Origin of the sequence: Fictibacillus fluitans, from assembly GCF_030418125.1 — a bacterium.
Taxonomy (GTDB): Bacteria; Bacillota; Bacilli; order Bacillales; family Fictibacillaceae; genus Fictibacillus_C; species Fictibacillus_C fluitans.
Genome location: NZ_JAUHTR010000008.1, coordinates 169,842 through 227,156, shown reverse-complemented (window position 1 = coordinate 227,156; position 57,315 = coordinate 169,842). Strand labels below are relative to the sequence as shown.

Genomic DNA, 57,315 nt, shown 5'->3' with positions numbered 1-57,315 from the left:
AACTGGGGCGGAGCGCCGGAAGCTGATCTTACAAAGGGTACAACCATTTATGATGGAATCAAAAATGCAGCCGGCAAGAACACAAAAGTGGATTACAGTGCAGATGGATCCGGAGCAGCGGGCCATGATGTCGCCGTTGTGGTGATCGGTGAACCGCCATATGCAGAAATGTTTGGAGACCGCACTGACCTTGGCCTTCTCCAGGAAGACATCGATCTATTGAACAAGGTAAAAGCGTCAGGTGTGCCAATGGTTGTTCTTCTTCAATCCGGCCGTCCGATGATTGTTACCGATCAGGTGAAGGATTGGGATGCATTTGTCGCTTCCTGGCTGCCTGGAACAGAAGGTGATGGAGTGGCAGATGTCCTCTTCGGCAAATACCAGTTCACAGGCAAGCTTTCCTATACCTGGCCGCGCAATATGACACAAATCAATACACATGATAAGAGCAATCCGCTTTATCCGATCGGGTATGGATTAACAACCAAGGGCAAATAAAAGGATACGGGAATGTTTTAAACAGGGGTTTTCATTGCGGAAATCCCTGTTTTTATTTGAAGGAAATTCGGTAAAAGAGTCGAACTCTCCATCAGGAAAATGTAAATCAGAGGAGTGCATCCATGTTCATTAAGCAGGAATTTGACGAATTTTTAGGTTTCGAGTATACAAGATTGAATGATATGAATGTACAGCTGCGGCTTCCTGTACAGGATTTGTTTGTGAACTCTGCAGGAGTGATTCATGGGGGTGTGATATCCTCATTGGCCGATGTTGCCATGTCCAACCTGATACCGGCCACGGAGAATGGGATTCAGCAGGCGTTAACTGTTGATTTAAATGTCTCTTTCTTAAAAGCGGCTACTGGGGAATACTTGCTTGCCCATGCGAAAATAGAAAAGCAGGGCCGGACGCTCATCCATACAGAATGCGAGATTTTCAATGATAGAGAAGAGCTTGTTGCAAAGTCCAGGGCTATTCTTTTCCGAAAGGTGTGAGCTTTTCTTTTGAAACGCAGCCTCTTCTCAGCTAAGCTTCAACTAATACGAGATTACAGGAGGCTAATATATGACCCACTATTCCAAGCTATTTGAACCCGTAACCATAGGCGCATGGGACCTGAAAACGCGAACAGCGATGGCGCCGATGACACGATCATTTGCCGATGACACGACAGGTGCCGTCAATGACCAGATTGTGGAGTATTACCGGAAACGGGCACAAGACGGAATCGGGCTGATCATTACAGAAGGTGTGGTCATTTCGCCAAGGGCAAAAGGAAACCCCGGAGTGCCAGGGATCTATACACAAGAGCAGATCGACAGCTGGAAAAAAGTGACCGAAGCGGTGCATGCAGAGGGCGGAACTATTATTGCGCAGATTTGGCATGTTGGCCGGGCGAGTCATCATGAAATTGCCGGAGGACTCCCGCCACAGGCACCTTCCGCTATTGCAGCAGAAGGAAAAGTATCACGTTTTGGAAAACCGTTTGATACTCCTGAGGAAATGACAGAGCAAGACATTAAGGAAGTGGTGGGCCAATACGCCCAGGGAGCAAAAAATGCGATTAAGGCCGGCTTTGATGGGGTGGAAATTCACGGAGCCCATGGGTATCTGATCGACCAGTTCAATTCCGACATCTCGAATCAGCGGACAGACCGCTATGGCGGTGATTTGAAACAGCGCCTGACCTTCATGAAGGAAGTCCTGGGCGCGGTGATTGAAGCCGTGGGTGTGGACCGCACCCTGATCCGTTTTTCCGCTTTTAAAATCGATGATCCCTCCTATATGTGGGAAGACCCTGAGGCGGCAATCCAGACGTTTATCGAAGCCTTTAAAGAAACCGGTGTCCGCATGATACACCCGTCGACCATGGAATTTACAAAACCGGTCGCACGGGGGCTTACACTGCATGAATTGGTGCGCCACTATTGGGACGGCGTGATCGTAGGTGTTGGAAATCTGGATGCACAGACATCTGAAGAGGCCCTGGAAAAAGGGACAATTGATGTGGCAGCGATCGGCCGCCCGCTCATTGCCAACCCGGATTACTTAACACGGTTAAAGCAAAATCAAAAGCTTGCAGGCTATGAAGCTAAGAAACATTTGGTTCACCTTGTTTAAATCACAGTTTTTTCAGTGTTTTCAGAAAAAATCACCTTGAACTCAAAGGCAATTGTGGTATAGTCAAACAAAAGCTAAAGCATGCTTAACCAACAATGAAAGGATAAGTGATCATGGCCAAACAACAAATCGGAGTAATCGGATTAGCAGTCATGGGAAAGAACCTCGCCCTCAATATTGAAAGCCGGGGTTATTCGGTTGCGGTATTCAACCGTTCCTATGAAAAAACGGAAGAATTCTTAAAAAATGAGGCAGAAGGCAAAAACTTTTTCGGTGCGACTTCCATCGAGGAATTCGTTAATGCACTGGAAAAACCGCGTAAAATTTTGCTCATGGTCAAGGCTGGTGCGGCAACGGATGCAACCATTGATTCGTTAAAGCCTTACCTCGACAAGAATGATATTTTAATAGACGGAGGAAACACCTTCTTCAAGGATACGATCCGCCGTAATCATGAACTCGAGGATTCAGGCATTCACTTTATCGGAACTGGCGTTTCCGGAGGAGAGGAAGGCGCACTGAAGGGACCTTCCATTATGCCCGGCGGACAAAAAGAGGCTTACGAATTGGTGGAGCCGATATTAAAAGCCATATCTGCCAAAGTAAATGACGATCCTTGTTGTACATATATTGGACCAAACGGCGCGGGACATTATGTAAAAATGGTGCACAATGGCATTGAGTATGGGGATATGCAATTAATCTCAGAAGCTTATTTTATTCTGAAAAATGTTTTGGGCTTAAGCGCAGAAGAGCTTCATGAAGTGTTCGCAGAGTGGAATAAAGGAGAACTCGACAGCTACCTTATTGAGATTACAGCAGACATCTTCACGAAGAAGGATGAGGAAACAGGCAAACCGCTTGTGGATGTGATTCTTGATACAGCCGGCCAGAAGGGAACAGGGAAATGGACAAGCCAAAGTGCCCTGGATCTCGGAGTGCCGCTTCCGATTATTACCGAGTCGGTATTTTCCCGGTTCATCTCTGCCATGAAGGAAGAGCGCGTGAAGGCAAGCAAGGTACTTTCCGGGCCGGAGCGCCAGGCGTTTGAAGGAAACCGTGAGGAGCTCGTTGAAGCTGTCCGCAAAGCACTATATATGAGCAAGATTTGTTCGTATGCACAAGGGTTTGCCCAAATGCGAGCTGCGTCAGATGAGTTCGACTGGAACCTGCAATATGGCAATATCGCGATGATTTTCCGTGGAGGTTGCATCATCCGTGCCCAGTTCCTGCAAAAGATTAAAGAAGCGTATGACCGGGATGCGGGTCTTACCAATTTGCTGCTCGATTCCTACTTTAAAGATATCGTGGGAAATTACCAGGGCGCATTGCGCGAAGTACTCAGTCTGGCCATTCAGTCCGGAATTCCGGTACCGGCCTTCTCAAGTGCATTGGCGTATTATGACAGCTACCGCACAGAAACGCTGCCAGCCAATCTCTTGCAGGCGCAGCGCGATTACTTTGGTGCTCATACGTATCAGCGTTTGGACAAGGAAGGAATCTTCCATACCGAATGGCTGCAAAAGTAATAAACAGAATGAAAGGACTGGGTTTTCGCCAGTCCTTTTTTTATTTCTTATTGTAGATAAAAATGGAATATGCTATGGTAGACTGAACTTATTAAAGACGTTTAAAAAGTAGCCGAAAAAGAAGGAGAAGCGATGGAACCCCTAATTACCACTCCAGAATCAAAGAAAAAAGCCATCCTGCTCGGAATCCGCAAGGCACTCCTCGACATGGGAACTGCAACCAAAGCGGAACTCAGCGAGAAGCTGGGCATCAGCTTTCCGACTGCAAGCAAATTTCTTTCACAAATGGAAAAAGACGGCGAAGTCATAACCATGGGTCTGGACCTTTCCAGCGGCGGAAGAAGAGCCCATCGTTACCGGTATAATCCCGAGCACATGCTTGGGCTGGCCGTTTTTTTGGAGAAAACCGAAACAGTTTATACCATTTTTAATTGTCTTGGTGAAGTGAAGGAGCAGGGGGCGGTGTCCAGTGTACTTTCCGAAACATCAATGGAGGCATTTACTCGTTTGCTTGATGGACTCATTCAAAAGCACCCTAAAATAAGTGCGTTGTCCATCGGTGTTCCCGGGGCTGTCAACCAGGGGCATATCATTTATATTCCGGAATATCCACAGTTTCAAAATAGGGATGTCCAAGGGTACTATGAAGAGCGCTTTTCCATACCGGTTGTGGTGGAGAATGACATGAACGCAGCTGTGCTTGGATACTCCACCACAAAAAAGATGATAGATAATCCATCACTTGTGTATGTATGCTTCGGCCAAAATGGACCCGGTTCAGGGATCCTGATCAACGGTGATGTGGTCAGAGGCAGTACGTTTTTCACAGGGGAGGTATCGTTTGTTCCGCAATACGAACATCAGAACTTTCTTCAGGCTCTCCAGAACGAGGAACAGCGAATTGACGCTATCAGCCGGCTGATTGCCTCATTTACGGCTATTCTTAATCCACAAAGGATTTTGTTCAGTCAGGAGGAAATGACATCATCCGAGGTTCGTGATATTCAAAAAAGAAGCTCCCGTTATATCCCGGGGGAGCACCTGCCAGAGCTGGCCCTATGTGATTGGAAGCAGGATTATCTGAATGGACTGAAAAACCTGGGGCTGAAACTCATGATTTCTGCAGCATCTGCGGGTAACACCCATACATAAAAGGAGGCACCACATGGCAACATTTTTCCTGGTTATTATTTATCTCGCGTTTATCAGTTTAGGTCTTCCCGATTCACTGCTGGGTGCGGCCTGGCCTGTCATGCAAAAGGATTACGGCGTTTCCCTGGACACGGCTGGTTTGCTGTCCATGTCAATGGCGGGCGGTACCATAATTTCAAGCCTGGCGAGCGGAAAAGTCATTGGCCGTTTCGGAACAGGCAAGGTTACCTTTGTCAGTGTGTTGATGACGGCTGTGGCACTGCTCGGTTTTTATTTCGCCCCGTCGCTTGTTTGGTTATTCATCTTTGCTATTCCGCTCGGTCTTGGGGCGGGAGCGGTGGATGCCGGACTCAACAATTACGTTGCTACGCACTATAAAGCACATCATATGAGCTGGCTCCATTGTTTTTGGGGTGTGGGGGCGACGCTCGGTCCAATCATTATGTCGCAGTTTATCTCTAACCAGCAATCATGGAGAAACGGTTATCTGACGATCGCTATCATCCAGTTTGCGCTTGTCGTTGTTCTTTTTTTAACCCTTCCTTTATGGAAAAAGGCCGGCGGGACAGGAACTGACGAAACAAAGGAAGTACCAGCTTCCACGAGGGAATCGGATGAACCGCTGAAAAAGGAAAATCCCTTGCGCATCAAAGGGGTAAAGCTGGCGATGCTCTCCTTTTTGCTGTATTGCGGCGCGGAAGCGGCTGCGGGCCTGTGGGGAAGTAGCTTTCTCGTGGCAGTGAAGGACCTGCCGGCAGGAGTGGCCGCGCAGTGGGTTTCTCTTTATTATGGGGGAATTACAGCGGGACGGCTGATTACCGGTTTTGTCACATTTAAGTTAAGCAATATGGCGCTGATCCGTTCAGGTCTGGTGATCTCCCTGTTCGGAGCCGTGCTGGTCTTTCTGCCGCTTCCATCCTTATTTCTGTTAACCGGCTTTATTCTCATTGGCATGGGGTTTGCGCCGATTTTTCCATGCATGATTCATGAAACACCCGTCCGGTTCGGCAAGGAACATTCCCAGGCGATCATCGGCTATCAGATGGCACTGGCTTATACGGGAAGCACATTCATTCCTCCTTTGCTCGGCTTGCTGGCGGCCCGCAGCACCATAGGAATCTTTCCTTATTTCATCGCCATACTGATTGTTGCTCTGTTTGTTTGCTCAGAGAGATTGAATATTCTAATGAAAAAAGGGATACTTTTTAAAGGAACCAAGAGAAACACGACAGCGATCTAACACCTGCTGCTCGCATATGGACGAAATTTTTACTATGATAAAAGAAGAACAGAAGATTCTCCCTGAGGAAAGGAGCCAATGCCAAGTGAATATCAAAGTGAACTCATTCATTATCAAAGAGCGGTGCGGGGCGGTCTCCTTTAGAAAGGGAGACTCTTTTTATCGTAATCGGAAAGTAGATATTATCCGTTTTGAACCGGATGTTTGCGAAGCCACAGTAATCGGTACGGAAGATTTTCATGTGAAGATCGAAAAGGAAGGCGAAGATAACTTTCGCACCACCTGTTCCTGCCCGAAGCTTGCTTCCTTTCAAAAAGAATGCCAGCATGTTGCAGCCGTTCTGCTGACCGTTGCTGATCGCCAAAAGCGTGGAGACAACGAGAGGCTGACGGATGACTTTTTGAAGTTGTTTCAGAATCAGAGAAAGGTCTCAAGCGGCCACCAGCTATATTTTGAAAAAAGAGAAGTTCAGGAGGCATCCTTTACCTGCAGGCCGGTTAGGATAGCTCATGACCAGTATTTGATGGAAGTGGAGATCAAGGTTGGGTCTTACCCGGTAAAAAACATTCGTGAGGTCCTGAAGGAATGGGAGAAGGGTGTTCCAAGCCCCCTTTCACTTTCCTTTACCTTCGATCCCCATCTCCACTGTTTTGTAAAAGAAACAAATGACGTCATTGAGCAGCTGATCCATGTCATGCAGGATGAACAGGTATACATGGAAAGCATGGGGTCATCCAGAAAGGAACTTTACCCGGATTCGCTTGTAATCCCTCCGTCTTCCTGGGAGAAGCTTCAGGAGCTGCTAACAAAAGCGCCATCTGTTCAGCTGCAGCACGGGTATACCACGTTTGAAGGAATTAAGACGGTGAACGAACCGTTATCGTTATCGTTTGTTTTCTCGGAGGCAGGAGGCAACAGGTATCAGCTGAAGATTCAGGGATTAAAACAGATGGTTGTGCTGGGTGCCTACGGACTCGTTTTGTCGCATGGAAAGCTGTTCTCATTAAGCGAAGAGGATGGCCTGCGCCTGTCAGAACTCAAGCGTATGATGGAGGCATCTGCCACAGAAATCATTCCTATTCCCAAACAGCAGATGGCCATGTTCTTGGAAAAAGTGGTGCCCGGCTTGAAGAGGCTGGGGGAAGTGAAGATGTCGGATGCTCTGGCCAAACAGTTCGCCAAAACCCCGTTGACGGCAAAGCTTTATTTGGACCGTGTCAAAAACCGTCTTCTGGCGGGAGTGGAGTTTCATTATGACCATGTCATCATCAATCCGCTGGAAGAACAGCATCAAAGGGAGCATTCAACCATTATCCGTGATATTGAGAAGGAAAACCGTATCCTTGGGATAATGGAAGAAAGTCAGTTTGCCAAAACCGACGGCGGCTATTTCTTGCATAACGAAGAACTGGAGTATGAATTTCTATATCATGAGATGCCGCGCCTGCAAACGTTTGTCCAGATCTATGCGACGACGTCTGTACGAAACCGCATCATCCGTAAAAATCCGCCTCCACAGATAAGGGTGAAGCATAAAAAGGAGCGGACGAACTGGCTGGAATTCAAGTTTGATATTGACGGTATTCCGCAAAAAGAAATCAGCGAGATTCTTTGGGCACTTGAAGAAAAGCGAAAATATTACCGGCTCAAAAACGGAGCCCTTCTTTCTCTGGAGACAAGAGAATATGAAGAGATCCAGCGGTTTTTACATGCTGTTCCCGAACAGAAGAAGGATTTTGAAAAAGGGTTTGAAGTGCCGGTGATAAAAGGGCTGCAGCTGCTGGATGCCGCAGACGACTCGGCTTTTGCCATGGAAAAGTCGTTCAGTGATTATCTCCATCATCTGAAGAATCCGGAACGGGAGCCATTCGATTTGCCGGAAGGCTGGGAAAGCGTTCTGAGGGATTATCAAAAACAGGGCTACCAATGGATGAAAACACTGGCCGGCTTTGGGTTCGGCGGTATCCTTGCTGATGATATGGGGCTGGGAAAGACGATCCAAAGTTTGGCGTTCATCGTTTCAGAATTGCCAAAGATCCGGAAAACGAAGAAGCCGTCACTCATCGTCTGTCCGTCTTCTTTAACCTACAACTGGCTCAGCGAATGCCGGACGTTTGCCCCAGAGCTTCAGGTGGCAGTTGTGGACGGCAGTCAGCAGGAGCGAAGCCGGATCCAAAAAAGTGCGGATGGGAAGGATGTCATCATTACTTCGTATCCGCTGCTGCGAAAGGATATCGGATGGTATGAAAAGCAAGACTTTCATGCCGTGTTTTTTGATGAAGCGCAGTACTTTAAGAATCCGGTTACCCAGACGGCACGGGCTGTTAAGAAAATTAATGCGGACTTCCGGTTTGCCCTGACAGGTACGCCAATTGAAAATTCCATTGAGGACGTATGGTCGATCTTTCATGTGATTTTTCCAGAGCTTCTCGGCGGACTAAAGGATTTCAGCCACCTCACGAGAAAGAAGATGGCCCGCCGGATTTCACCGTTTCTGCTGAGAAGGGTCAAAGAGGATGTTCTTGCCGAGCTGCCTGAAAAAGTGGAATCGAGCGCGGCTTCCGAATTGCTTCCCGAGCAAAAAAGGCTGTATGCCGCATACCTGGCCAAGCTACGCCATGAAACACTGAGGCATCTGGATAAGGATACCTTCCGAAAGAATAAAATCAAGATCCTAGCCGGCCTTACCCGGCTGCGCCAAATATGCTGCCATCCGGCATTGTTTGTGGATGGATACAAAGAGTCATCCGCAAAATTCAATCAGCTGCTGCAGATCGTAGAGGAAGCGAGAGCGTCTGGGAGACGGGTGCTGATCTTCTCCCAATTTACTAAAATGCTTGATTTGATCGGCAGGGAGCTGGATACCCGGGGCCTCTCCTTTTTCTATCTGGACGGGCAGGTCCCGTCCATGACACGGGTGGAACTGTGCAACCGGTTCAATGCAGGAGAGCGGGACATGTTTCTTGTTTCCCTAAAAGCGGGAGGGACCGGCCTTAACCTGACAGGTGCAGATACGGTCATCCTTTATGATCTCTGGTGGAATCCGGCGGTGGAAGAACAAGCGGCCGATCGTGCCCACCGGATGGGGCAGACTCAAGCTGTGCAGGTGATAAAGCTTGTTGCCAGAGGAACAATCGAAGAAAAAATGAATGAATTGCAGGATAAAAAGAAAAACCTGATCGAGGAGCTGATTGGTGAGAAACCATCATCTTCACTGACTGAAGAAGATATAAGGGACCTATTGATGATCTGACAAAAAGCCCGAAAGGTGGAAGTACAACCACTTTTTCGGGCTTTTTCAGGCATAAAAAAAGCACCCTCCAATGAGCGTGGTTTTATGCCGAAAGAACACATGTTCGTTTTATGTAACATTTAAACTGCAGGGTCATACCCTTGGCTTTCATATTAATAGTATAAATCATTTGAAATTATAAGTCTATTTCTTTTTGAAAAATTGCTCTATAGTAACTATACCCGGCCGGGAAACGCATGCATGACAACTGTATAGAAAAAGAGGGGTAGCTATGGGAAAGTTTAGTTGGGATATGAACCTGAAAGTAAGGTTAATCGGTGAAGGGCTGTTCAATCTGCTGTTTTGGATGTATTTTCCGTTCATCACTGTGTACTTTGGGGAAGCTTTGGGGTACCACATGGCAGGTCTGTTAATGGCCGTTCCGCCTGTCTTCAGTATGCTGGGAAGCCTGCTCGGCGGAGCATTGGCTGACCGTCTTGGACGGCGGCCGGTCATGCTGCTCGGGACCTTGCTTCAAATGGTATTGTTCGCCTGTTTTGCGCTGTCACCATCTTATTGGATCGATTATGTATCGTTTATCGGCATCGGAATTGGAGGGGCAATCTACCGTCCTGCCAGTTCTGCCATGGTTGCTGATCTTGTACCGGAAAAGCACCTCCGGCAGGTGTTTGCCACTTTTTCTACTTCAAACAATGTGGGAGCAGTCCTGGGACCGGCGCTTGGAGCCATTTTCTTCTTTCATTACCGGCAGGAACTGTTGTGGGCATGCACCGCCATTTTGCTTTTGTATTTTATCGCCATTTACCGTTTGATTCATGAAACACTTCCTGCCTCTTTAAACGGAGAACGTGAAGCTAAGTCTGTCCTGAACGTTTTTAAGGAACAATGGCAGGGGTATGGCATCATTTTTCGGGATAAAGTATTTATGGTTTATATCGTCGCCGGCATTTTTGCCCTCATCCCGATCATGCAGCTTGATTTGTACCTGCCAGTGTATGTTATGAACCATGTTCCCGCACAGACCTTATTCAACTGGAAAGCAAACTCCGTTACGCTGAGCAGCAAGGAAATCTTCGGCTGGCTGGTTGGATTTAATGGGCTGCTGTTTGTACTATTCATCCTGCCTGTGACGAAATGGTTCCAGCATTGGAAGGAGCGAAATGTGTTTATTCTTTCCTCTCTGCTGGCAGGTGCAGGAACGTTCTTCGTCGGGGTAAACAGCAACATCTGGTATTTATTTTTGATCACCATCATTTTTACCTTTGGGGAAATGGTCCGCTCACCCGTAACGCAAAGCTTTATCAGCCGCTATGCCCCGGGACATGCAAGGGGGCAATACATGGCAGCTGACAGCCTGCAGAACACCATCGGCAAATTTCTTGCACCCATTACCGTTTTTCTTTCCACCTGGCTTCCGTCGATAGGGATATTCAGCCTGATCCTTGGTTTTTCGATCATCAGTATCATGTTATATATTCAGCTGTTTCGAATGGATGTGGAGCAGCAAGTGACGCTATAACAGTTAACATATGAAAGGATAACAATTTATAATAGGAGGGGAGGCGGAAAATGGAGGAGGAAGGGAAATGCCAGAGGTAAACGTAAACGGAGTACAACTGTGTTACGAAGAGTACGGCAGCGGTGAACCGTTTATCCTGCTGCACGGGCTCGGAGGAGACCATCATATGTTCGAGAACGAGATCAATGAGTTAAAGAAATCGTACTGGGTCATCGCTCTTGATTCGAGGGGACATGGAAGGTCGGAGAAAGTGCCTCATTATACGCTTGAGGATCATGTGCAGGATGTGATTGCATTCATGGATCACCTGAACATTGAGAAAACCAGTCTGCTGGGTGCGTCCATGGGGAGCTATATCGCACAGGGAGTGGCTGTATTCAGTCCAGAACGGGTAAAGCAACTGATCCTGGTTGTTGCGAAAGCTTTTGGGAAAACCTCATCAACGGTAAGGCTTCAGGAGGAACATGCGGATGAACTAAAGGGTCTTACGGAAGAAGAGCAAATGTATGCTCTCTCCAAATACATTTTTCATAAACCAGAGATGGTCGGTGAATGGTCTCAGCGGGTGGATGTTGATGTCCCTGTTCTTACTCCGGAACAGCAGATAGCGGCACAAAAAGCACTGGAGAACTTTGACTTCCGTCCTCTTCTGGACAGAATCACAGCGGAAACATTGGTGATCAGCGGAAGGTACGATGGGCTAAATCCGCCAAAGGATGGCAGAGAGGTTGCGAACCTTATACCAAATGCCAGGTTTGTGGAGTTTGAGCATTCGGGACATGCACCGAGCGTGGAGGAACCGGAAAGATACAGGCAGGTGGTTACAGAGTTTTTGAATCGCAGCTAGAAACCACAGAAAAAAGGCTGCATAGGAGACAGCCTTTTTTGTGCAATATGTATTCAATTGCTTATCGGTTTTACAGTCATCAATACCATGAAAAAAACAGCCGCAAAGAGCGCCCCTTGAATGATGTAATGGTTTCTCGGCTTAATGCCTTTACTTCTGTCACCAAGGTAGGAAATGATCGGAAAAAGAATGCCTCCTGCGATCGCTGTAAAAAGCGTAATGAAAATGACCAAGGACTCTCCCCCTTTCACAAAGAACGCTATAGCATTGTATCACAGAGTGAAGAATGATGTTTGTTTAATCAGAACAAAAAAACGAGACCACGATGGCCTCGTTTTTCTTGTTCTTTCACTGGGTAGGGCATAGAATGAAGGAACGAACCTCATCAAGGCTCAGGCCCATTTGTTTTGCTTCATGAATGAGTTTCACCCACTCCTGATCAAGGAACAGCGCAGGTTTTTTTCTTGTCTTATAAGCTAACAGTCTGGCATGCTGGGCATTATTATTTTTGCTAAATGACAAAAGGCGGTGTGATGGTTGGGCGGCCACTATAAATTTCTTATGTACAGTTTTTGTTTTTTCAACCATATACTTTTGTTTCATCACTAGTTTTACTTCCTTTCAATATAGGCGTTTGATGTGTTTAACATTTAATTATGGTATGTGACTCCCGAAAATCCCTCTGCTAATCGGCCTTCGACAATATTCGATAAATCTTAATAGGTCTTTTTGCCTTTTCTATTAATAGGTTAGCACATATGGAATCTTTTTGAAACTATTAACTTAATATGTAAAAACAATAAAATGATAATTTATACCTATAAAAATCCCGTGCATATAGATTTTATGGATATTTAGATTCATATTATCTGAAATTTAATAGTAAATAAGGACTGATTGAAAAACAGCTCCATTTTTCCTTTTAATGAAAATAACTGCCTATATATAAGATATAAGGGAATAAATTAGCCATTTCATTCGACACCCTGCATGACCAGAATATTGAATATTCGATTAAATTAATTATAAAGACCTATATAACGACATTGATAAACTATTTTGTAAAAAGAAGGGAATGGGGGATCGAGAGCGAAAGTATACGGGTTATGGTAATGAAGGAGGGAGCAGGATGAGAGAAATTTGGAACAAGGTGGATGAGTATTTAAACTTTAATCTTCTTAAGGAGGATCGTGTACTTGAAGATGTCCTGAAAGCTAATCATGAAGCAGGATTACCCTCGATTGATGTTTCACCGGCTCAGGGGAAATTTTTGTATCTTTTGGCTAAATTAAAAGGAGCAAAACATATACTTGAAATCGGTACTCTCGGCGGGTACAGCAGCATCTGGATGGGAAGGGCTCTTCCAGAGGACGGTCTCCTGATTACACTGGAATACAGCCAGAAGCACGCACAGGTGGCGAAGGAAAATATTAAAAAAGCTGGATTGGAGACAAAAATTGAAATTATCGTGGGGCCGGCTCTCGAAACACTGCCCACACTAAAAGATATAGGATATCCATCTTTTGATCTTATTTTTATTGATGCCGACAAACCAAACAATCCCCACTACCTGAAGTGGGCACTTGAATATTCACACCCGGGCACGGTCATCATTGGAGATAATGTCGTTCGAAACGGAAGAGTGGTGGATGAGAAAAGTGTGGATCCGGGTGTAAAAGGATCACGCGAGCTCATTGATGTACTAGCCAAAGAGAGCCGAATCGAAGCCACAGCCCTGCAGACCGTTGGCAGCAAGGGCTATGACGGGTTTGTAATCGGGGTTGTGAAATAAAGGAAAAGAAGTGGAAGTTACCATCCTTCACATGAGCAAAGAGAAGTAATATGAGAAATGTGATGCCGGCCGTGCCAGGAATACAAACCAATATTCTGGGCGAGCGTTACCTTGCCTGAATCTGGATGAGTAAATGATTTGTTCAGATCTCTTGGTGAAAGTGACCTGAGAAGAACAACCCAACGGGCATGCAGGTTTTCAAGTAAGTGAATCGAGATATCAACGGGGAGCCTGGAGTCCGGGAGTTCTGCCCATAACGCTTCCTGATAGGGTTTAATCAAAGGATTTTCTTCTGTAAGCGCAAGTTTAAATCGGGCATAGCTGTTAAGGTGGCTGTCTGCCAAATGGTGAACAACTTGCCTGCTTGTCCAGCCGCCGGGACGATAGGGAGTATCCAGCTGCGGGTCGTTCAGGTTTTCAACCGCTTTTTTCAATGTTTGCGGAGCGGATTCAATATCAGAAATCCACTGAGTCACCTTATTGGCTGTAACCTCCTGATTCATATCAAATAATCCAATGGGATAGCGCAAATCCATCATGTAAACTTCTCCTTTCTAAATCCTGATAGTGTTAGTTTATCATGAGAAAAACCAGCGTTCATCAACGCTGGTTCTTTTTATTCAGCCAGGAAAGGATCGTTTTAACAATCTCATCCTGCTGTTCTCTGTTTGATATTTTGGCTGTTTTATCTCCGGTTTGCGTACCATACATCCCAAATTGGGCATGGTTTCCACCCTTTATCTCATGATAGGTGGACTCAGCGGGATTAAACTTTTTGTTTGCCTTGATTTTCGTTGGTGTACTCAGACCATCCCGTTCCCCTGTAATCGAGAGAAGAGGGAATTTGGCTTTAGACAAATCTGAGCTTTCAGTCGTATAAGAACCTAAGAAAATCAAGCCTTTGACCTTGTTCTGGTGCTCCAGACTGTAGCCGGCTGATGCAGGACCACCGAGAGAGTGTCCGCCAAGGTACCACTTTTTAATGGATGGGTATAGCTTCATTGCATCTTCTGCTTTATTTTTCCCCAATAGTGCGAGATTCAGTGGCATTTCAGGGATGATTACGAGATATCCTTCGTCGGAGAGTTTTTTTGCCCAATAGGAATAGGCTTCAGGCTCTACCTTGGCTCCGGGATAAAAGATAATGCCATCTTTCATCTCTTGGGATTTCGGCTTGTAAATATACAAATCCCCTTTATGCTGCACTTCCTGTTTTATGTTGATCAACTGGTTCAGCTGTGCGGTCGGTTTAAAGGTCTGTTGTGACCAGATCAAAAAGCCGCCAGCATAAACAATGAGCACAACCACCACAATGACTAACACAAATCTAAGTTTCTTATTCAAGGGAATCCTCCAGATGTTCCTCCACATAGGAAAGTTCTAATACTCCATTCTAGTATGGACAAACTTTGACCTTATGACAACAAAAGAGAACCTCTAAATAAAGGTTCTCAGTAATCAATCTATCAAGGTAATTTTTATACACCTATATGGCTTAGTTTCTCCGGATTTGAAACAGAGTAGATGTTTTGTATTTTATCATCTCTGACATCAAAGGAAAGAACCGAATAGATATGCTCCTCCGAGAAAAGAATGGCTCCGGGCATTCCATTGACAGAAGTAAAGGTAAGCGTAAGGTTCGGCGGCAGCTTTGACTGGATGCCCAGGTAAAAACGGACAATCCGGTCGGCACCCAAAATGGGGAAGATCGCCGCTTTTACTTTACCGCCGCCATCTGTCAGAAGGTTCGCATCGGCTGTCAGCAGGTTTAGAAGTTTACCGGTATCGCCCTTCATAAGAGCTTCAAAGAATTGCTCGGTGAGCAACTTTCCTTTTTGCGTCATTTTATGTTCTTGAGGTGGGGGGCCGATGCTTTTTTTTGCCCGATGAAAGATCTGCCGGCAATTGGTGCTGCTTTTTCCAACAATATCCGCTATGTCCTTGTAGCTGTAATCGAGGACTTCCTTCAAAAGAAAAACGGCACGCTCGGTTTCGGATAATTGCTGAAGCAGCAGCAGATACGCCGTGGATACAGATTCCCTCATTGAAACGTACTCCGAAGGATTTTGGTCGTGTGTGCTTTCTGTAAGCAAAGGCTCGGGCAGCCATGTTCCTACGTAGTGTTCACGCTGGCTGCGTGCCGATTTTAGCAAATCAATGCACCGGTTAGTCACCATTTTGCACAGATAGGCTTTCTGATTTTCAATGTGTTCGGCCTCTGTGTCATTCAAAGCGATGAAAACATCCTGAATGATATCTTCAGCATCCTGCACGCTGCCGAGCATGCGGTAGGCCAGTGAAAAAAGCAGTGGCCTGTAATCGGTAAAAAGTTGTTCTGATTGTAGAGGTTCCAATTTATGCCTCCCTCCGAATTTCGAGATTCCCATAGTTGTGAATAATCGCCGAAGCCGCTCTTTTTGCACTGGCGAATGCCGCATCAACAAGCATTTCGCTGTGGCCGGCCCCATCTCCTGCTACGTAAAAACCAGGCAGTTCTGGCACAAAGGGACCATAAGGAACATAATCCATCATGGCGCAGGAACCCTGTACGACAGCGATGTGGGGTAAGAATTGATAGGCTTCCAATTCGGTTCTCCAGCCAGGCTGCATTAAGTCCATGATTTTCTCCAGCTCTCGTTTATCGGCCTCAGGACTTGCAGTTGTCTCTGTACCCAAATACTTAAGAACACTGACGACAGAAGAGCCGTCTTCGCTTACTGAGGCTGCCCGGGATTGATTGGTAAAAAGGATATGCTGATCGATGCCAATGGCGAACTGTTCGTTTGGTTGTGGAAGTTTACGCAGTGAAACATCGAGACACGCAGCATATATTGGTTTGACGCTTTTTCTCCACCTATCCAAAGAGGTTCCTTCCATCCCCTCTAATAAGGAGTATGTTTGCTCAGGACCGGCAGTAGAGATGATGTAGGAAGCCTCCAGTTTCTCTTCGCTCTTGAGAGATAGGATAAATGAATTTTCCCTTTTTACGGAATCTACGGATTGATGATTCAAAAAGGTCACGCCGGCGTCGACCGCCAGTGTTTTTATAGCATCGGCTATAGTCTGCCATCCGCCATCAATGTACAGCACTCCTTTTAATCCTTTTTGCACCTGGGCGAGCACATTTCGGGCGTTTAGCTTTTCTGGTTCTATGCAATAGGTCGATGTTCTGCACAAAGCGTAAAAGGTATGCCTGACCATGGGATCTGTTATTTCTGTTTCCGCCCATTCACGCAGGCTAACAGTACTGATCGACTCCGGTTTCAATTTAGTAAGTTTCAACATCACTTTGCCGAATTCCATTTTGCCGCTCCAGGAAAAAAGCTTTGTGGCAAAAAGAGAGGAAAGGTGATGGGGCAGGGGGCGGATGGACTGGTTCCAGATAGCGCTGCCTTTTGTGCCCGGCGTTCCTCCTGAAGGAGTAATCCCAAGCTCGTGCAATACCGCTTCCGCCTCTCCACCTTTATAAAGAGCATGTGCACCGAGATTAAGGTAAGCTCCTTTTTTCTTTACCGTTTGTGCGCGGCCGCCTACTTCTTTTCCTTTTTCAATAATGACGGTTTCTATACCTGCTTCAGCCAGGTAAACAGCTGCAGTCAGTCCGGAAAGCCCTCCGCCAATGATGGCTGTTTCATATTTTTTCAAGAAAGATCCCTTCTTTCCTTTTTACCAACAAGACGAGAAAGGAGGGAAGATTGTGACATGAAAAAGGAGAAAATTTTTGATGTAAGGGTAAACTAAACCAAATTAACAACATCAAAGGAGTGCGGGCTATGGAAATCCACGGGAACATTCTTTTTGGAGATCTCGACCAGGGGACAAACGAGTTTTCGCTGCAGCAGGTGAAACACTTTATGACGCAATCTACGCTATCTTCCTCACAGCTGGAGAAACTGTACAGCTATTTGCAAAAACATCAGGATGATGCAGATGGCCAGGTGGTTTCGCTGTATGATTCCATGCTTTTGAGGCTGAGCCAGCAGGAAATCAGCATGCTGCTGAAGGATTTGGAGAATATTCAGTCTCACTATCATGGATAAGCACTTCAGTTGGAGGCAGCCTTCTTTTATTGTATAGTAATCAAATGAGTAAACTATGAATATTGGAGGGGAAACCACTGAAATTATCAACCAAGATCCTTGCCGGGCTTGTACTCGGTATTGTTGCCGGTGCACTGTTAAATGCCTTTATGCCCGGTCAAGTTAAATCTATCGATCATTATGTCCTTTCACCTATAGGACAAGCATTCATTCGAATCATTCAATTTATTGTTGTGCCTGTTGTCTTTACATCCTTAATCATTGGACTGACAAGTCTTCAGGGAACAGGGAAAATCGGCTCTTATACCATTAAACTGCTGCCATTATATATCATTACAAGTGCGGTTGCTCTGGCGATTGGTATGGTTACTGCGTATCTGCTTAAACCGGGTACAGGGGTTTCAATTAAGGAAGTCGGGCAGGGGCCAGACGCACAAAAAGGCCAGTCCTTAGTGGATTGGCTCGTCAGCATCGTGCCGACCAATCCATTTGAAGCATTAAGTACTGCCAACCTGCTGCAGGTCATCATTTCGGCTATACTCATCGGGGTGGCCATGAATCTTGTAAAAGAGAAAGCCCAACCCTTTTTGGCGCTGGTTAAAAGTGTTTATTCCATTGTTGAACGGATCCTTCAGATTATCCTGAAGGCTGCGCCGATCGGTGTGTTTGCGCTCATGGCTTCAGTGATTGCTACCCAGGGCTTTGGGGTGGTTAATAAGCTTTTAATGTATATTCTTGGTCTTATCCTTGCACTGGCAATCATGGGAGTGATTTATTATTTGATCCTTTTAATGGTTGGTGCCAAGCCCAATCATTTCTTTAAAAGCTTCTTCCCGTCTTTTTCATTGGCATTTGGAACAGCGAGCTCGAATGCTGCTCTTCCTGTAGCAATGGACAATGCCGGTGACCGTTACGGGATGAAACGGGAGATTGCCAGTTTCGCCCTCCCATTTGGGACTGCCTTGAAAAGGGACGGTGCAGCTATCCTCCAGGGCTTCAATGCCCTGTTTGTTGCCCAATTTTTTGATGTACCGATCACCGCATCACTCATTATGGCTGTGTTTGTCAGTGCACTTTTGGTTTCCTTCAGCACAGCAGGTGTTCCGGGCGCGGGCATCATTATGATGACAACGGTGTTATCTGCCGCCGGACTCCCGCTCGAAGGCATTGCGATCGTTGCCGGCGTTGACCGGTTAACCGATGGATTCCGAACTGCCTTAAATGTAATTGGAAATGTGGCGAATGCTGCAGTTATTGACCGTTGGAATAAATAAAGTACATTGAAAAAGGCCTTTTTGGGCCTTTTTTTGTGATCGAACATAGCTGGGAGAGAGCTTGCGGGCAACTTCTCCACACTTCCTATTCTTGTACCCGCTCACGATATAAGTTTTCAGCATATGGCATGAAAAACGACAGCATCCACCCATTGAAAAGGGCGGTTAACAAGGTACCAATCCCAATCGGACCGTGTAGGAAGTAGGCGAATGTAAGTACAAGCATACTGATCAGGAGGCGGGAGGTACTAAGGCTTAGGCTAAGCTTTTCCCGAAGAATCAGCATTAACCGGTCCAGGGGGATTGGGGCAATATTTCCCTGTAAATAAATCGCTGTGCCGATGCCGATCAAAAGCATGCCCGCTATCAGCAAAACAAGCTGAAGGAGAAACGTATCTGCCAGCAGCCAGCCTCTTAAGGAAAAGTACCAGGCATCAATTCCAGCACCAGTTACGACAGCGGTGCCAAGCGCGAGGAATTCAGGACGTTTTCGTAAAAGAACGCTGTTCAGTCCCATCATCACCAAAGCGATAATGATTTCCCAGGAACCGACTGTGAGACCAATGGTTCTATAGAGACCAACCAAAAGAGAGTCATAAGGGGATGTGCCGAGGTTGGAAAGGATGGATAAGGCAATGCCAAGGGTTAAGATCACAATGCCGATCAGATAAAAGAAGAAGCCTTTGCGGGTCATATATCCGCTCCTTTACAAAAGAAAGACCCTGAAAACAAATTTCCAAGGTCCTTACCTCAATCTATGCAAATAAATTTCATCACTTACTCATCAGATGCGGATTTATCCACCCAATTTTCACACTGGATTCAAGGTTCTTAAATAACTATCCTGATTTTAGATGTCTCATGCTAAAATATGATTATCGATTAATTTGTTGGTGTGGGGAAGAGGGGAAGCAAGATGTGGGGCAATAAAAACTTCTTATTATTGATGTTTGGTGTGGCGGTTTCAAGCACAGGGTTGTGGGTTGGAATTATCGGTAACCTTGAGTTTTTGCAAAAGAATGTGGAATCGTCGTTTTTACAGGCACTGATCCTGTTATCAGGATTTCTTGTGGGGGTGTTTCTTGCCCCAATGGCCGGGAGGATTATTGACCGGGGAGACAAGAAGGAAATCCTGATTTATTCGGGTATTGCGAGGTGTCTGGCCATTGGTTTTATGTTTTTGGCAATCGCTTACAACAATGTGTGGTGGATGCTGATCTACACGTTTGTGATCGGCATTTCCGGCACCTTTTCCAATCCGGCCATGCAGACGCTCATTCCGTTGATCGTGAAAAAAGAAGAGCTGCTGCAGGCGAACGGCGTATACATGAACCTGTTTACAGGAGCACGGATTGCCGGGACTGCACTTGGCGGAGTAATGCTTGTCAGCATGTCACTATCCGCTTTGTACACCGTGACACTGGTTTCCTATGTTATTCTGCTGTTTGCCACGTTTTATTTGAAAGTGGACGAAACACCGAGAGAGAAAACAGACGGCGGCAAAAAGGAAAGCTTCTTCAGTACATTAAAGGAGCTGTATCCGATCGTGAGGCATCAGCACAAAGTTCTCTACAGCATTTTTCTTTTGATTCCTCCGTATCTGTTTCTTGCTGGATTCAATCTGATGGTGATTGAGATCAGCCAAATCCAGCAGTATCCCGGAATCAAAGGGATTCTCTATACGACCGAAGGATTGTGTGTTTTCCTGGGGACATATCTCGCCAGGCGGTTTTTAAAGGATGCGAAACTGCCTTACTTATTTGGGATTGTTTTTATCTGCGCGCTGGCCCATATCTCTTTGTTTATGGCAAGCCACTTGGTGATGTCGGTGGTTTCATTCGGTTTCTTTGGTCTCGCAATGGGGCTGCTGTTTCCTGTCACAACGACTATTTTTCAGACCGATATTCCAGCCGATTATCACGGCCGGTTCTTCTCGATTAAAGGCATGACCGATAACATTCTTTTTCAGATCTTAATGCTTTTAACCGGTCTCTTCCTTGATACCATTGGATTTGAAAAGATGGTAATTACCTTTGGCATCTGTTCATTTTTCATTGCTTCACTGATCTTCTTGCAATACCGGATACGTGAAAAGCAGAACAGCAGAAAACCAGTTGTGGCTGCAAAATAAATTTGTATTCAAGAAGGAAGATGGAAACAAACATAGAAAATGTATATTGCATCAAGAAACACAGAGTCAGGCATCAATGCATCAGCTCAAGAAACCAAACGTTATATCGCTGCCCGGGAACTCATATGCATGTTTAGCAGGAACATTATCATTGAGGGGGTATTCCTATGCTTTGGTTATTGCTATTGTTGGTTGCCGCTGCGGTGATGGTAGGAATTTTGGTGCGTATCAGCAAAAGCCATCAGGATTCCGAACCTGAAACCTTATCCACTCCATTGCTTGAAACTGAAAAAATAGAAAGCAGCAGCACGCTGAGCGGAGGACCGATGTAAGATCGGTTCTCTTTTTAAGGGGAAAAATTGAAAAAGTGGTTGCTTACATATTCAGTGTGTAGTAAACTAATAAGGAACGTATGTTCGTATAAAACTAAAAATGAGGTGTCGTGATGATTAAAGGTATTTATCCTTATTTGGTGACGAATGGTAACGGACAGGAAGCTGTAAAGTTTTACGAAAGAGCTTTAAACGCAAAGGTGCTTGGTCTCCAAACATTTGGTGACATGCCGGATAACCCGGAACACCCAACACCGGAAGAAGCGAAAAACCGTGTGATGAATGCCCATCTTAAGGTAGGCGATACAGATTTGATGCTATCCGATACATTCCCTGGAATGCCGTATCAAACAGGAGACCAAGTAACGATTGCCCTTATCACCGACGACATCGCAACATCCAAGGAAATCTTTGAAAACCTTCGTGAAGGCGGCAACGTCATCATGGAAATGCAGGAAACGTTCTGGAGCCCTTCCTATGGTCAAATTAAGGATAAATATGGAGTCACCTGGCAAATTTCTGCCATGTAAATCAATGACGCGGAGGCGGTAGATGATGAGTATTTCTATGCCCAAAATAACACCCCATTTGTGCTTCAATGACCAAGCTGAAGAGGCGGTCGATTTTTATGTCTCCATCTTCAAAAACTCCAGGGTTATGAACGTTACGAGGTATGGTCAGGAAGAACATGGGGCTGAAGGACAAGTAAGAACGGTGAGATTCCAGATTGATGGCCAGGAATTAATAGCAACGAATGGCGGCCCATACTTCAAATTCAGTGACGGTATATCTCTTTATGTATCCTGTGACACGCAAGAGGAAGTTGATTATCTATGGGAAAAACTTTCAGAGGGTGGAGAAAAACAGGAATGCGGCTGGTTAAAGGACAAGTATGGGGTAACTTGGGAAATTACACCGAGAATTGCTTGGGAGATGGTGAATGATCCTGATCCTGAAAAATCCCAACGCGTCGTGAAGGCGATCTATAAAATGGAGAAGTTGGATGCTGAAAAAATAAAGCAAGCATCTGAGGGATCTTTAGAAAATTAAAGCTTGTAAAATAAAAAGCTGCTTCGGCGGCTTTTTTTAGTTGAAGAGAGGAAACGCGCCTTAAGCTGAAGAAGATACTTACGCTGCTTTTCATAAATCTGGTAAGCTTAGATAGGAAACCTTGTAAAAAGGAGTGCCTGAAATGATTCATCCGATAAAAGAAAGTTCAGAAGGGCTTGAAGTGCTGAAGGCTGACTGCGAGCAGTGCTTTGGATTATGTTGTGTCGCCTTGCCCTTTGCCAAGTCTGCAGATTTTGCGCTGAACAAAGACAGTGGAACTCCATGTCCCAACTTGCAGCAAAATTTTATGTGCGGCATTCATCAAAATCTCAGAGAGAAAGGCTTTAAAGGCTGTACCGTGTATGACTGTTTTGGTGCAGGACAAAAAGTTTCCCTATCTACTTATAAAGGGCTGGATTGGCGCAATGATAACAAACGTGCGCAGGAAATGTTCGATGTTTTTCCGGTCATGCAGCAGCTTCATGAAATGCTCTATTATTTAAAGGAAGCACGGAACAGGGAAGAAACCCAATCCATAAAAACGGAGTTACAAGACTGCTATGAAACGATCGAGAGTCTTACAAACATGAAACCCGAAGCCTTGTTGCTCCTGGATGTACAGGCTCATCGATCCCAAGTGAATGGTCTTCTGCTCCGTACCAGTGAACTGGTGAGAAAAGAACAGAATAGAGCAAAAAAGAAAAGCACCAGCTTTCTGGGGGCAAAGCTGCGGAAAGCGGATCTCAAAGGCAGTGACTTTAGAGGTGCACTGCTCATTGCCGCTGACCTGCGGGAAGCGGATTTGCGAAGGTGTGACTGGATTGGTGCGGACATCAGGGATGCAGACCTGAGCGGGGCGGATGTAAGAGGAAGTATTTTTCTTACACAAATCCAGGTAAACGCTGCAAAAGGGAATCGTAAAACAAAGCTTCCTCCGCACGTAAAGCAGCCGGAACACTGGCTATCTTCCAAAATTTGAAACTTTTAGATGAAGTCGATCGTTATAAGAATAGAAGGAAAAAAGAGAGGAGACAATCTATGGTTACTCCGCTTTTGGAACAAAAACTTCAAGATTACCGTGATACATATGAACAGCTAAAAGGTGCGCTTAAATGGAAGGTCAGTGACCAGCGAACCTTGATGATGGTTGCTTCGATGTATGTGGTCAACAACAAGTCTTTTGATTTACAACAATTTTTAAAGGTAAGTGACTATATCAAGGATAATGTCGGTGCATTTAATACACTGAAATCAACACCCCGATTTACCATTGGAGCCATGTTGGATGTGTATTTCGACGAACCGGAAAAAAAGTTCCATGAACTGATCGAGATTTACGATCAAATGGTTGATGAACGTTTCAGCCGAGGCGCTTCCACTTATCTGGCCGCCCAGGTGCTTCTTGGCCAGAGGGAAGAGGGTAAAGACATTCCCACTGACCGGGTGATGAAGGTGTACAAAGGGATGTCGTCCCATCACTTCTTCCTCACCTCAAGCACCGATTACCCGCTTGCGGTCCTGTTGGCGGGCAGAGAAGGAACCGTAGATGAAATCATGGATCATGTGGAGCATTTTTATAAGGAGCTCAGCAAGAACGGCCTTTCAAAAGGAAATGATCTTCAATTTATGAGCCATATTCTATCCATCGATCATGAAACTAAACCAGATGAATTGATCCAGCAATCCATAAAGGTTTACGACACGTTTAAAACGTTATGGAAGAGACCAAAGGGAATACATTACCCGCTGGTCGGTCTTCTCGCCTTGTTAAAAGACGGGGAAGATGAAGTCTCGACCGTATTAGAAGCTTTCGACCGTTTAGGCAGTGAAAAGCCGTTCAGGTGGCATAAAGACATGAACCTGATCATGGCGGCAAACTTAACCATCAGTGAAAAGCTGGATAATCCGGCATTGCTGGGGACGGGTATCTATGCTGCGGTGGATGCGATCATCCAGGCGCAGCAAGCAGCCATGATTGCGGCCATTTCAGCTGCAACGGTGGTGAATTCCTCTGGTGATGGGGGAAGTTGAGCAACCGTGATTTGAACAAAAAGCTAGGAACCCGAATTCATTTCAGGTTCCTTTTTACCATTCTTTAATGTGGAAACTTGGGTTAACATGGAGTTGATTCACATAACAGGCACATTTAAGGAGGCGCTCCACATGATTTGGTATATGGCTGTCGTGTATTATGTGTTGCCGATTGTGATTATGTTTGAGTTAATTCGCGGGAAATTCCCCAGCAAACGGGCTTGGCTGTTCGAAGTGGTGGGAGTCGGATTCATTATCGCTTATCTTTTCCTGACGGGAAGATGGGACATTGTCAGTTATTACTTTCGAATTATCTGGCCGCTGGTCTTTGTTTTTGTTGCGGTGCGGTCGTATGTGAGATCAAGAGATCTTCCGGCAAAAGGGCCCGCCAAGAATTTTACGTATCTATTTGGTATGGGAGTGCGTGTCATTCTGATCGGCTTTTTTGGTTATGTAACGGCAATGGCACTGACCGGTTATTCAAAGGGCGATTCGGAACTTGCGCTCTCTTTTCCCTTAAAGAATGGCACCTTTTATACTGCCCATGGCGGGGCAGCCACGAACATCAACTATCATCACCCTTATCGGCCACAAGCCTATGCACTGGATATTGTTCAGCTAAACGGGCTTGGGATTCGCAGTAATGGATGGAATCCAGATAACCTGAAAAGCTATGAAATATACGGAACAGCCATCTTCAGTCCATGTGATGGAACTGTCATGAAAACAAAAGACGGGCTAAAGGAAATTCCTCCGTCTAAAATGGACGATTCAACGAAGTCCTATCGTGAAAAATATCCTGAAGGCAATCATGTTGTGCTGAAATGCAAAGACACTGACGTTTTGATGGCACATATGATTCCTCAATCGGTTCAGGTGGAAAAAGGGCAGGAAGTCGCTTCAGGAGACCAACTCGGCAAAGTGGGAAACTCAGGAAATACCTCAGAGCCTCATCTGCACATCCACGCGGAAAGGGATGGTAATGGGGTGCCCATTACGTTTAATGGACGATTTGCCAAGAGGAACAGTTTGTTTTTTGAGTGATTAGGATAAACAGGCCGGGTAAGAAAATAGAGGTAGAAAAGGGAGTCTGAAATTGTTGTATTATGTCATTGATGCATTTACAGAAACAAAATTCGGGGGCAATCCGGCAGGTGTTGTGATTCACGAACATTTAAACGACGAATTCATGCAGAAGTTTGCGGCAGAAGTCCGTTTTTCAGAAACCGCATTTGTAAGAAAAGTAGATCATAGAACGTTTGAAATAAAGTATTTTACACCGAAGTCCCAAGTGGAACTTTGCGGGCATGCCACCATTGCAGCATTCAAAGCCCTTTTGGACCAACAAACGATTGAAGGAAATAACACGTATTTTATAAAAACATTGGCAGGTACACTCTCTGTTGAAGTCCGCCCACCCCTCTTTATGATGGAGCAAGCAGAGCCAAAGCTCGGAAAGATAGTGAACAATTACGATGATCTTTCAAAGATATTTAACATTGAAAAATGCCAAATCGGTGACACCCAGTTTCACTTAGCACCTCAAGCGGCAAGTACGAGTCTTTGGGATATCATGCTCCCTGTGAAAACAAAAAAAGATTTGTATGATCTAAATCCTGATTTTATTGCGCTTGCTGAATTTTCAAAAGCCAACAATGTCTGCGGAGTGCATGCATTTACGCTGGACGCGAAAGAAGGTATTGCCGAAACAAGGAACTTTTGTCCACTATATGGTATTGATGAGGAAGCAGCGACAGGTACCTCCAATGGGGCATTAACCTACTATCTTTATAAAAACGGGGTAATCCATACATTTAACCAAGAGTATACGTTCCTTCAAGGCTATAGCATGGACCGGCCTTCGGAGATCATTACTAAGTTAATAGACGAAGACCATCCAAAGGTTATGGTGGGAGGGAACGCGGTTATTTTGTCAAAAGGTGAAATTTGCTAAAGACAGATATGTAAAAAGAAGTCTCCAGTTAAGGATTCTTCTTTTTTGCCTTTTATTAGGGCTAAAATAAGCTTCTCTTACTTTTTCCTTTCTTCCAGGGTTTATTGTGATGCTTCTTATCTGGTATTTTACATGGAGTACTGGAAGAAGAGGAAGAAGAGGTTTTGCTTGAAGAGGATTCACATTTTTTCTTGCTAGAACTGCTTGAACTAGAGGAGGATTCCTCACGGGCCTGTTCTGCTGTTCCTGTAGGTTGCATGTATAGGGAAGCTGTATTAATGGTAATGCTACCAGTTACCGTGCCAGTGATTGACCTTAATACGATTGAAACCGTTTCACCAGGCAATAAGGTAAAATGTAAAGCCACTTCCAAATTCGTATTGATTGAAGTACCTAATACAGTTGTTACAGGAATGATTTGACTGGAACTGGAATCAGTAATTATCCTACCCGTACTGGTTATCAGCTCAAAGTTTAGAGTGTAAGGAGCTGTAGTAGTAGCTGTTGTAATTGTAGTACTTACAATATACGCGAAGTCATAAGTTCCTCCTTCAACAGATTGTAATCCTGAAACTATCCCGTTGCGTACAAACTCTACTCCTCGGGTTGTAGCAGCGTCATCTAATGAAATTATTAAAGGGAATGTTGGTATCGCGGCGGCTGCTATAGTCTGAAATGAGCTTTCTTTTACTGCGATCCCTGATCCCCTGCCAGCTCGAAATAAATCTCCGCATGGTAAAGTTGGAAAGCCTCGAAAATCTGACATTTCATTTCTCCTTTACAAATTATTTCCTCGTTATAGTAAATGCACCTAGTCCTCTTTTTGTATAGGCAATTTTATTAGGTATTAAGATAAGCAAACGTAAATTTAAAATAAACACAAAAAGCCCGAGATTTCTTTTGAAATCTCGGGCTTGTATAATTTAATTAAAGAAGGTATGCCTCTACCTACATGATACATGCAATTGATTCCTTAATTGAGCAAACGGATGGAATGAAAATGCTTGATGCAGGCTGTGGAGCAGGATACTTAAGCAGGTTTCTTGCTAGAAGAGGAGCAAGTGTAACATCCATTGATTATTCTAAAAAAATGCTTGAGATTGCAAAGGGGAAAACTCCAAAAGAACTCGACATAATTTTCCACCATGGCAATTGTGAAAGGCTGAACTTTCTCGATGATTGTGCATTTGATATCATCGTGTCCAATATGGTAATTCAGGACCTGGCTGATTATGAGGCAGCGCTTAGTGAGATGCTTCTTCTTTTGAAGAATGGCGGCTATTTTGTTTTCTCCATTCTTCACCCTTGCTTTGTTACACCAATAGTGACTGGGTAAAAAATTCGGCAGGACAGAAACAATATTGGATGATAGATAAGTATTTTTATGAAGGAGTATACGAGCAGTCACTTCCTGCGGATGCGGCGGAGAAGATCGTATACTATCATCGCTCGCTGTCCAGCTATTTTAAAGCCATTCAAAAAGCCAAATTTATCCTGGAGGAATTGGTAGAACCAAAGCCGTCCAAAGAGATGCTAATCAAATACCCTCAGTTTGAAGAAGACTTTAATATCTCTAATTTTATTGTATTTAAAGCAAGAAAACAGCTTGTTTGACAAAGGTGAATGTTAAAAGATAATAAACAGGTTAATAAGCGTCTGAAGCAGAAGGGAGTAATAGTGATATTACTCTCTTTTTTTATTCCGAAAACGAAAGAAGGAAACAAGAATGAACCTATCGAATCTTGAAGTACGAAAAAGGAGGGGATTTTTAATGGAGTTTAAATCACCACAAATTAATTTGTATGTTGATCATTTGGAGGAATCCAAAGCATTTTATGAAAGACTTGGTTTTAAGTTAACCTTCACCGCAGAGATTGAGGGTAAAGCAACACATCACGAATTAGTACTGGATGGTTTTTGTTTAGGGATAGCCACTAAGGAATCAGCTAGAGACGTTCATGGTTTAACACCTGGTAAGAATGAAGGTTGTGAGATTGTGTTATGGACGGAAGATGCAGATTCAGCCATTGAATATTTATCAAAACATGGTGTCACAGTGGTATCAGAACCGCACGATTTCCTAAATCTGAGAGCGGGCTATGTAGAAGATCCAGATGGTAATTCAATTCATATTGTTTGTAAAAGGAAACCGTAGTAACAATTGGCGGATATCTGTAACAGGGTATCCGCTTTTTGTCAGAGAGTAATGAAGAAGAGATATGAAAAAGTTGCTAGAATAGGAGAAGAATCCACATGGCGATTGAGTATTTTCATTTTGATACATATCCCGATACTAAGACAGTAGAGGGCATCACCCACTTGCATAATGATATCTTTGGCAGTTCAGATGATCTGGCCGGCCGGATGAAAGAAAAACCTGATTTGAAAATGGAGGTGGCAGTGTATGGAGAAAAGATAATCGGTTATAAAATAGGTTACGCGCTTAACCGGGAGCAGTTTTATAGCTGGCTGGGCGGGGTGAAGGCTAACTATAGAAATCATGGTATTGCCTCAAAGCTGATGAAACAGCAGCATCAGTACCTTAAAGCCAGCGGGTACAAAGCCGTGCAAACAAAAACCAAAAACAAGTGGCGCAGCATGCTCATTCTAAATATTAAATCAGGGTTTGATATCATTGGTACCTATACGGATGGCGAGGGAGAACCTAAAATCATTCTTGAAAAGAAGCTAGTGGAGTAACGTACATAAGAAAAAAGAATAAAAGGAGGAAGCTATGTTATATCGCAGACTTGCAAACACATCGGAACGAATACCTGCTATCGGACAGGGAACCTGGAAGATGGGCGAGAATAAAGTCACTGAAAAACAAGAAATTGAGGCACTTCGCTTCGGCATAGAACAAGGTCTCACATTAATCGATACGGCAGAGGAATACGGAAAGGGCGGAGCAGAGAAAGTTGTTGGCCAAGCCATACGGGATGTGAGAAAAGAAGTATTTCTTGTTACGAAAGTATCGGCAAAAAACTGTTCCTATCAAGGTGTACTGAGAGCAGCAGAAGACAGTTTGGAACGTTTAAAAACGAATACTATTGATCTGTATTTACAGCACTGGCCGAGCGAAGAGTTTGAGCTGGCGGAGACAATGGAAGCCATGGCTGAGTTGGTTAGAAAGAGCTTGGTGAAAAATGTGGGGGTCAGTAATTTCTCACCGCAATTGATGCAAGAAGCGCAGCATCACTTAGGCAGTATTCCGCTTGTTTGCAATCAAGTCGCCTACCACTTGAATGATAGAAGGGCCGAGCGAGATGTGCTGCCCTATTGCAAGGAAAACAACCTCACCGTCATGGGATATTCCCCCTTCGGTTATGCCCCGAAAGTCTTTGGCATGGCCGGGTTTCCTGAAACGGGTTCAAGAGAACGGGAGGTATTGGACGATATAGCGAATAAATATCATGCATCGGCCTATCAAGTGGCATTAAATTGGGTGTTAAGGCAGGAACCGCTTGTTACAATCCCAAAAGCAGCAAGTAAGGAGCATATCAAAGATAACCTGAATGCATTACGATTTAAACTGGAAGAAGAGGATCTTGAACAGATCGAGCTTACTTTCCCGGTTATCAAGTAATTTATTATGTTGTGATCACTAGTCAAGGAGGAAGAGGATGGAAGTTTTTGAGAAATATTTAGCAGGCATTGATAATCCCGAACACCGCACTCGAATGGAGGAAATCCTAATGTGGGTAGCTGATCAATTCCGGGATATGGAACCACAGATCAAGTGGAATACGCCCATGTATACTGATCACGGCACCTTTATCATTGGCTTTTCCACAGCGAAGCATCATTTTAGCGTGGCACCCGAAGAGGTTTGTATGGCTCACTTCGCCGATGACATTGCACAAGCGGGCTACAGTTCAACCAAAGGCCTGTTCCGGATACCGTGGAAAAAGCCGATCAATTATGAACTGCTTGAGAAAATCATCAAATTTAACATTCAGGATAAAGCAGAATATACGAAGTTTTGGAGGGAATAATCCATACCCTTTCGATTTCAGCAAAAAGGTCTCTATCTTTATAAAAATAGAGGCCTTTTTTTACTGCCTCAAAACATAAGGGATAATTAAGTATCAACAATAATATAATAAAAAACAATAATGATTTATTGTAAAACGATAAATACCATGTTAAATTTAAATGGACAATATATAAGTGAGGTGTTTTCTGTGAAACGCGTATCAACACTCTTTTTAAAAATAGCGCTATTTCTTATTGGATTGCCCGTTCTTGCCATGTGCATTTTTTTGGTGCCCGAGATCGCAAAATACATCGCAGTGAATCCTAAGCAAGGGTATTTGAAATATCTTGTTTATCTGGATTTATACGCATCCGCTATACCTTTTTACTTTGCTCTGTATCAAGCTTTCAGGCTTTTAAACTACATTGACAGGAATGTGGCTTTCTCTGAACGGTCTGTAAGAGCGTTAAAGAAGATAAAGTACTGTGCAATCACAATCAGCATTCTGATCGGATTGGGCATGCCGATCTTTTACCTTCTGGCGCAGATGGATGATGCCCCGGGAATTATCGTCATTGGACTTGTGATTATTTTTGCCTCCATCGTGATTTCTGTTTTTGCTGCTGTACTTCAAAGGCTTTTACAAGATGCCATTGATATAAAATCAGAAAATGACTTAGTAGTCTGAGGTGATGACATGGCAATTATAATCAATATTGATGTGATGCTGGCTAAACGGAAAATGAGTGTAACCGAGCTTTCGGAGCGGGTGGGAATCACAATGGCGAACCTTTCTATCTTGAAAAACGGGAAGGCGAAAGCAATACGATTAACCACGCTGGAGGCGATTTGTAAAGCGTTGGAATGCCAGCCCGGAGATATCCTGGAATATCGAAATGAAGATTAATAATGTAGATATGAAAAAATGGAGGCTGAATTCATGGGACCACTAAAACAACTCATTCGCTTTGGTTGGGAGCAAGCTCTGTCCTGTCTGTTTCCTGTTGTTATTTTTGCCTCGCTGGCTCTCACAAAAATTCTTTCGCTTCCATTTTTGGCACGATATGATTGGCTGCTCATCATATGCGTCCTGATGCAATGGTGGATGGTACGCTCTGGCCTTGAAACACGGGATGAATTGAAGGTAATCACGTTATTCCACTTGATCGGGCTTACTCTTGAGCTTTTTAAGGTGCATATGGGTTCCTGGGCTTATCCCGGGGATGGATTTTTCAAAGTCTATGGAGTGCCTTTGTACAGTGGATTCATGTACGCGAGTGTAGCCAGTTATCTGTGCCAGGCTTGGAGAAGGCTAAATGTTGAACTGGTTAAGTGGCCGCCGTTTTTGGTGGTGGTATCTCTTGCCTCGATGATTTATTTGAATTTTTTCACCCACCATTATTGGATGGACGTTCGCTGGTGGTTATCAGGACTTGTACTCGTCGTCTTTTGGAAATCGTGGGTGACATATGATGTTAATGGGACCCGTTACCGCATGCCTCTCGCACTTTCTTTTGTACTCATCGGATTTTTTATATGGATCGCTGAAAATATCGCAACATTCTTTGGAGCCTGGCAATACCCCAATCAAGCCGGAGCTTGGAGTCTCGTTCATCTGGGGAAGGTGAGTTCGTGGCTCTTGCTGGTGATCGTTAGTTTTCTGATCGTAGCGACGTTAAAGCAAGTAAAGGAAAAAAGCCCGTTAGACCCCAATCCAGCTGTAAAGACATCTCTTTAAAAGCAAATGTGCATGTTGCAGGGTTGATAAAGTTATCGAATTTCTTTTGCTTCAGTCCTGGGTCCAGAGGCTCATTTTATCAATACCATACCGGGAAGGAATATAGTACCATTTAGATATGGGTGATGGAAATTTCGGTTATAAATTGAGGCGATGTCATGAGTAAATGTGATAAAAGTTCTTTTTGCATGACTTGTTCAAGAAGTAAGTTCGAGGTGAAGGTGTTAACACCTGTTCATGGTAAAGAAACGTTGATTGGTTACTTTTGTGAAGATCACTATGATGAGGCAGAAGTTCAACATAAAGAAAAGGAAAGGCAACAAGACGGTAAAAAAAGAATTCGTTTCCAGCTTTGAAAGTTGGAGAGATGGTCCTAAAGAAATTTCTATTTCACAAGCTTCATCCGCATGGCAGCGACAACCGCCTGTGTGCGGTCCCGGACACCGAGTTTTTGCATGATATGGTGGATATGAGTCTTTGTAGTGGCCTCAGAAATGCATAAGACAGATGAAATTTCTTGGTTTCTTTTGCCATAAGCCAGCAGCTGCAGCACTTCGGTTTCACGCTTGGTTAAGGGCTCGATCAGCGACTGTTGGGCTGCTGCATGCAGTTGATCCGTGGTGTTTGAAGTTAAAATTTGGTCAAGCGCCTGTTTGGCCGTGCTGCTATTAAACAGAGTGGCTCCCCGGTGCATGGCTCTTATTCCAGCCAACAGCTCTTCGGTTTCAGTGTCCTTCAGCAAGTACCCCGATGCGCCTGCGCGAATCCCTTCAAATACATACTGTTCCACATCAAATGTGGTTAAGAGCACGACTTTTGTGCCGGGCAGAGCTTCAATAATTGACTTTGTGGCTGTAATCCCCGTTCCTCCGGGCATCCGGATATCCATGAGGACGAGGTTGGGAACATGAGATAAAGCAACATCGACCGCTTCCTCACCGCTCGAAGCCTCTCCGACCACCTGCATGTCTTCCTGTATGTCCAATACGTAACGCAATCCTTTACGAATAAACGGCTGGTCATCTGCAAGCACGATTCGAATCATTTTTTCGGTTGGCATATTCAGTCTCCTCAAATTAAACGCTGGCGGTAAAATTCAGCGGTATCTTTGCTTTTATCTTTAAACCCTTCGGAGAGTTTGCCGAAAAGTGGATACTGCCGCCAGCTGATTTGCACCTTTCCATCATACCGCTTAAACCAAAGCCAAGATTCAACGGCTTTTCACTGCTGAAATGGCCGTCATCCGTTATGAGCATTTCTACATATTCATTTTCTTCCTTCACGATAATATTGACCTCGGTCGCATCAGCATGTTTAAGAATATTCGTCAAGGCTTCTTGCAGAATCCGGTACAGAATGACACTGCATTCAACCGTCCACTCACTGATAATGCCAGTTTCTTTATAGGCGATCTTCATCAGGGAATGGCCTTCCATTAGGGAAACAAGGCCTTGTAATGCGACAGGTCCCAGTCCTTTTTCATCGTTCGACCATTCCTTGACGGAAGATCTTATTTCCTCCAGCCCATTTCTGGCAATCTTAAGAATGTCGTCTACGCTTTCTTCCGCTGCTGCTGGCTCCTTGGAAATCATCAGCTTTAATGCCTGTAGTTGAACGATTAGCGAGGTCATGTGATGTCCCAGTCCATCATGAATATCACGCGCAAGTCTTGTGCGCTCTGTAAGGGCAGCATATCTCATTGTATGTATGGACGATTGCTGCAATTCGGAATAGGCATCATTCAATTGCTGCAGCTGTTTTTCATTTTTATCATGTGCTTCCCGTAAGAGGCTTTGGTTTCTGACAGCTGCATACATAAGAACAGCTGCAATAAGTGCCCCAAAGGATAAACCGTCTATCAGCATCAGGAAAAAAATAAAACAGACCGTAAAGACAGCAAGAATGACGGTCGATCGGTTCCATTTCGAATGTGCTGTTCCCAGCAGGTACAGCATCGGCCAAAACATGCGGTGATCAGGATAATCGGAAAAGAGCAGACGAACGATGAAGATCAATGCCGCAAGAACACATACTACAAGGAAAAACCTTTTGAAGTTCCATTGGCCGTTAAGCATCATAGCCATCCAAACATAACAAGCTGCAAAGATGGCATGAAAAATAAGTATGGGTTTATACGGAGAGGGGTGGTCGGGCAGGATTAATATAAAAAAGATAACGATAAAGGTAATATGAACGGCCTGTTGGTTAAAGTACCGGGCAATGTTTATATTCATTATCATTTCCTTTGTATGATGTTTTTCTCATTATATCAGATGGTTTAGTCACTCTCCTCAATCAATCGATGTAGACCTAAAAATAAAAATCAACTTCTCGGTGGATTTAAAAAAATGCCGTTCATGATAATTTTTTATTACACCATAAAAACGAGGAGTGTTAAAAATGGAGTCATCCACAAACGTTAAACCAATGGAAAAAAGGAGTACGACTTATTTTTGTGTAGAATTGATGAAGAAACGATGGCCCTCTATTCTGGCGCTGGTAATTGCTGCATCAGGGCTTCCGGCTTCAACGGATCCCATGTCCTTGCTGCTGTTTCTCATAGCGCTTTTCTATCCGATTTCCGGGGCGATCCGGGGGCATTTGCGCAAAAAGAGCACCATCTTCATACAGGCAATTGCAGTAGGGATTTTTGGTATGATTGCGTTAGTATCCGTTTATGTTGACCGGGAAGCAGGTCTGATTCTCCTGGCGGCAGGTTATATCGGCCATGCCATTTGGGATATTGCTCATTTTAAGAGCGGGAAGATCGTCCGGCGGGGGTATGCGGAGTTTTGTGCAGTCCTTGATTTGTGCATTGCCCTCGTTCTGCTTGGCCCGGTTTTTATCTAAAACATCTTAGGTGCTGAATAACAAAAGGAGCCATCCTGCAAGGATAAGCTCCTTTTTGTATTCACTTTTATACAGTGGCTTTCCGCAGGAATAAATAAGACAGTACAGCATAAATCAGGCTCAGGATCAGAAGGTCGAAAGCAAGCATGTTGGGATGGTCTGCGACCCAGTGAAAGAGGGTGGACCACCAGTGGAAGTAGGTGCAGGCAAAAGTGATAACGGACAGAAGAATAGCGGCGATTAGAAAGAAAATATACATTCCCGGCCAGCCGAAACGGATGAAAATACCTGATATGACAAAGCCAGATAAGGAGGTATTGATTAGTACGACGAAGAAGATCCAGAACTGCCAAAAGCTGTTGGCATCAAATGAATGGAGTAAACTGAAGAAGTGCAAGTTATATCCCCATCCGCTTGTAACACTGCTTTCAAGATAGGAGAGCAGGGATAGGACAATGGCTGAAAGGATGCTTGCCATAACAATAACTGTCAGCGTTCCAAAAAAGTAATCTTTTCTCCGTACACTCAGTCCCAGTGAAAAGGAAAAGGTTTGATTGAGGGTGACCATACCGGCAACAAACATGTAGATAAAGATGGAAACCAACCCTCCTGTGTAAAAGCCAGCCTTATCACCGATCAAAAAAGCGATAATTAAATTGATGAAGAAACTCGACAGCAAAATGATCCATGGCATACCGATCCAGGTCAGCTTGTGCTTCAGGTGAATTTTTATTACCGGGGATATAGGATTCATTGGTTAAGGTCCACCTTTCTTTTCGGCGTATTGTTGGTTAAATGGATGATGAGCTGCTGGAGAGACACAGGTGTAATCTCCAAGCCGAGCTCTTCGGCTTCCATCCGGGTTTGCTTATCGAGGGGTTCAAAAACGGTAGTTGAAACGATGCTGCCCATGGATTCCTGATGCAAGATTTGTTTACCTGACATGAAAGAGTCCATGATTTTGGCTGAGCCTATGGCTGTATACGCGCGGCCGCGAATGGCATCCACTTCTTCATTGATGATCAGCTTTCCTTGATCGAGGAGCAAGACATGCTCCAGCATCCGGCTTACTTCATCAATTAGATGAGTTGAGAGAATAATCGTCCGCGGGTGCTTTGCATAATCCTCCAGCAGCCGGTCATAAAAAATTCCTCTGGCAACCGCATCAAGCCCCAGGTAGGGTTCGTCAAAGATGGTTAGCGGTGCCCTGCTGGCGAGGCCGATCACGATTCCGACAGAAGAAAGCATTCCTCTTGATAGCTTCTTGATTTTCCGTTTCACTGGCAGTTTGTATTCTTCTAGTAACGAGTAGGCATACTCATTATCCCAGTTGGGAAAGAGCGAGGGGCAAAGATCCAGTACATCAGCAATGCGAAAAAGGTGGGGATACTGCTGTCCTTCTTTAATGAAGCAGATCTGGCGGAGAACGGACTGATTCTCATAAGGGGCTTCTCCGAACACTTTGATTTCACCGCTTGTCGGAAACAGCTGCGCGGTAATCATATTCATGATCGTTGTTTTACCGGCGCCATTTCTTCCGAGCAACCCATAGATTTTTCCCTCTTCAATTGTAAAACTGACATCATTGACCGTGGTGGCGCTGCCGAACGATTTTGTCAGCTGGTTTACTTCAATAATATTCGTCATTGTAATTTTCCCCCTTTCATGATCATTTCTGATAATTGGTCCCGTGTGATCCCGATTTTCTCGGCTTCCTGGATCATTGTGATCACATACTGTTCCAGGAATTGATCTCTGCGTTTTTGCATTAACTTTTCGCGTGCTCCTGCCGTTACAAACATGCCAACACCTCGCTTTTTATACAAAATGCCTTGGTCGACCAATAGATTGACACCTTTTCCGGCTGTAGCCGGGTTGATCTGATAGAAGGATGCAAACTGATTCGTTGAAGGAACCTGTGATTCTTCAAGCAGTCCACCTTCAATGATGTCATTTTCAATGCGTTCTGCAATTTGTACATATATCGGACGGCTGTCATCTATCACCGTTATGCCGCCTCCTCTTTACTTATTTGGTTAACTACTGGTGTAACTAACCTCATCATATGCGGGTTTCTATATTTTGTCAACGGCTTTTTAGTTAATTTTTCACTGTAGGTTATCTATGTATATAAGACAAAAAAAGGAACTATCCTTCATGGGATAAGCTCCTTTTGTTATTTACTTACGTTCGATTTTAAATCGGGAAACATAATCTTTTTTTTCTTTCGGCTGGATATCATCCAAGCCAGTCAGCCTTCTTGGCAGCTGTTTCAAATTGGGGGCATTGGTGACCCAGGAGTAAGGCTCGATGGCCAGTAAATTCTCATTACCGCTCGCTGTGAATAACACCCATTGGGTGAACCTATCTGAAACAGAGTAGGAGACATCAAGGCCGGGCAGATCAATCGCAGCGGTTTTGTCCTCCGTCATGACGTACACATCATCCAGGGACACTCCGGAAAGCGGCGTTCCTTTCGAAAACTCCTCTTTGTTTTGCACGTTTTCCAGTTCGCCTGTTGGCAGGTGCCGCTCATTTAAACGCCATCGTTCCCGGACGTCAACCTTTAACTTCGCTGAATCAGGAAATTGGAAGGTGGTATGGTATCCGATCCCACACGGCATGAGACAGTCGCCATTGTTAGAGATTTCCGTCGTTTGAACCACTTCGGTCCCTTGGATCTCAATGGTCATTGTGATGGTAAAGTCATGTGGGAATTGGCTGAGAATAACTGGATGCTCAGATGAACGGATCTCTGTTTTTATTCGGGGAACGCTCTCATCTGTCTCAACAACCGTCCACTCTTTATCATGTACAAAGCCATGAATGTGAACATCTTCCTTGGCCCTGTTCATCTCCAGTTCATAAATTCGGCCATTGTATGCAAAGGTCGCATCTTCAATGCGGTTGGGAGGAAAGAGCACCGGGGTTCCGAATACCATTTTCCGTGCTTCGTACTCCTCTGTTGATTTTGGTGTTCTGAGGATCTCGGTATCGGTCTTTTTATCCCGGATTGAAATCATGTTGCTTCCTTGAGAAGGGAGGACAATCACTTCCAGTTCTTCATTTTCTAGTGAGTAGGCAGCTTCGTTCAGTAACTGAATTTTTTTCACACTCATTTTGAGTACCTCCATTTCATTACAGCGTCGATTGTAAGTATTCCCCCTTACCCTATAAAGCAAGCCTTTTATTTAAAAGGTTGAAGCGATTTATTAACTATTCTCAGTGAAAAGGGTCAAATAAGAAATTCTCTTATTTAACCCTTTTTGATGTTCATATTATTGTTGGGAAGCAAGCATCCATACATGTCCGAATGGATCTTGAATTTTTCCTATCCGTTCTCCATTTGGCAGCTCCTGAATCGGCCGCAATATAACAGCACCTGAATTGACGGCTTTATCTACCAAAACTTCGACATTTTCCATTTTAACATAGAGGATCACAGGGGTTCCACCAAGTGATTTAGCCGCATGATTATGACCGGGAAATTCGTCTGCAACCATGATTCGTGTACCCTTGAATTCCAATTCACAATGCTCAATCTTCCCCATGTCGTTGACCATTTTATTACTCTCGTGGGCCCCAAACACTTTCTTATAAAATTCTATGGCTTTTTCCCCATGATCGACGGCCAGCATGGGAATAAGATTCGAACCTTCTCTGTTCACTTTTCTCTCCTCCAAATCCGCCTTTGCTATCAGAGTATCCTTCTTGATGAATATAGCAAATCCTTTTTTGCAAAGGAAAAAAGTACTTTTTTTAGCGATTCCCTGGTGCCGGCTGGTCAACGCCCCGTACATGGTGGCGGTGGCCATCGCTTTCCGTTGTATAAAAATCGTAATAGTGCACATGCATGCCGTTACCTACGGGTATGGCAGGTCCGGAATATGCCTTATATTGGTGGGTGTGCCCGTCCTCAAACACCACATAGCCTTCCGTGTAATGGACGTGGCCCTGCTCGTGCCGAATAGGAGGGGAGGTTACATCCAGACATTGGTGGACGTGACCGTCGGTTACCCCCGTGTAATCCACTGAACCATGATTATGGTGGGGAACAAAGCCGTTTACAAAATCATCTTTACTTATTTTGGCCATTCTTTCACTCCTTTGAAAATATTGTTATAGACAATATATTTTGCGGATAAAAAAATATGTGGCCAGCCAAATGTATGTTTTAATTTAGAGTCGGGGCTAAGCCCCATGGCGGGACCTCCTCTTCTTGTTGAAATAAAAAGCGACAAATCTCCCTAAAACCAAAGAAAAGCCTAACAACACCCAAAGGTTAAAGGCAATATGGTGAAGTACATTAGTCTGGAGTAAGTAAAGTCACTGATAGGATAGAGTGTCATGCCAGTGATCACGATGAATACAATCACCACAAACCAATTGTGCCCCTTCGTAAAGGGCACGATCTCTTTCATGACATAAAAGAAGACCGACAGCCGGAAAAGGTGCCGGCAAGCCATTGATAAATAGAGAGAAAATCGACATGTTCCACAAATTTTCCAAGAGTAGCAAGCCCCCATTCCTCGTATGCGGGGAAACGTTGCCGGGAACCTTCTAGCAGACCAAATTCTACGACGGAACCAATAAGCGGGCCAACGGTCAGTCCCCATAATAAAAAAGCCAGAAGAGCGAGGTGCTTGAACTTAAGAGGATGAGCGACTTTGTGCTGCAGTAAGATAAGGAGAAAAAGCTCCACCATCCCAGACCCCTGGTAAACCATTGCCTTTACAACCGGTGTAAATCCATGTTCAAGAAAGGGCTGCAGCAAGGAGTAATCCTTGAATTGAATATTTGTAATAGCAACGAAAAAGCCGAGCAGCACAATGAAAAATAGAAGGATTACGTTAGAAACACTGATTGTTCTCATGCTCGTTCCAGCTAAAAGCAGACAGGCCAATCCAAATGTCACGATAACGATGAGAAGTGGTGTCTCTTGAAGAAATGTAATATTGGTGAAGGTAAGGGTCTCCCGAAAGGTGACACCTTCCATTAGGGTAAGGTAACAAAGGGTCAGAATAATGTTTGTAAGCCCTTTACCGGCGCGCTCCGCATCCATTGAAAGAGATGCTCACCGTTTGTTTTCTTGTTGATATACAAAATCAGTGGAAGCCAAACCAATGTTAAACCAAAGGTAATTATTATGCTCAGCCACGCATCCACGCTTGCTGTTTTGACCGTGGGCTGTATAAGAAAAACGTGGCACTTCAGGCCTATGCAGGTTATGGCTATTAAGGAAAGCTGAAAGAATGTAATGGAATCGGAGGTTTTCATAAAAAATCATCCTTTTATGACGGACTAAAGGTATTTTGTCCCAAATTGTGTATGATATGATTCTCAATGGTTTTAAAAAATAGAGAAGGAGAATTCCTTTGCATGATACATATTTTAATCGCTGATGATGACCCTCATATCCGGGAACTCCTGCAGCACCATCTTGGGCGGGAGGGCTATATGGTTCATTTAGCAAGGGACGGGGAGGAGGCTTCATCCCTGCTCCAAGCCGAACAAATGCATTTGGCTGTTGTGGATGTAATGATGCCAGGTAAGGACGGGTATGAGCTGTGCGAGGAAATCAGGAACGATTATGACATGCCTGTGATCCTGCTGACGGCGAAGGATCATCTGCTGGATAAGGAAAAAGGGTTTCTTGTGGGAACGGACGACTATATGACCAAACCATTTGAGCCAAAAGAGCTGATCTTTCGTATAAAAGCACTCCTCAGGCGGTATAAGATGGTCAACTCCGAAAAGATTAAGCTGCATCAAACGATTATTGACCGAAAAAGCTATGAAATTTACAGCAATGGGAAGCTAATCATGCTGCCAATGAAAGAATTTGAACTGCTGAGCCAGCTTGCGAGCTATCCTGGCCGTATTTTTACCAGGGATGAACTGATCCAGTTGATCTGGGGAGCGGATTATGAAGGAGATGACCGGACGGTGGACGTACATATTAAACGCCTGAGGGAGCGATTTTCTTCCAAAACAGATGATTTCTCCATTAAAACGGTCCGCGGTGTAGGCTATAAACTGGAGGTCAACCGGAAATGAAGACGCTATATGTCCGGATCGTAGTGACCACCATCGCTGTCATGATTGTCAGCAGTTTGCTTTCATTCGTCTTAGCCAATGCCTACTACCAGAAGAGTTTGAAACCGTACAATGATCAAAAAGTAACCAAAATCGCGAAGCAAACGGTGGATTACTTTGAAAAGAACCCACAGCTTAAATTAAAGGATTATCTTACCCATGTGGCAGATACCGGCTATCAGATTTATATGGTGGACCAGAACGGCCGGGAATCCTATTACGGCGGAGACTTTCGGAAAAAGGAAATTGACCGCTCAAATGTAAACAGGGTTCTGAATGGCGGGGTCTATCATGGGATCGCGCAATTTCCTTCGGCGCCGTTCGTTACGGGCTTTTTTGATAATGTATTAAAAAATACGATTGGGATGCCGCTGAAGGAATCCGGCAACACCTATGCTTTGTTTATCCGACCGAATATAGAGCTGCAATTTGGCGAGATGCGATTGTTCTTTTCGGCCATTTTGCTTCTGACCATTGTCCTCAGTATTGTATTGGTCGGAATCAGTACGCGTTATCTGGTCAAACCGATTGTTCAGCTGACCGAAGCCACAAAAAAAATTGCGACTGGAAACTACAGAATTAAATTGAACGAAAAGCGCAGAGATGAAATCGGAAGCCTGGCTTCCAATTTTTCCGAGATGGCCAAAAGCCTGGAGCAGCTGGAGGAGATGAGGCAGGAATTCGTTTCGAATGTATCCCACGAGATCCAGTCCCCGCTGGCTTCCATGAAGGGATTCGCCCAGACCCTGCAAAATGAGCAACTGACACCGGAAAAACGGAAAGAGTATTTAGCAATCATTGAAAAGGAAAGTGTGCGCCTCTCTCAGCTCAGCAAGCAGCTGCTGATGCTGGCCTCTCTTGATAAAGAAGAAGCCTTTATGGAAAAAGGCACATTCGATGTGGCGGCCCAGATCAAGGAGGTCGTGCACATGACCGAATGGAGCTGGCGCGAAAAAGAGATGGCGATTGAAATGGATCTGCCCCAAACATTCATTTATGGCGATAAGAAACTCCTCCACCAGGTGTGGACCAACCTCATTACCAACAGCATTAAATACACGGAACCGGGAGGAACGGTATCCATCTCTCTGGAAAAAAACGACCGTGAATGCAGGGTTTTTATTTCGGATTCTGGTGTAGGCATTTCTCCACAGGATCTGCCAAGCATTTTTGACCGTTTTTATAAAGCAGACAAAGCCAGGGAGAGAAAAGAGGGGAGCAGCGGCCTCGGTTTATCGATCGTAAAAAAGATTGTGGAACTGCATCATGGAGAAATTAAAGGAGAAAGCGAACCTGGCAGGGGAACGACATTCACGGTGTCCCTGCCAAAAATGTAACCTGCTGTTCATCTTCCGTTCATACTTGCTTTCTATGATGGATTTGTATCACGTACAAACCAGATAGAAAGCGAGTGAAATCATATGTTTCTGGCATTAAGAGAGATGAAGCATGCGAAAATGCGATATGTGCTGATTGGGTTGATTATGGTCCTGATTTCCTTTCTAGTCCTTTTTGTTTCCGGGCTGGCTAAAGGCCTGGCATCGGACAATGCATCATCCATTCAAACCATGACCGCCGATTATGTCGTTTTGGATAAACAGTCAGATCAGCGGCTCAACCGCTCGGAGCTGACAAATGAACAATTAAAGGAGCTTTTGCGATTAACTCATAAAAAACAAATGACAGAGTTCGGGCTTCAGATGACCACGATCCAAAAAAACGGAGCGTCCAAGAAAACCGACAGTACGCTTTTTGCGGTCGATCCAAAAGGGTTTATCGCACCGCCGGCGGCAGAGGGACAATCGCTAAAAGGGGCGGATAAGAACGAAACCGTTGGCGACCTTTCTTTAAAAGAAGAAGGGTTTGTAATTGGGGACCGATTGAAGGAAGAAACCACGGGAACCGTTTTAAAGCTCGTCGGTTTTACAAAAAACCAGTCCTTCAGCCACTCGCCGGTGTTTCATGTTTCCTTAAAAACGTGGGAAGCAATGCATGACGGGAAGCAGAGCGTAAACGCTGTTGCGTTAAAAGCGGACAGCGAGAAGGCGAAGCAAATTGAAAAACAAGTATCCGGGGTTGAAATGATCTCAAAGAATGACGCGCTCAAAAGCATCCCAGGTTTTAAGGAAGAGCAGGGTTCACTGCTGATGATGATCGCCTTTTTGTTTGTCATCGCGGCCTTTGTGCTCAGTGTGTTTTTTTATGTCATCACGCTTCAAAAAGTAAATCAGTTTGGGGTCTTAAAGGCGATCGGTGCACAATCGGGCTACCTGTCGCGCACAGTCTTGTACCAGGTGTTATTTCTGACGATTGTAAGTCTGGTGGTTAGTATCCTGCTGACCTTTACAGTATCCCAATTGCTTCCAGCCAGCATGCCGTTCCTGCTCAATGTGCCGCTTGTCGCCGGCTGTTCCGTGCTCTTCTTAACAGTGTCTGTCATTGGCTCACTCATCTCGCTGTATCAGGTGATCAAAATTGATGCGATAGAAGCGATAGGGAGGGCGTCATGATGGAAAATAAACTCATGCTGCAGGACGTGAAGAAAACGTTTGGAGACGGTGATCAGCAGGTTGAAGTATTAAAAGGAATCACGCTAGAAGTCAAAACGGGGGAATTTGTAGCAGTAGTCGGGCCATCCGGTTCGGGCAAGAGTACGTTTTTATCGGTAGCCGGTGCGCTGCTGTCACCAACGAGCGGACGTATCATGATCGGAAACCAGGATATCAGCACATTGGGAACCAAGGAATTAAATCAAATACGTTTGAAATACATTGGGTTTGTGTTCCAATCTGCTAATCTTATTCCTTATCTAACCGTACGGGACCAGCTCTTGCTGCTTCCTGAACTGGAGCACCAAAAGCATAAGGAAGCAGAAAAAATAGCCGACAGCCTCCTCGAACGTTTGGGGTTGCTTCATCGCAAGAACCACTATCCAGAGCAGCTGTCAGGTGGAGAACGGCAGCGAACTGCTATCGCCCGCGCCTGGATGAATGACCCAGAGATTATTTTGGCGGATGAACCAACCGCAAGCCTGGATTCCGAGCGGGGCCGGTCGGTTGTTCAGATGCTTGCGGACGAAGTGAAGCTCAGGGAAAAAGCAGCCATCATGGTCACTCATGACCAGCGGATGCTCGATCTGTGTGACCGTGTGGTGTATATGGAGGATGGAAGGCTGATGTCGCATCCGTCTGTGTTATAGCTTCTTGAAATGGGCTGGTATAAACCAGAAAAATGTTTCTATATTTTTCCTTTTGTGATATAGTTATAGTATCAGTTGTTTAAATTTTTCTGAATCTGCAATGTAACAGACATACAAAGCCAAGCCTTTAGACAGTCACTTAAAGAGGTATCTCTATCTTTAAGCCGTTCTAAAGGCTTTTTTGTTGTTCACTTATTTTGAATGCGAGCAGGTATTGGAATTAACAAAAAATTATTCTGTTTATAAAGGAGACATAGTTACTATGATTATTAAAACAGATCTATTTTTAGAAGGAGATTCAATTTCACTTATCCCTCTCGAAATAAAACATAAGGAACCATTATTTGATGCGCTAAAAAGCCCTGAAGTATGGAAATATTCCATGAGAAAAGTTACCACAGTAAAGGATATGGAAAAAATATTAGTAATCGCCGTTAATAATAAAAAAGAAGGGAAACATGTACCTTTTATTGTTAAGGAAAATCTGAAAGGACAAATAATAGGGACAACTCAAATTTGTAGTATTGATAAAGCAAACCGTAGTGTGGAAATTGGCTGGACTTGGCTCTCGCCAAAGGTTTGGAGAACAAGAGTAAACACAGAATGTAAACTCTTATTACTTAACTATTGTTTTGAAGAATTAAAAGTAAATCGAGTCCAATTTTCAGTTAGTGGAGAAAATCTACGTTCTCAAAAAGCCGTTGAACGAATTGGAGCAACAAAGGAGGGCACATTCCGTAAACATAGAATAAAGGCAGACGGTACCATTCAAGACAATATATTTTACAGTATCATTGATGATGAATGGGGTTCAGTAAAAGAAAGACTGATTTATTTATTAAATAAAGCCTATTAAGCAAGAAGAAACGAAGAGTAGCCCAAAATTATAAAATTATTTCTTCAAAACAAGTTTTTTATTGGCGTTAAACGTCGAGATTTTTAACTGTCGGAGTCACATGGGATTTAGCGAAATTTTCCTATGGGAATAACTGTTGCCTCGATGATTCCGATCGTAATCCTAACTTTTATCTTTGCGAGTCAATTAAAAGAAGGTGCTTTAGGTTCTTCGGTGAAAGTTTAATGGAGGACTTTTAAATATAGTGATTAGAGGAGTGTTAGATATGGAAGAAATAAGTTTGCAAATGTATTCATTACGCGAGCAGTGTGAGGGAAATTTCACAGCCACCCTGGAAGAGGTAGCAAACGCAGGGTACAAGGCAATTGAACTGGCCGGCACTTATGGGATGGGAGCAGTTGAACTTAAACAGCATTTGGACCGTCTTGGCCTGAAGGTGAGCGGAGCCCATATCGGATTGGATGTATTGAAGCATGAGATTGGGCCAACCATGGAATACCAGCAAATTTTGGGCAATAAGCTGTTGATTTGCCCGCACGGCAATACAAATACAAACGAAGAAGTAGAGGAGCTGGTGAAGGATTTAACTGAAATCAACCAGCGCTGCCAGCAGAATGGATTTAACTTTGCTTACCATAACCATGCCAATGAATTCAATATGGTTAACGGAGAATATGCGCTGACGAAGATCATGAATGAAACACCGTTTTCCCTGAAATTCGAATTGGATACATATTGGGCATATGTTGCAGGAGTAGACATTGCTGCGTATTTGGATGTGCTGCAGGACAGGTGTACCGCCATTCATTTAAAGGATCTGGACGAGGAAGGCAATGATGTGGAGGTAGGAACCGGACAGGTTCCTTTTTCTGAGGTATTAGCAAAAGCAAAGGAATTGAGGATTACCAATCTCGTCATTGAGCAAGAGAAATTTCAGATTGACCCGGTTGAAAGCATCTCCCAGAGCTATGCCAACATCTCTAAACTAATTGAAATGCAGAACGCATAAGCGAAAGGGGACATTTGATGAGCTTGGAAAAACACTGGGATAATCCAATGTCACTGGGAGTTATTTATGAATCAGTTAGAGGAAGAAAGCTCTGAACTTCTATATTTAAGCAAGAAGTAGCTTAGGAATGTTTGCCCTGTCCAATAGGATAAGGGCTTTTTTTATTAACTCTTTCGTTTGATTTCTTAAATGATATTTATAGTAAAATATACATGAAAGCTTACACAAAGGGGGCAGCAATAGGTGGAGAAGGTACTTCAACAACTGGCTAGTTTTATTAACCGTACGGAGAAAAAAATCATTATTGGGATCTCAGGTCATGGGGCATCAGGGAAAACAACATTTGCCCATAAGCTTATAAAGCTTTTGGAGCATAAGAATGTGAATTATATTAATACCGATCCCTATCTCATAGGTTCTCATCTCAGAAAGTACACTTTAATTAACTATGAATATCAAAATGAACACCATCAAGATAAGATGACAGCGTGCCATCCTGCTGCTCATAATACATATGCTTTAGAGAGAGACGTTCTAATGATAAGAGATGGATTAGATTTTTATACAATAGCCACGAGTTATACGGGGAGTAAGCTGGTTGCTTCGCAAAACAAGGTAAATATTATAGAAGGTATGACCGTTGCCTTTACCAAGCCGAATTTGTATGATTTGAAAATTTATTTATATACAGATGAACAAACAGAGTTAATGAGAAGAAGTACAAGGGATGTTACTGAAAGAGGAACTGATATAGACTACTTAAGAAAATCTCATGAAGAGCGAAGAATCCAATATGAGTTATTTATGCATTCGTATAGCCAGAATTTTGATATCGTTATTAAAAATTCAAATAAAAGCTACACACTTGAAAAGGATAGTTTTAGTTAGATTGTAAAAAAGGAGCTCTCCAGCCTTAGAAGAGCCCCCTTGCTGGTTGTCTATAATAATAGCGAAAAGAGGAATAGTGATTGAACGAAAACGTTTTGTACTGGAAAAAGCATGACCAATGGGGGCTCAGAGAATTTCTTTTTATGATGCTGCTGGAATTTGTAGTAGTGATTGGATGCATCAAATTCCTGATTAAGCCCATATATACTCAATGGTTTGATAATGAGCTCTATGCAGGAACATTAACAGGATTGACGATAGCCATTGTTCTGCTTTCTGGCTTGTATTTTATTGTTCTTCGTCCCACACATCTTTCATGGAGTGAAGTGGGGCTCAGGCCAATGGTTATGAAAGATTGGAAAACGATTCTCTGGTTAACTATTATTCTTATAGTTGGCGATGTCATTGTAATGGTGCTTACCAGTTTTATTGGTAATACATTTGAAAACAGCAAAACGGCCGCTATGCAGCAAGACGTAAATTTTTTAACCGTCCTTATTGCCTTTGTTTCAGCCGCTGTCATCTCGCCCGTTTATGAGGAGATATTCTTTCGGGGCTTTTTATACCGCTGGCTGCGTACACGCCTTGGTTTCCTTGGGGCGATGCTGCTCAGCTCACTCATCTTTACCATCATACATATACCAACCTATAATGCGATGCCTGTAAACTTTTTAAGTGGAATCATCTTTGCCTGGGCATATGAACGAACTAACACGATTTGGCCTTCTGTCATTATTCACGGGTTAACGAATGGGATAATGGTACTCCTGACAACGATGGGATAGCGGAAGGGATTATACCATATAGAAACAAGACCGATATAAATCCATATCGGCCTTGTTTTACATATCACAATACCTCGACATATCCTTCCGTTCCGTTCACCCGAATGCGCTGCCCATCCTTGATCAATTTAGCAGCATTCTCCACTCCGACCACTGCGGGTAAGCCATACTCACGGGCAATAACGGCTCCGTGGGTCATCAGTCCGCCAACTTCAGTGACCAGGCCTTTTATCGAAACAAACAATGGTGTCCAGCTAGGATCAGTAAAGGCAGTGACTAGGATATCTCCTTCTTCCAGATCCGCATCTTTCATGTTTACGAGGACACGGGCACGCCCTTCGATCACCCCTGTAGAAACAGGCAGACCGGCAATGGCATCGGCCGGGAGATTTTCTCGTTTGTATTGTCCTGTAATAATTTCACCATCCGACGTGATCACACGCGGAGGAGTCAGTTTCTCAAATAATTGATATTCATTTTTTCGATTAAAGATGATTTTCTCATCCAGTTGTTGCGCTCGCGCAACTTCGCGAAGTTCTTCAAAGCTGAGGTAGTAGATATCTTCTTTTTCTTGAATGACGTGGTTTTGAACAAGCTGTTCGGCTTCTTTCATTAATGCCTGTTTATAAATAAAGTAGCGGTTGACCATGCCGTATTTGGGATATTCGCGATAGCCGATGAAATTCCGGAGGATACGAATCTTCCGTTTGGTCTCTTCTGCCTTTTGTTGGCCGTCTGGCAGTTTCATCAACCGATCCAGTAATTCTTGCTCTTTTTTTAACGCTTCCTGCTGTCCTTGTTCAAATTTCCGGCGGCTCTCATTATGCTCAAAGTTTTTGATATTACTGAAAATCAAGGGGAGGAGGATACTTGGCTTTTCACTCCAGCGGTCTCGCGTGATATCAATTTCGCCGGCACATCTCATTCCATATTTGCTGAGAAAATTATGAATGGCATCCCGTATTTGTTGCCCTCCTTCAAACTGGACCAGTTCATCTAAGAAGTGATCATCTCTTACACTTTGCAGATAGTGAATGATCTCAGGATAAGGGCGGATGACATCAGCGACATCCAATAAAGCCAGACCCATTTCGGAGGTAATATTGTGCGGTACAGATTGAGAAAGCGTGTCCGCTGCGTTTTTTTCACCCAGCCACTCATCCATGTGCTTATTGAGCCAGGCTGAAGCATCGAAAGCAGCCATAAATACAGCTGTACTATGTGGATTAAATAAGATTCTCTTTAATTCTTGGATATCTTCCACAATAAAATCCATTAAATCAGATCCCGATTTTGTCTGGATGTTTTGTTTTAATTCTTCGATTGACGCCTGGGCCTTCTTGATCAACTCAGGAACGACGCTCGGATCGTTTTCGTCTGGTGCTGGAACAGATGGGTGTTGACCAGGTTTCTTTTGACCCTGTGCACTTTCGGCATCTGGTGCCGTTTTTATAAATTCCCGCTCAACTATCGTCGTCACAGCATCCTTTAAAAGTGGATCGTGCTGGCCCATAGCCTGTAAAAAGTCTTTTCTCCTGCCGGGAGAAGCCAGATGCTGGGTAACATCAACAAATAACCTTCCCCCCGCTTTTTTCATTGGGGCAGGAGTGACCAATAGGAAAAACGACAATCCCAATGGCTTGATGGCATCAGTCATCATCTGCTGATGTCCGACAGAGATATAGACGTAATTTTCATCATCAGCCGCTTCAGGAATGGGGTAGAGCGTCGTAATAGGGCGGCTTTGAACGATATAGAAAGTATCATCAGCCAGGCACCATTCGATATCTTGCGGATATGAAAAGTAGTTTTCAATGTGTCTGCCAATATGTGCGAGTTGTAAAATTTGTTGGTCGGTAAGGGTTTGAAGGGATTGCTGATGGGGATCTAGTTGCTTTGTTTCGGTCCCGCCTTTCTCAAAGGAATAGATGGCGAGTTTTTTAACTGCGATTCTTTTATCAATGATTGCTTCATCTTTTACCTTGTAGGAATCAGCCGATACCAATCCGGAGACCAGCGCTTCTCCAAGTCCAAAGCTCGCATCGATGGAAAGTATTTTTCGATTGGATGTCACGGGATCCGCCGTAAATAAAATGCCGGAAGCCTGCGGGGAAATCATTCGCTGAACGATGACAGAAAGAGAAACCTGGCTGTGATCGAATCCATTTTGCATCCGATAAATAACAGCACGGTCTGTAAACAGGGAGGACCAGCACTTGCGAATGTGCCTTAGGATCGCATCTTTTCCCATGATATTTAAAAAGGTGTCGTGCTGACCGGCAAACGAGGCATGCGGCAAATCTTCAGCTGTCGCGCTTGATCGTACAGCATAGGCGTGTTGTTCACCAAATTCGGTGAGATTCCGCTGAACAGCTACTAATACATCAGATGGAATTTCGACTTCCTCGATGATTTGGCGGATCTGTTGGCTGATCTCACTGATTTTTGCTTGTTCGTTTATGTGCAGCCGTGTGAGCTGATGTAAATGTGTGCGGAAAGCTTCATTTGGTTCGAGAGCTTTTTGAAAGGCCTCTGTGGTTATACAAAACCCTTCAGGTACGTGTATTTCTGCGATGTTCGATAATTCCCCTAAATTTAATCCTTTTCCTCCAACGAGTAAAAGCTGGGTTTTTTCGATTTCCTGAAACTTGAGCACATAAGAACTCATTCACATCTCTCCTAACCTAACGTTTCTTTTGGCTTCTTAAGACCTTGCTCTGCTTATTGTATAGAAAAAATAGGCAAAAAACAGCCTTATATTATTTTCCTTTATATGGTATGATAAAGATGGGAGATAACATTTAAATGTTGATCTGAGGAGAATTAATTAGCCATACATACAAACATTAAAGCAGCTAATAAAGATTAAATAAGATTGAGAGCATTTCTTCAAAAGGAGAAATGCTCTTTTTTATTAAAAAAGGAAGAACAGAAGGGAAAATGGAATACCTTTAGTTAACGCTGCCAGGTGGGGGAGAATCTTTTGAAATACAGTTATGAGGAATTTATTGAAAACCTAAGTATTGGGGAAGAAATTAAGCTGACATATAAAGGCGAAAATTATTATATTGGCCGTGGCACTGGAAAATATATGTTTTGGAAATTTCATGATCCTTCAAGTGAAATCATCGGAGAAAATGTCGATGATTTGTTGCAAAAAGTTATACTTGATGGCAAATCTATTCAAGAGTTATGGGATAGTTTAGAGGATAGCTCTATACCTAAACTCCCAATTAAAACGCTAAAAAAGATTGAAAGGGACATTGAAAACAATGACCTGGGGAAAGCAAGGGATCGGTTACATGGTCTACTGGCTTCATATCCTGATGAATTAGAAGTACGAACCAGGTTGGGGGACATTTATTATGCTTTAAGGCACCCCTCAATGGCAGGACGATATTGGTATCTCGAAAAAAATAAAACCCCTGAAATGGTGGAGGCTTGTCTACTGTTTGAAAAAAGTATGGGGAATGAGCCCTTTAAGATAGCAAGGGCGCTGAAATTCCAAGGGGATAAAGAAACCTTAAAGAAACTGCAACTAGATGAGTATATTTCTCCAACACAAAAAAAGGTTAAAGAAAGAATAGAAGATGATTTAGTACCTGAAAACAAATGGGAGGATAGGTTATTTGCTATTGGATGTACCTCAGTTATCATTTTAATTATTTCATTAGTGGTCATAGGTATTTACACGGTTTTCGATTGGATTTTCTAATCAATGTGAAAAATTCCGCATAAAAAATGGCTGCCATTAAAGTGAAGGCAGCCATTTTTTTGTTTATGATTAAGATACAGGGTGCCTTATACTGTTGTTAAAATAATCGGCTGGTCTTTAGTAATTACTACCGTGTGCTCAAACTGTGCCGCATAATGATGGTCCGGCAGCAGCAGCCCCCAACCGTCAGCGCTCTCTTCTACAAATTCCGCTCCGTCCGATACAAAAGTTTCGACCGCAACCACTAATCCGTTCGTGAGCAGCCTTCTGTCCAGTGGATCATAGTAATTCAGAATGCTATCCGGCATCTCATGCAGTTCCCGGCCAATGCCATGACCGGATAAATTGCGGATCACTGTAAAGCCATCCCTGCGGGCTTCATTGTGAATCGCCCGGCCGATTCCACTGATCTTTGCACCCGCCCGAGCCTTCTGAAGTCCCTGATGCAGCGCCCGAAGCGAGCTCTGACATAGCTTTTCCTTATGTGGTGAACCGTTTCCGACCACGATCGTTGCTCCTGTGTCAGCATAATATCCGTCCAGCCCTGCAGACACATCAATATTAACGACGTCCCCTTCTTCCAGTACCCTAGGACCTGGAATGCCATGCGCAGCCACCTCATTCACCGAAATACAGGTTGCTCCCGGAAAACCATAGGTGCTATTAGGAGCGGAGACAGCTCCATGTTCATCCAGCACCCTTTTACCGATACAGTCGAGCTCGGCAGTTGTCACTCCCGGCCGAACATTGGAAAGCATCTCTTCACGGGCTAAGGCAACGATACGGCCTATCCTCTGCAGAGCAATGAGATCGTATTCTGATTCAATGGACACGGTTTAAACCTCCCATATTTTTAATATAACCACTATTTAATTCCAGTTTACTCGAAAAAGATCCTTATGTCCCTAGTCTACAGAAAAGAACCGCCAGAGGCAGTTCTTTTTTTATTTTCCCTTATGCCGTTCCAACAAGTCATCAATCTTATAGGTCTCTTTTCCCCCGTATGTATAGCTGAATCCGTACAGTGACGACTGGTTGGCGAGATCGCTGAGAATGCGGTAGAGATAAACGACCGCGGTTGGCCGGTTATCGTTTTTAACGAGATGCTGGAGCTCATTGATGTTGGCTATATCTTTTGTGATTTTGGGATCGGGAACGTTAGCGGCAAGAACACGCAAACTTCTAAAATCGATGTCGTTGAACTCGCTCCTGAAAATGGGAATATTTTTGATTTGGTGAGCCGAAGAGAGATGACTGATTTTGTTATAAGTATGTTGGATTTGCTCGGTTAACAGCAGTTCAGAAAAATACACGCGTTCTTTATACGGTGTAGGCTTATGTAAGGAATGGCTTGCAGTGCTGTAAAGCATCAGGATGAAACAAGAAATGAGCAGCGTACCTGTCGTAAGGGAGAGTGCGAGTTTTTTCAATGTGGCTCTTCATCTCCTTCTCTGTCTTTCTATTAGCCTACCAAGATTATCCTTGGAAATCAAATGTTAGTTAGGAGATTTGTCGGAGATGTCAGGGGAAGATGGACCTATAAAAGTAACTTCTCAGCCAAAAACCAACAAAAAGACTATTGTGGATTTTCTGAAAGAATAGTAGGTTATGTTCAATACGATTTCTGTTTTAATAGAAGAAACTGGAGATGAAGAGCATGAGGGAACGAAGAATTGTAATCGCTGGTACAGGGAGCGGCGTGGGAAAGACGACACTCACGATCGGACTGATGAGTGCCCTGCAGCAGCGGGGCTATAAGGTACAAGGTTTCAAGTGCGGGCCGGATTACATTGATCCGACGTACCATACGGCAGTCACCGGACGGGTCTCCCGAAACCTTGATGGCTGGATGCTGACAGAGAACGTTGTAAAAGAAGTGTTCAAAAGGGGAAGCCAAGGCGCTGACGTTTCCATCATTGAAGGAGTGATGGGCTTTTACGATGGTAAGGACCCGAGATCCAACCGAGGCAGTACGGCGGAAATCGGAATGATCACCGAGAGCCCGGTCCTGCTCGTCGTCAACTGTGCGAGCATGGCGAGAAGTGCGGCTGCGATCGTAAAAGGATTTCAGATGCTTTCCGAGGGACCGAATATCGTCGGCGTCATCGTCAACCAGGTGGGCTCAAAAGGTCATTTCGAACTGGTGAAAACGGGGATTGAACAGGAATGTGATGTGCCGGTCATCGGGTATCTCGAGCGAAATGAGGAGCTGTACATCCCCGAACGGCATTTGGGATTGATTCCGTCAATTGAGCGCGGCGACCTGGACCCGTTTTTTCAGAAGCTGGGAGAACTTGTGGAGGCGACGATTGATCTCGACCAGCTCTTGAAGGTGTCAGAAGCGCCTCCGATTGAAGTGGACCCCAGCAACTCCATTTTTCAAAAACGAGATACAGAACCGGTGAAGATCGCCGTGGCGAAGGATGCGGCCTTTAACTTTTATTATCAGGAGAACCTGGATTTGCTGGAGGCATATGGCGCAGAGCTACATTTCTTTTCACCGTTAAAGGGAGAGACCTTGCCGGATGATGCGCAGGGCCTTTATTTGGGCGGCGGCTTCCCGGAGGAATTTGCACAGGAGCTCGCTGAACAAACTGCGGTCAGGACTTCGGTTCAAGAAGCAATCAAACGCGGAGTGCCGACCCTCGCAGAATGTGGGGGGTTCATGTACCTGGCCGAGGAACTTCAAACGTCGGGCGGAGAAGTACATAAGATGGCCGGCATCATCCCGGGGAGAGCGGTCATGCACAATAAGCTGGTGGAGCTTGGTTACCGGGAAATCAAAGGCAAACCGGGGAACTACCTGTTAAAAGAAAAGGATGCAGCCAGGGGCCACGAATTTCATTACTCCACCTTTCAGGCAGAAGGGGTAATTCCTGTTGCCTTTGAAACGAAGGGCATGAGAGGTGTAAAAGATGAGGGTTATATGAAAGGAAACCTTATCGCCGGTTATACGCATTTCCATTTTGCTTCGTGCCCGGAGATGGTTGAAAACTGGATCAAACAATGTCAGGAGAACAAGCAGCATGTCTAAGCCTCTTTCACTTATGATCCAGGGAACATATTCAGATGCGGGAAAAAGCGTGATCACCACTGCGTTCTGCCGGATCTTTGCCCAGGACGGTTATCAAACGGCTCCGTTCAAATCACAGAACATGGCCTTAAATTCGTATGTGACCATTGACGGCAAGGAGATCGGACGGGCACAGGGTGTTCAGGCCGAGGCCGCAGGTGTGGAAGCGACGACCGAAATGAATCCCATCCTCATCAAGCCGAGCCGGGAAAATGATGCGCAGATTGTCGTTCACGGCAAACCGTTTCAGAACATGAACGCGTTTGATTACCGCAAGTCCTTTTACGAAATGGGACTTGGCTTAATTAAGGATTCGCTCGCTGCCCTTTATGAGCAGTATGACTGTATTGTGATTGAAGGAGCGGGAAGTCCTGCCGAGGTGAACCTGAATGACCGGGAGATCGTTAACATGTCGGTGGCTCGGATGGCAGATGCGCCCGTCATCCTTGTGGGAGACATTGAAAAAGGCGGTGTGTTCGCAAGCCTGGTCGGAACGCTTCAGCTGCTGGAGGAGAAAGACCGTGAGCGGGTCATCGGGGTTATCATCAACAAGTTCCGCGGTGATCTGTCTCTGCTGAAATCAGGTCTCGACTGGTTTGAAGAATACAGCGGCAAGCCTGTGCTTGGGGTAATTCCTTATCTGCATGGTTTGAATATTGAAGCCGAAGATTCGGTCGTACTGCAGCGGTACAGCACACGACGGGATGAAACAAAGGGTATCGATATCGCCGTTATTCAATATCCGATGATCTCTAACTTTACCGATATTGATCCGTTTTTTGCTGAAGAAGATTGCTCGGTCCGCTTTGTCACAAGTGCCGGCCAACTGGGACAGCCAGATCTCATCATCCTGCCTGGCAGCAAGAACACCATCGAAGACCTTCTCTTTATAAAAGAAACCGGGCTCTTTGAAAAAATCCAGAAAAGTGAAGCCATGATTGTGGGGATATGCGGCGGCTATCAGATGCTTGGATTGTCGGTCAGTGATCCGGAAGCGGTGGAAACGCCCTATGAAACAGAATTAGGATTGGGACTGCTGCTCATTGAGACGGTGATGGACATCGAAAAAACGACCGTCCGTTCACGAGGCACCGCTACTTTTATGGGAATAGACTTTGAGATTGATGGCTATGAAATCCATATGGGGCGTTCTTCCTCCACGGAAAGAATTCCGTTCATGCAGACGGGGCAGGGACATACAGATGGCGCAAAAAGCAGGGACGAGCGCATCATCGGCACCTACTTTCATGGATTGTTTCATAATGACGAGTTTCGGAGCGCTCTGTTGAATTCCATCAGAAAAGTGAAACAGCAGGAAGAACAAACGGAGATTATAAGGTATAATGATTTAAAAGAAAAAAGCTTTGATACGCTGGCCGATCATGTGCGCAAGCATGTGGATCTGGCAGCTATATATAAAGAAATGCAGAGATACAGCGAACGGCGCATGACTGTTCGGTGAGAGAGGTGGAGAGAAAAGATGGAGAGAGGAAAGGTGTATCTGGTAGGAGCAGGCCCCGGGGATCCGAAGCTGATCACCGTGCGCGGGTTGGAATGCATTAAGGAAGCGGACGTTATTGCCTATGACCGCCTAATCAATAAGGAACTGCTGGAGTACAGTAAAAAGGATTGCGAGCTGATCTTTTGCGGAAAACTGCCCGGAAAGCATGAGCTGATTCAGGAACAGATTCATGATCTCCTGGTAGAAAAGGCACTGGAAGGAAAAGTGGTCACCCGGCTCAAAGGCGGCGATCCGTTTGTATTCGGGCGCGGCGCAGAGGAAGCGGAAGTACTAGTCGAGCATGAGATTCCTTTTGAGATCGTACCGGGTATTACTTCGGGTATTGCGGCACCTGCCTATGCCGGAATCCCTGTTACTCATCGTGACCATGCGGGTTCGTTTACGATCATTACCGGACACGGACGCGCGGAGAAGGGACAAGACTTCATTAACTGGCACGCACTTGCCGAGGGAAGCGATACGATCTGCTTTTACATGGGAATCGGTAACCTGAAGCATATCTGTTCAGAGCTTATCGCGCATGGTAAACGGGCGGATACGCCGGCCGCGGTGATCGAATGGGGAACAACCGAAAACCAGCGGACCGTCACCGGAACTCTTGAAACGATATTGAAAAACGCCCAAAAAGAAAAAATCACTCATCCGGCTATGGTCATTGTCGGTGAAGTGGTAAGAATGCGCGAAAAGATCAGGTGGTTCGACCGGATTGAAGCGGCACTCTCAAAATAGTGTAAGCAGAATGGTATGAGATGCCGATAAGATTTTATGGCTGTTAAAAGTTGTTATAATGAAACTCATGAAACATTATTGTAATAAAGGAATTGGAGCCATCAAAGGAATAGGAACTTTAAAGAAGAGCTGCCTTCTGACCTAGGTAGCTCTTTTACTGTCTTCTTAAAAATAAACCTCATTATTTTATCTATTTTTGTTTACAAAACGATATACGGGGTATTTTAGTCCCTGAGCAAAGATATCATTTATGAGGAGGAATTTACTATGAGTAAACAAGTCATAGGAGTGTATGATTCTGAAGAGGCAGTCGTAACAGCGGTACAGCAATTACAAAACAAGGGCTACGACACGGATGATATCTCGGTCGTAACAAACCATGAACGGAGCCACGATAACATTGAAATGAGAACAGGTGCCGAAGTAGACAATCTGGCAGAACTGAACAGGCAAGAGCAAACACTATTCGATAAAATTAAAAACGCATTTACAGATGATGAACCAAGAAGAGACAACACCAATCTCGGAGAACGCCTTGAAGATCTCGGTATTCCAAGTTCCACAGCATCTTCTTATGCAACAGATGTGGAAGCAGGAAAAATTCTCTTGGTCGT

Annotated in this window: 63 protein-coding genes and 2 pseudogenes (2 of these 65 running past the window's edge); 44 read left to right on the top strand and 21 right to left on the bottom strand. The window is 44.4% G+C overall.

Features of this window, described 5'->3' with window-relative positions; genetic code table 11:
* The 9 genes and pseudogenes from QYB97_RS16160 to QYB97_RS16120 form a co-directional block, all read left to right on the top strand.
* Positions 1-498 carry the 3' end of a glycoside hydrolase family 3 protein gene (locus tag QYB97_RS16160; protein ID WP_301167034.1) on the top strand. The gene continues 1,386 nt to the left of window position 1, outside the view, so the window shows 498 of its 1,884 coding nt (coding positions 1,387-1,884); the start codon falls outside the window, past its left edge; its stop codon occupies positions 496-498.
* Between the two features lie 122 nt (positions 499-620).
* Positions 621-995, top strand: a complete 375-nt coding sequence (locus tag QYB97_RS16155; protein WP_301167033.1) for a PaaI family thioesterase — start codon at positions 621-623, stop codon at positions 993-995.
* A gap of 82 nt (positions 996-1,077) precedes the next feature.
* Positions 1,078-2,121, top strand: a pseudogene (locus QYB97_RS16150) (alkene reductase); the annotation flags it as partial.
* 113 nt (positions 2,122-2,234) lie between these two features.
* Positions 2,235-3,650 carry an NADP-dependent phosphogluconate dehydrogenase gene (gndA, locus tag QYB97_RS16145; RefSeq protein ID WP_301167032.1) on the top strand — a complete coding sequence of 472 codons (1,416 nt, stop codon included), beginning with the start codon at positions 2,235-2,237 and terminating at the stop codon, positions 3,648-3,650.
* Between the two features lie 132 nt (positions 3,651-3,782).
* Positions 3,783-4,802, top strand: coding sequence for an ROK family transcriptional regulator (locus QYB97_RS16140; RefSeq protein ID WP_301167031.1), 1,020 nt, complete (start codon positions 3,783-3,785; stop codon positions 4,800-4,802).
* Positions 4,803-4,815: 13 nt separating this feature from the next.
* On the top strand, positions 4,816-6,042 hold the full coding sequence (locus QYB97_RS16135; protein ID WP_301167030.1) for an MFS transporter: 1,227 nt from the start codon (positions 4,816-4,818) through the stop codon (positions 6,040-6,042).
* Between the two features lie 85 nt (positions 6,043-6,127).
* Positions 6,128-9,295 (top strand): DEAD/DEAH box helicase, encoded by a 3,168-nt coding sequence (locus QYB97_RS16130; protein WP_301167029.1) that lies wholly within the window; start codon positions 6,128-6,130, stop codon positions 9,293-9,295.
* 271 nt (positions 9,296-9,566) lie between these two features.
* Positions 9,567-10,814 (top strand): MDR family MFS transporter, encoded by a 1,248-nt coding sequence (locus QYB97_RS16125; protein WP_301167028.1) that lies wholly within the window; start codon positions 9,567-9,569, stop codon positions 10,812-10,814.
* A gap of 67 nt (positions 10,815-10,881) precedes the next feature.
* Positions 10,882-11,661: an alpha/beta fold hydrolase gene (locus QYB97_RS16120; protein WP_301167027.1), complete on the top strand. Its 780-nt coding sequence runs from the start codon at positions 10,882-10,884 to the stop codon at positions 11,659-11,661.
* Positions 11,662-11,714: 53 nt separating this feature from the next.
* Here the strand turns inward: QYB97_RS16120 and QYB97_RS16115 are convergent, their stop codons facing one another.
* Positions 11,715-11,894: a hypothetical protein gene (locus tag QYB97_RS16115; protein ID WP_301167026.1), complete on the bottom strand. Its 180-nt coding sequence runs from the start codon at positions 11,892-11,894 to the stop codon at positions 11,715-11,717.
* Positions 11,895-12,009: 115 nt separating this feature from the next.
* Positions 12,010-12,264, bottom strand: coding sequence for an anti-repressor SinI family protein (locus QYB97_RS16110; protein WP_301167073.1), 255 nt, complete (start codon positions 12,262-12,264; stop codon positions 12,010-12,012).
* Positions 12,265-12,790: 526 nt separating this feature from the next.
* Between QYB97_RS16110 and QYB97_RS16105 the strand changes: the two genes are divergently transcribed.
* Positions 12,791-13,453: an O-methyltransferase gene (locus QYB97_RS16105; RefSeq protein ID WP_301167025.1), complete on the top strand. Its 663-nt coding sequence runs from the start codon at positions 12,791-12,793 to the stop codon at positions 13,451-13,453.
* Positions 13,454-13,470: 17 nt separating this feature from the next.
* On the opposite strand, the gene QYB97_RS16100 is transcribed toward QYB97_RS16105, so the two are convergent.
* The 4 genes from QYB97_RS16100 to QYB97_RS16085 all read right to left on the bottom strand — a co-directional run bounded on the left by QYB97_RS16100 (position 13,471) and on the right by QYB97_RS16085 (position 17,098).
* The gene (locus QYB97_RS16100) at positions 13,471-13,992 is read right to left on the bottom strand and encodes a YfiT family bacillithiol transferase (RefSeq protein ID WP_301167024.1); all 522 of its coding nucleotides are present in this window, start codon (positions 13,990-13,992) and stop codon (positions 13,471-13,473) included.
* Positions 13,993-14,053: 61 nt separating this feature from the next.
* A complete protein-coding gene (locus tag QYB97_RS16095) occupies positions 14,054-14,797 on the bottom strand; it encodes an alpha/beta hydrolase (RefSeq protein WP_301167023.1) in 744 nt (247 codons plus the stop codon).
* A gap of 134 nt (positions 14,798-14,931) precedes the next feature.
* A complete protein-coding gene (locus QYB97_RS16090; RefSeq protein ID WP_301167022.1) occupies positions 14,932-15,807 on the bottom strand; it encodes an RNA polymerase sigma-70 factor in 876 nt (291 codons plus the stop codon).
* Between the two features lies 1 nt (position 15,808).
* Positions 15,809-17,098: a phytoene desaturase family protein gene (locus QYB97_RS16085; protein ID WP_301167021.1), complete on the bottom strand. Its 1,290-nt coding sequence runs from the start codon at positions 17,096-17,098 to the stop codon at positions 15,809-15,811.
* Between the two features lie 128 nt (positions 17,099-17,226).
* On the opposite strand from QYB97_RS16085, the gene QYB97_RS16080 reads away from it, so the two are divergent.
* Together QYB97_RS16080 and QYB97_RS16075 are read left to right on the top strand one after the other, a co-directional pair.
* Positions 17,227-17,493, top strand: coding sequence for a hypothetical protein (locus QYB97_RS16080; RefSeq protein ID WP_301167020.1), 267 nt, complete (start codon positions 17,227-17,229; stop codon positions 17,491-17,493).
* Between the two features lie 62 nt (positions 17,494-17,555).
* On the top strand, positions 17,556-18,767 hold the full coding sequence (locus tag QYB97_RS16075) for a dicarboxylate/amino acid:cation symporter (RefSeq protein WP_301167019.1): 1,212 nt from the start codon (positions 17,556-17,558) through the stop codon (positions 18,765-18,767).
* An 85-nt stretch (positions 18,768-18,852) separates the two neighbouring features.
* On the opposite strand, the gene QYB97_RS16070 is transcribed toward QYB97_RS16075, so the two are convergent.
* Positions 18,853-19,461, bottom strand: coding sequence for a YczE/YyaS/YitT family protein (locus tag QYB97_RS16070; RefSeq protein WP_301167018.1), 609 nt, complete (start codon positions 19,459-19,461; stop codon positions 18,853-18,855).
* 222 nt (positions 19,462-19,683) lie between these two features.
* Between QYB97_RS16070 and QYB97_RS16065 the strand changes: the two genes are divergently transcribed.
* The 8 genes from QYB97_RS16065 (at position 19,684) to QYB97_RS16030 (ending at position 26,265) form a co-directional block, all read left to right on the top strand.
* Positions 19,684-20,898, top strand: coding sequence for an MFS transporter (locus tag QYB97_RS16065; RefSeq protein ID WP_301167017.1), 1,215 nt, complete (start codon positions 19,684-19,686; stop codon positions 20,896-20,898).
* A 167-nt stretch (positions 20,899-21,065) separates the two neighbouring features.
* Positions 21,066-21,230, top strand: a complete 165-nt coding sequence (locus QYB97_RS16060) for a hypothetical protein (RefSeq protein ID WP_156412550.1) — start codon at positions 21,066-21,068, stop codon at positions 21,228-21,230.
* Positions 21,231-21,343: 113 nt separating this feature from the next.
* Positions 21,344-21,760, top strand: coding sequence for a VOC family protein (locus tag QYB97_RS16055; RefSeq protein WP_301167016.1), 417 nt, complete (start codon positions 21,344-21,346; stop codon positions 21,758-21,760).
* Between the two features lie 22 nt (positions 21,761-21,782).
* The gene (locus QYB97_RS16050) at positions 21,783-22,280 is read left to right on the top strand and encodes a VOC family protein (protein ID WP_356948189.1); all 498 of its coding nucleotides are present in this window, start codon (positions 21,783-21,785) and stop codon (positions 22,278-22,280) included.
* Positions 22,281-22,422: 142 nt separating this feature from the next.
* Positions 22,423-23,259 carry a pentapeptide repeat-containing protein gene (locus QYB97_RS16045; RefSeq protein ID WP_301167015.1) on the top strand — a complete coding sequence of 279 codons (837 nt, stop codon included), beginning with the start codon at positions 22,423-22,425 and terminating at the stop codon, positions 23,257-23,259.
* A 59-nt stretch (positions 23,260-23,318) separates the two neighbouring features.
* The gene (locus QYB97_RS16040) at positions 23,319-24,311 is read left to right on the top strand and encodes a DUF4003 family protein (protein WP_301167014.1); all 993 of its coding nucleotides are present in this window, start codon (positions 23,319-23,321) and stop codon (positions 24,309-24,311) included.
* Between the two features lie 132 nt (positions 24,312-24,443).
* Complete coding sequence (locus QYB97_RS16035; RefSeq protein WP_301167013.1) at positions 24,444-25,355, top strand: M23 family metallopeptidase; 912 nt, start codon at positions 24,444-24,446, stop codon at positions 25,353-25,355.
* Between the two features lie 55 nt (positions 25,356-25,410).
* Positions 25,411-26,265: a PhzF family phenazine biosynthesis protein gene (locus QYB97_RS16030; protein WP_301167012.1), complete on the top strand. Its 855-nt coding sequence runs from the start codon at positions 25,411-25,413 to the stop codon at positions 26,263-26,265.
* Between the two features lie 61 nt (positions 26,266-26,326).
* Here QYB97_RS16030 and QYB97_RS16025 read toward each other — a convergent pair whose 3' ends face one another.
* Positions 26,327-27,031 carry a hypothetical protein gene (locus QYB97_RS16025; RefSeq protein ID WP_301167011.1) on the bottom strand — a complete coding sequence of 235 codons (705 nt, stop codon included), beginning with the start codon at positions 27,029-27,031 and terminating at the stop codon, positions 26,327-26,329.
* Positions 27,032-27,211: 180 nt separating this feature from the next.
* On the opposite strand from QYB97_RS16025, the pseudogene QYB97_RS16020 reads away from it, so the two are divergent.
* The 10 genes and pseudogenes from QYB97_RS16020 to QYB97_RS15975 all read left to right on the top strand — a co-directional run.
* Positions 27,212-27,601, top strand: a pseudogene (locus QYB97_RS16020) (class I SAM-dependent methyltransferase); the annotation flags it as partial.
* A gap of 29 nt (positions 27,602-27,630) precedes the next feature.
* Entirely contained in the window at positions 27,631-27,879 is a 249-nt protein-coding gene (locus QYB97_RS16015; protein WP_301167009.1) for a hypothetical protein, read from the top strand.
* Between the two features lie 157 nt (positions 27,880-28,036).
* Positions 28,037-28,420 (top strand): VOC family protein, encoded by a 384-nt coding sequence (locus QYB97_RS16010; protein WP_301167008.1) that lies wholly within the window; start codon positions 28,037-28,039, stop codon positions 28,418-28,420.
* A 98-nt stretch (positions 28,421-28,518) separates the two neighbouring features.
* On the top strand, positions 28,519-28,965 hold the full coding sequence (locus tag QYB97_RS16005) for a GNAT family N-acetyltransferase (protein ID WP_301167007.1): 447 nt from the start codon (positions 28,519-28,521) through the stop codon (positions 28,963-28,965).
* Between the two features lie 34 nt (positions 28,966-28,999).
* A complete protein-coding gene (locus tag QYB97_RS16000) occupies positions 29,000-29,851 on the top strand; it encodes an aldo/keto reductase (protein WP_301167006.1) in 852 nt (283 codons plus the stop codon).
* Between the two features lie 37 nt (positions 29,852-29,888).
* On the top strand, positions 29,889-30,260 hold the full coding sequence (locus QYB97_RS15995) for an iron chaperone (RefSeq protein ID WP_301167005.1): 372 nt from the start codon (positions 29,889-29,891) through the stop codon (positions 30,258-30,260).
* Between the two features lie 189 nt (positions 30,261-30,449).
* Positions 30,450-30,929 carry a DUF2975 domain-containing protein gene (locus QYB97_RS15990; RefSeq protein ID WP_301167004.1) on the top strand — a complete coding sequence of 160 codons (480 nt, stop codon included), beginning with the start codon at positions 30,450-30,452 and terminating at the stop codon, positions 30,927-30,929.
* 9 nt (positions 30,930-30,938) lie between these two features.
* Positions 30,939-31,148: a helix-turn-helix domain-containing protein gene (locus tag QYB97_RS15985; RefSeq protein ID WP_301167003.1), complete on the top strand. Its 210-nt coding sequence runs from the start codon at positions 30,939-30,941 to the stop codon at positions 31,146-31,148.
* Between the two features lie 33 nt (positions 31,149-31,181).
* Positions 31,182-31,979: a DUF817 domain-containing protein gene (locus tag QYB97_RS15980; protein WP_301167002.1), complete on the top strand. Its 798-nt coding sequence runs from the start codon at positions 31,182-31,184 to the stop codon at positions 31,977-31,979.
* A 158-nt stretch (positions 31,980-32,137) separates the two neighbouring features.
* Positions 32,138-32,335, top strand: a complete 198-nt coding sequence (locus QYB97_RS15975) for a hypothetical protein (protein ID WP_301167001.1) — start codon at positions 32,138-32,140, stop codon at positions 32,333-32,335.
* Between the two features lie 29 nt (positions 32,336-32,364).
* On the opposite strand, the gene QYB97_RS15970 is transcribed toward QYB97_RS15975, so the two are convergent.
* Positions 32,365-33,039, bottom strand: coding sequence for a response regulator transcription factor (locus QYB97_RS15970; RefSeq protein WP_301167000.1), 675 nt, complete (start codon positions 33,037-33,039; stop codon positions 32,365-32,367).
* Between the two features lie 16 nt (positions 33,040-33,055).
* Positions 33,056-34,213, bottom strand: a complete 1,158-nt coding sequence (locus tag QYB97_RS15965) for a sensor histidine kinase (RefSeq protein WP_301166999.1) — start codon at positions 34,211-34,213, stop codon at positions 33,056-33,058.
* Between the two features lie 166 nt (positions 34,214-34,379).
* On the opposite strand from QYB97_RS15965, the gene QYB97_RS15960 reads away from it, so the two are divergent.
* Complete coding sequence (locus QYB97_RS15960) at positions 34,380-34,829, top strand: hypothetical protein (RefSeq protein WP_301166998.1); 450 nt, start codon at positions 34,380-34,382, stop codon at positions 34,827-34,829.
* Between the two features lie 67 nt (positions 34,830-34,896).
* Here the strand turns inward: QYB97_RS15960 and QYB97_RS15955 are convergent, their stop codons facing one another.
* From QYB97_RS15955 to QYB97_RS25230, 8 genes are all read right to left on the bottom strand, one after another.
* Positions 34,897-35,583, bottom strand: coding sequence for a hypothetical protein (locus tag QYB97_RS15955; RefSeq protein WP_301166997.1), 687 nt, complete (start codon positions 35,581-35,583; stop codon positions 34,897-34,899).
* A complete protein-coding gene (locus QYB97_RS15950) occupies positions 35,580-36,476 on the bottom strand; it encodes an ABC transporter ATP-binding protein (RefSeq protein WP_301166996.1) in 897 nt (298 codons plus the stop codon). The genes QYB97_RS15955 and QYB97_RS15950 overlap by 4 nt, the downstream gene beginning before the upstream one ends.
* Entirely contained in the window at positions 36,473-36,841 is a 369-nt protein-coding gene (locus QYB97_RS15945; protein ID WP_301167071.1) for a GntR family transcriptional regulator, read from the bottom strand. The genes QYB97_RS15950 and QYB97_RS15945 overlap by 4 nt, the downstream gene beginning before the upstream one ends.
* 168 nt (positions 36,842-37,009) lie before the next feature.
* Entirely contained in the window at positions 37,010-37,948 is a 939-nt protein-coding gene (locus tag QYB97_RS15940; protein WP_301166995.1) for an aldose 1-epimerase, read from the bottom strand.
* Between the two features lie 159 nt (positions 37,949-38,107).
* Positions 38,108-38,497, bottom strand: coding sequence for a VOC family protein (locus tag QYB97_RS15935; RefSeq protein WP_301166994.1), 390 nt, complete (start codon positions 38,495-38,497; stop codon positions 38,108-38,110).
* 91 nt (positions 38,498-38,588) lie between these two features.
* Positions 38,589-38,924, bottom strand: coding sequence for a YmaF family protein (locus tag QYB97_RS15930; RefSeq protein WP_301166993.1), 336 nt, complete (start codon positions 38,922-38,924; stop codon positions 38,589-38,591).
* Positions 38,925-39,246: 322 nt separating this feature from the next.
* Positions 39,247-39,891, bottom strand: coding sequence for a GerAB/ArcD/ProY family transporter (locus tag QYB97_RS15925; protein WP_301166992.1), 645 nt, complete (start codon positions 39,889-39,891; stop codon positions 39,247-39,249).
* Positions 39,846-40,106, bottom strand: coding sequence for a GerAB/ArcD/ProY family transporter (locus QYB97_RS25230; protein ID WP_356948188.1), 261 nt, complete (start codon positions 40,104-40,106; stop codon positions 39,846-39,848). Before QYB97_RS25230 ends, QYB97_RS15925 begins: the two co-directional genes overlap by 46 nt.
* A gap of 102 nt (positions 40,107-40,208) precedes the next feature.
* On the opposite strand from QYB97_RS25230, the gene QYB97_RS15920 reads away from it, so the two are divergent.
* From QYB97_RS15920 to QYB97_RS15885, 8 genes are all read left to right on the top strand, one after another.
* Positions 40,209-40,886: a response regulator transcription factor gene (locus QYB97_RS15920; protein WP_301166991.1), complete on the top strand. Its 678-nt coding sequence runs from the start codon at positions 40,209-40,211 to the stop codon at positions 40,884-40,886.
* Complete coding sequence (locus QYB97_RS15915; protein ID WP_301166990.1) at positions 40,883-42,262, top strand: sensor histidine kinase; 1,380 nt, start codon at positions 40,883-40,885, stop codon at positions 42,260-42,262. The genes QYB97_RS15920 and QYB97_RS15915 overlap by 4 nt, the downstream gene beginning before the upstream one ends.
* 84 nt (positions 42,263-42,346) lie before the next feature.
* Positions 42,347-43,435, top strand: a complete 1,089-nt coding sequence (locus QYB97_RS15910; RefSeq protein ID WP_301166989.1) for an ABC transporter permease — start codon at positions 42,347-42,349, stop codon at positions 43,433-43,435.
* A complete protein-coding gene (locus QYB97_RS15905) occupies positions 43,432-44,124 on the top strand; it encodes an ABC transporter ATP-binding protein (RefSeq protein WP_301166988.1) in 693 nt (230 codons plus the stop codon). Before QYB97_RS15910 ends, QYB97_RS15905 begins: the two co-directional genes overlap by 4 nt.
* A 262-nt stretch (positions 44,125-44,386) precedes the next feature.
* Positions 44,387-44,980 (top strand): GNAT family N-acetyltransferase, encoded by a 594-nt coding sequence (locus tag QYB97_RS15900; RefSeq protein ID WP_301166987.1) that lies wholly within the window; start codon positions 44,387-44,389, stop codon positions 44,978-44,980.
* Positions 44,981-45,245: 265 nt separating this feature from the next.
* Positions 45,246-45,989: a sugar phosphate isomerase/epimerase family protein gene (locus tag QYB97_RS15895; RefSeq protein WP_301166986.1), complete on the top strand. Its 744-nt coding sequence runs from the start codon at positions 45,246-45,248 to the stop codon at positions 45,987-45,989.
* Between the two features lie 243 nt (positions 45,990-46,232).
* Entirely contained in the window at positions 46,233-46,877 is a 645-nt protein-coding gene (locus QYB97_RS15890) for a uridine kinase family protein (protein ID WP_301166985.1), read from the top strand.
* Positions 46,878-46,957: 80 nt separating this feature from the next.
* Entirely contained in the window at positions 46,958-47,662 is a 705-nt protein-coding gene (locus QYB97_RS15885) for a CPBP family intramembrane glutamic endopeptidase (protein WP_301166984.1), read from the top strand.
* Between the two features lie 64 nt (positions 47,663-47,726).
* On the opposite strand, the gene ppsA is transcribed toward QYB97_RS15885, so the two are convergent.
* Positions 47,727-50,330 (bottom strand): phosphoenolpyruvate synthase, encoded by a 2,604-nt coding sequence (gene ppsA, locus QYB97_RS15880; protein WP_301166983.1) that lies wholly within the window; start codon positions 50,328-50,330, stop codon positions 47,727-47,729.
* Positions 50,331-50,879: 549 nt separating this feature from the next.
* Here ppsA and QYB97_RS15875 point away from each other — a divergent pair.
* Positions 50,880-51,377, top strand: a complete 498-nt coding sequence (locus QYB97_RS15875; protein WP_301167070.1) for a DUF6584 family protein — start codon at positions 50,880-50,882, stop codon at positions 51,375-51,377.
* 86 nt (positions 51,378-51,463) lie between these two features.
* On the opposite strand, the gene map is transcribed toward QYB97_RS15875, so the two are convergent.
* Positions 51,464-52,210 carry a type I methionyl aminopeptidase gene (gene map / locus QYB97_RS15870; protein WP_301166982.1) on the bottom strand — a complete coding sequence of 249 codons (747 nt, stop codon included), beginning with the start codon at positions 52,208-52,210 and terminating at the stop codon, positions 51,464-51,466.
* Positions 52,211-52,321: 111 nt separating this feature from the next.
* Positions 52,322-52,807, bottom strand: coding sequence for a hypothetical protein (locus QYB97_RS15865; RefSeq protein ID WP_301166981.1), 486 nt, complete (start codon positions 52,805-52,807; stop codon positions 52,322-52,324).
* A 227-nt stretch (positions 52,808-53,034) separates the two neighbouring features.
* On the opposite strand from QYB97_RS15865, the gene QYB97_RS15860 reads away from it, so the two are divergent.
* From QYB97_RS15860 to QYB97_RS15845, 4 genes are all read left to right on the top strand, one after another.
* Entirely contained in the window at positions 53,035-54,411 is a 1,377-nt protein-coding gene (locus tag QYB97_RS15860; protein WP_301166980.1) for a cobyrinic acid a,c-diamide synthase CobB, read from the top strand.
* On the top strand, positions 54,404-55,912 hold the full coding sequence (locus QYB97_RS15855) for a cobyric acid synthase (RefSeq protein WP_301166979.1): 1,509 nt from the start codon (positions 54,404-54,406) through the stop codon (positions 55,910-55,912). Before QYB97_RS15860 ends, QYB97_RS15855 begins: the two co-directional genes overlap by 8 nt.
* An 18-nt stretch (positions 55,913-55,930) precedes the next feature.
* On the top strand, positions 55,931-56,701 hold the full coding sequence (cobA, locus tag QYB97_RS15850) for a uroporphyrinogen-III C-methyltransferase (RefSeq protein ID WP_301166978.1): 771 nt from the start codon (positions 55,931-55,933) through the stop codon (positions 56,699-56,701).
* A gap of 267 nt (positions 56,702-56,968) precedes the next feature.
* On the top strand, positions 56,969-57,315 hold the 5' portion of the coding sequence (locus QYB97_RS15845) for a YsnF/AvaK domain-containing protein (RefSeq protein ID WP_301166977.1). Its footprint extends 940 nt past the window's final position; 347 of the gene's 1,287 nt are visible here — the first part of the coding sequence; its start codon is at positions 56,969-56,971; its stop codon lies off the right edge, out of view.

Excerpts from the sequence above, each read along its gene's own strand:
- QYB97_RS16045 (WP_301167015.1), top strand. The coding sequence starts at position 22,423 with ATGATTCATCCGATAAAAGAAAGTTCAGAAGGGCTTGAAGTGCTGAAG.
- QYB97_RS15930 (WP_301166993.1), bottom strand. The coding sequence starts at position 38,924 with ATGGCCAAAATAAGTAAAGATGATTTTGTAAACGGCTTTGTTCCCCAC.
- QYB97_RS16035 (WP_301167013.1), top strand. The coding sequence starts at position 24,444 with ATGATTTGGTATATGGCTGTCGTGTATTATGTGTTGCCGATTGTGATT.
- QYB97_RS15895 (WP_301166986.1), top strand. The coding sequence starts at position 45,246 with ATGGAAGAAATAAGTTTGCAAATGTATTCATTACGCGAGCAGTGTGAG.
- QYB97_RS15980 (WP_301167002.1), top strand. The coding sequence starts at position 31,182 with ATGGGACCACTAAAACAACTCATTCGCTTTGGTTGGGAGCAAGCTCTG.
- QYB97_RS16140 (WP_301167031.1), top strand. The coding sequence starts at position 3,783 with ATGGAACCCCTAATTACCACTCCAGAATCAAAGAAAAAAGCCATCCTG.
- QYB97_RS15905 (WP_301166988.1), top strand. The coding sequence starts at position 43,432 with ATGATGGAAAATAAACTCATGCTGCAGGACGTGAAGAAAACGTTTGGA.
- QYB97_RS16060 (WP_156412550.1), top strand. The coding sequence starts at position 21,066 with ATGCTTTGGTTATTGCTATTGTTGGTTGCCGCTGCGGTGATGGTAGGA.
- QYB97_RS16010 (WP_301167008.1), top strand. The coding sequence starts at position 28,037 with ATGGAGTTTAAATCACCACAAATTAATTTGTATGTTGATCATTTGGAG.
- QYB97_RS16005 (WP_301167007.1), top strand. The coding sequence starts at position 28,519 with ATGGCGATTGAGTATTTTCATTTTGATACATATCCCGATACTAAGACA.
- QYB97_RS16120 (WP_301167027.1), top strand. The coding sequence starts at position 10,882 with ATGCCAGAGGTAAACGTAAACGGAGTACAACTGTGTTACGAAGAGTAC.
- QYB97_RS16135 (WP_301167030.1), top strand. The coding sequence starts at position 4,816 with ATGGCAACATTTTTCCTGGTTATTATTTATCTCGCGTTTATCAGTTTA.
- QYB97_RS15855 (WP_301166979.1), top strand. The coding sequence starts at position 54,404 with ATGTCTAAGCCTCTTTCACTTATGATCCAGGGAACATATTCAGATGCG.
- QYB97_RS16050 (WP_356948189.1), top strand. The coding sequence starts at position 21,783 with ATGATGAGTATTTCTATGCCCAAAATAACACCCCATTTGTGCTTCAAT.
- QYB97_RS16155 (WP_301167033.1), top strand. The coding sequence starts at position 621 with ATGTTCATTAAGCAGGAATTTGACGAATTTTTAGGTTTCGAGTATACA.
- QYB97_RS15910 (WP_301166989.1), top strand. The coding sequence starts at position 42,347 with ATGTTTCTGGCATTAAGAGAGATGAAGCATGCGAAAATGCGATATGTG.
- QYB97_RS15995 (WP_301167005.1), top strand. The coding sequence starts at position 29,889 with ATGGAAGTTTTTGAGAAATATTTAGCAGGCATTGATAATCCCGAACAC.
- QYB97_RS15920 (WP_301166991.1), top strand. The coding sequence starts at position 40,209 with ATGATACATATTTTAATCGCTGATGATGACCCTCATATCCGGGAACTC.
- QYB97_RS16000 (WP_301167006.1), top strand. The coding sequence starts at position 29,000 with ATGTTATATCGCAGACTTGCAAACACATCGGAACGAATACCTGCTATC.
- QYB97_RS16125 (WP_301167028.1), top strand. The coding sequence starts at position 9,567 with ATGGGAAAGTTTAGTTGGGATATGAACCTGAAAGTAAGGTTAATCGGT.
- QYB97_RS15975 (WP_301167001.1), top strand. The coding sequence starts at position 32,138 with ATGAGTAAATGTGATAAAAGTTCTTTTTGCATGACTTGTTCAAGAAGT.
- QYB97_RS25230 (WP_356948188.1), bottom strand. The coding sequence starts at position 40,106 with ATGAAAACCTCCGATTCCATTACATTCTTTCAGCTTTCCTTAATAGCC.
- QYB97_RS16110 (WP_301167073.1), bottom strand. The coding sequence starts at position 12,264 with ATGAAACAAAAGTATATGGTTGAAAAAACAAAAACTGTACATAAGAAA.
- QYB97_RS16055 (WP_301167016.1), top strand. The coding sequence starts at position 21,344 with ATGATTAAAGGTATTTATCCTTATTTGGTGACGAATGGTAACGGACAG.
- QYB97_RS15965 (WP_301166999.1), bottom strand. The coding sequence starts at position 34,213 with ATGAATATAAACATTGCCCGGTACTTTAACCAACAGGCCGTTCATATT.
- QYB97_RS16105 (WP_301167025.1), top strand. The coding sequence starts at position 12,791 with ATGAGAGAAATTTGGAACAAGGTGGATGAGTATTTAAACTTTAATCTT.
- QYB97_RS15900 (WP_301166987.1), top strand. The coding sequence starts at position 44,387 with ATGATTATTAAAACAGATCTATTTTTAGAAGGAGATTCAATTTCACTT.
- QYB97_RS16040 (WP_301167014.1), top strand. The coding sequence starts at position 23,319 with ATGGTTACTCCGCTTTTGGAACAAAAACTTCAAGATTACCGTGATACA.
- QYB97_RS15860 (WP_301166980.1), top strand. The coding sequence starts at position 53,035 with ATGAGGGAACGAAGAATTGTAATCGCTGGTACAGGGAGCGGCGTGGGA.
- gndA (WP_301167032.1), top strand. The coding sequence starts at position 2,235 with ATGGCCAAACAACAAATCGGAGTAATCGGATTAGCAGTCATGGGAAAG.
- QYB97_RS16025 (WP_301167011.1), bottom strand. The coding sequence starts at position 27,031 with ATGTCAGATTTTCGAGGCTTTCCAACTTTACCATGCGGAGATTTATTT.
- QYB97_RS15940 (WP_301166995.1), bottom strand. The coding sequence starts at position 37,948 with ATGAGTGTGAAAAAAATTCAGTTACTGAACGAAGCTGCCTACTCACTA.
- QYB97_RS15915 (WP_301166990.1), top strand. The coding sequence starts at position 40,883 with ATGAAGACGCTATATGTCCGGATCGTAGTGACCACCATCGCTGTCATG.
- QYB97_RS15970 (WP_301167000.1), bottom strand. The coding sequence starts at position 33,039 with ATGCCAACCGAAAAAATGATTCGAATCGTGCTTGCAGATGACCAGCCG.
- QYB97_RS16070 (WP_301167018.1), bottom strand. The coding sequence starts at position 19,461 with ATGACCCGCAAAGGCTTCTTCTTTTATCTGATCGGCATTGTGATCTTA.
- QYB97_RS16100 (WP_301167024.1), bottom strand. The coding sequence starts at position 13,992 with ATGATGGATTTGCGCTATCCCATTGGATTATTTGATATGAATCAGGAG.
- QYB97_RS16065 (WP_301167017.1), top strand. The coding sequence starts at position 19,684 with ATGTGGGGCAATAAAAACTTCTTATTATTGATGTTTGGTGTGGCGGTT.
- QYB97_RS15985 (WP_301167003.1), top strand. The coding sequence starts at position 30,939 with ATGGCAATTATAATCAATATTGATGTGATGCTGGCTAAACGGAAAATG.
- QYB97_RS16015 (WP_301167009.1), top strand. The coding sequence starts at position 27,631 with ATGATAGATAAGTATTTTTATGAAGGAGTATACGAGCAGTCACTTCCT.
- QYB97_RS15960 (WP_301166998.1), top strand. The coding sequence starts at position 34,380 with ATGGAGTCATCCACAAACGTTAAACCAATGGAAAAAAGGAGTACGACT.
- QYB97_RS15925 (WP_301166992.1), bottom strand. The coding sequence starts at position 39,891 with ATGGATGCGGAGCGCGCCGGTAAAGGGCTTACAAACATTATTCTGACC.
- QYB97_RS16080 (WP_301167020.1), top strand. The coding sequence starts at position 17,227 with ATGGAAATCCACGGGAACATTCTTTTTGGAGATCTCGACCAGGGGACA.
- QYB97_RS15950 (WP_301166996.1), bottom strand. The coding sequence starts at position 36,476 with ATGACGAATATTATTGAAGTAAACCAGCTGACAAAATCGTTCGGCAGC.
- ppsA (WP_301166983.1), bottom strand. The coding sequence starts at position 50,330 with ATGAGTTCTTATGTGCTCAAGTTTCAGGAAATCGAAAAAACCCAGCTT.
- QYB97_RS15955 (WP_301166997.1), bottom strand. The coding sequence starts at position 35,583 with ATGAATCCTATATCCCCGGTAATAAAAATTCACCTGAAGCACAAGCTG.
- cobA (WP_301166978.1), top strand. The coding sequence starts at position 55,931 with ATGGAGAGAGGAAAGGTGTATCTGGTAGGAGCAGGCCCCGGGGATCCG.